This is a genomic window from Streptomyces macrosporus, assembly GCF_039533145.1.
Taxonomy (GTDB): Bacteria; Actinomycetota; Actinomycetes; order Streptomycetales; family Streptomycetaceae; genus Streptomyces; species Streptomyces macrosporus.
This window is the reverse complement of the sequence record NZ_BAAASZ010000015.1, coordinates 1-55624: the sequence shown is the minus strand read 5'-3', so window position 1 is coordinate 55624 and position 55624 is coordinate 1. Positions and strand designations below refer to the sequence as shown.

Annotated in this window: 49 protein-coding genes and 1 riboswitch; of the genes, 9 read left to right on the top strand and 40 right to left on the bottom strand. The window is 73.2% G+C overall.

Annotation, left to right across the window (positions count from 1 at the left end; genetic code table 11):
- Both ABD335_RS08400 and ABD335_RS08395 read right to left on the bottom strand, forming a co-directional pair.
- A partial coding sequence (locus tag ABD335_RS08400) for a plastocyanin/azurin family copper-binding protein (protein WP_344321487.1) occupies positions 1 to 597 on the bottom strand: 597 nt, incomplete at its 3' end.
- Positions 594 to 3125 (bottom strand): ThuA domain-containing protein, encoded by a 2532-nt coding sequence (locus ABD335_RS08395; protein WP_425583575.1) that lies wholly within the window; start codon positions 3123 to 3125, stop codon positions 594 to 596. The genes ABD335_RS08395 and ABD335_RS08400, both read right to left, overlap by 4 nt.
- Positions 3126 to 3353: 228 nt before the next feature.
- Here ABD335_RS08395 and ABD335_RS08390 point away from each other — a divergent pair, with 228 nt between their 5' ends.
- Positions 3354 to 4361 (top strand): multicopper oxidase domain-containing protein, encoded by a 1008-nt coding sequence (locus ABD335_RS08390; RefSeq protein ID WP_344321490.1) that lies wholly within the window; start codon positions 3354 to 3356, stop codon positions 4359 to 4361.
- A 26-nt stretch (positions 4362 to 4387) separates the two neighbouring features.
- Here the strand turns inward: ABD335_RS08390 and ABD335_RS08385 are convergent, their stop codons facing one another.
- The 3 genes from ABD335_RS08385 to ABD335_RS08375 form a co-directional block, all read right to left on the bottom strand.
- Complete coding sequence (locus ABD335_RS08385; RefSeq protein WP_344321486.1) at positions 4388 to 4645, bottom strand: DUF3072 domain-containing protein; 258 nt, start codon at positions 4643 to 4645, stop codon at positions 4388 to 4390.
- A 173-nt stretch (positions 4646 to 4818) separates the two neighbouring features.
- A complete protein-coding gene (locus tag ABD335_RS08380; RefSeq protein ID WP_344321485.1) occupies positions 4819 to 5769 on the bottom strand; it encodes an erythromycin esterase family protein in 951 nt (316 codons plus the stop codon).
- Positions 5770 to 6008: 239 nt separating this feature from the next.
- Entirely contained in the window at positions 6009 to 6914 is a 906-nt protein-coding gene (locus tag ABD335_RS08375; RefSeq protein ID WP_344321484.1) for a LysR family transcriptional regulator, read from the bottom strand.
- A 133-nt stretch (positions 6915 to 7047) separates the two neighbouring features.
- On the opposite strand from ABD335_RS08375, the gene ABD335_RS08370 reads away from it, so the two are divergent.
- Positions 7048 to 7761 (top strand): type 1 glutamine amidotransferase domain-containing protein, encoded by a 714-nt coding sequence (locus ABD335_RS08370; RefSeq protein ID WP_344321483.1) that lies wholly within the window; start codon positions 7048 to 7050, stop codon positions 7759 to 7761.
- 87 nt (positions 7762 to 7848) lie between these two features.
- On the opposite strand, the gene ABD335_RS08365 is transcribed toward ABD335_RS08370, so the two are convergent.
- The 16 genes from ABD335_RS08365 to ABD335_RS08290 all read right to left on the bottom strand — a co-directional run bounded on the left by ABD335_RS08365 (position 7849) and on the right by ABD335_RS08290 (position 27894).
- Positions 7849 to 8871, bottom strand: coding sequence for a sugar phosphate isomerase/epimerase family protein (locus ABD335_RS08365; protein ID WP_344321482.1), 1023 nt, complete (start codon positions 8869 to 8871; stop codon positions 7849 to 7851).
- A 52-nt stretch (positions 8872 to 8923) separates the two neighbouring features.
- Positions 8924 to 10318 carry an alkaline phosphatase family protein gene (locus ABD335_RS08360; protein WP_344321481.1) on the bottom strand — a complete coding sequence of 465 codons (1395 nt, stop codon included), beginning with the start codon at positions 10316 to 10318 and terminating at the stop codon, positions 8924 to 8926.
- Positions 10315 to 11499 carry a metabolite traffic protein EboE gene (eboE, locus tag ABD335_RS08355; RefSeq protein WP_344321480.1) on the bottom strand — a complete coding sequence of 395 codons (1185 nt, stop codon included), beginning with the start codon at positions 11497 to 11499 and terminating at the stop codon, positions 10315 to 10317. Before eboE ends, ABD335_RS08360 begins: the two co-directional genes overlap by 4 nt.
- A 3-nt stretch (positions 11500 to 11502) precedes the next feature.
- Positions 11503 to 12351: a TatD family hydrolase gene (locus tag ABD335_RS08350; RefSeq protein ID WP_344321479.1), complete on the bottom strand. Its 849-nt coding sequence runs from the start codon at positions 12349 to 12351 to the stop codon at positions 11503 to 11505.
- Positions 12351 to 13061 (bottom strand): EboA domain-containing protein, encoded by a 711-nt coding sequence (locus ABD335_RS08345; protein ID WP_344321478.1) that lies wholly within the window; start codon positions 13059 to 13061, stop codon positions 12351 to 12353. The genes ABD335_RS08350 and ABD335_RS08345 overlap by 1 nt, the downstream gene beginning before the upstream one ends.
- Positions 13055 to 13936 carry a sugar phosphate isomerase/epimerase family protein gene (locus ABD335_RS08340; protein WP_344321477.1) on the bottom strand — a complete coding sequence of 294 codons (882 nt, stop codon included), beginning with the start codon at positions 13934 to 13936 and terminating at the stop codon, positions 13055 to 13057. Before ABD335_RS08340 ends, ABD335_RS08345 begins: the two co-directional genes overlap by 7 nt.
- A complete protein-coding gene (locus ABD335_RS08335; protein WP_425583574.1) occupies positions 13933 to 14874 on the bottom strand; it encodes an SCO3242 family prenyltransferase in 942 nt (313 codons plus the stop codon). Before ABD335_RS08335 ends, ABD335_RS08340 begins: the two co-directional genes overlap by 4 nt.
- Entirely contained in the window at positions 14826 to 16046 is a 1221-nt protein-coding gene (locus tag ABD335_RS08330; RefSeq protein ID WP_344321475.1) for an inositol-3-phosphate synthase, read from the bottom strand. The genes ABD335_RS08335 and ABD335_RS08330 overlap by 49 nt, the downstream gene beginning before the upstream one ends.
- Positions 16047 to 16282: 236 nt before the next feature.
- Positions 16283 to 17626, bottom strand: coding sequence for a ThuA domain-containing protein (locus ABD335_RS08325; RefSeq protein ID WP_344321474.1), 1344 nt, complete (start codon positions 17624 to 17626; stop codon positions 16283 to 16285).
- Between the two features lie 132 nt (positions 17627 to 17758).
- Positions 17759 to 20212, bottom strand: a complete 2454-nt coding sequence (locus ABD335_RS08320) for a PQQ-dependent sugar dehydrogenase (RefSeq protein ID WP_344321472.1) — start codon at positions 20210 to 20212, stop codon at positions 17759 to 17761.
- Between the two features lie 240 nt (positions 20213 to 20452).
- Positions 20453 to 21460 carry a sugar phosphate isomerase/epimerase family protein gene (locus tag ABD335_RS08315; RefSeq protein ID WP_344321471.1) on the bottom strand — a complete coding sequence of 336 codons (1008 nt, stop codon included), beginning with the start codon at positions 21458 to 21460 and terminating at the stop codon, positions 20453 to 20455.
- A 21-nt stretch (positions 21461 to 21481) separates the two neighbouring features.
- Positions 21482 to 22705 (bottom strand): Gfo/Idh/MocA family protein, encoded by a 1224-nt coding sequence (locus ABD335_RS08310; protein ID WP_344321470.1) that lies wholly within the window; start codon positions 22703 to 22705, stop codon positions 21482 to 21484.
- Between the two features lie 73 nt (positions 22706 to 22778).
- A complete protein-coding gene (locus ABD335_RS08305; RefSeq protein WP_344321469.1) occupies positions 22779 to 23825 on the bottom strand; it encodes a substrate-binding domain-containing protein in 1047 nt (348 codons plus the stop codon).
- Positions 23826 to 23901: 76 nt separating this feature from the next.
- Positions 23902 to 24843, bottom strand: a complete 942-nt coding sequence (locus tag ABD335_RS08300) for an ABC transporter permease (protein WP_344321489.1) — start codon at positions 24841 to 24843, stop codon at positions 23902 to 23904.
- A gap of 77 nt (positions 24844 to 24920) precedes the next feature.
- Positions 24921 to 26453 (bottom strand): sugar ABC transporter ATP-binding protein, encoded by a 1533-nt coding sequence (locus ABD335_RS08295; RefSeq protein ID WP_344321468.1) that lies wholly within the window; start codon positions 26451 to 26453, stop codon positions 24921 to 24923.
- Between the two features lie 253 nt (positions 26454 to 26706).
- Positions 26707 to 27894: an ROK family transcriptional regulator gene (locus tag ABD335_RS08290; RefSeq protein ID WP_344321488.1), complete on the bottom strand. Its 1188-nt coding sequence runs from the start codon at positions 27892 to 27894 to the stop codon at positions 26707 to 26709.
- Between the two features lie 234 nt (positions 27895 to 28128).
- On the opposite strand from ABD335_RS08290, the gene ABD335_RS08285 reads away from it, so the two are divergent.
- Positions 28129 to 28500 carry an MmcQ/YjbR family DNA-binding protein gene (locus tag ABD335_RS08285; RefSeq protein ID WP_344321466.1) on the top strand — a complete coding sequence of 124 codons (372 nt, stop codon included), beginning with the start codon at positions 28129 to 28131 and terminating at the stop codon, positions 28498 to 28500.
- Between the two features lie 106 nt (positions 28501 to 28606).
- Here the strand turns inward: ABD335_RS08285 and ABD335_RS08280 are convergent, their stop codons facing one another.
- Both ABD335_RS08280 and ABD335_RS08275 read right to left on the bottom strand, forming a co-directional pair.
- The gene (locus ABD335_RS08280) at positions 28607 to 30211 is read right to left on the bottom strand and encodes a sodium:solute symporter family protein (protein WP_344321465.1); all 1605 of its coding nucleotides are present in this window, start codon (positions 30209 to 30211) and stop codon (positions 28607 to 28609) included.
- A gap of 287 nt (positions 30212 to 30498) precedes the next feature.
- Positions 30499 to 31461, bottom strand: coding sequence for a 5-dehydro-4-deoxyglucarate dehydratase (locus tag ABD335_RS08275; protein WP_344321464.1), 963 nt, complete (start codon positions 31459 to 31461; stop codon positions 30499 to 30501).
- A 294-nt stretch (positions 31462 to 31755) separates the two neighbouring features.
- Here ABD335_RS08275 and ABD335_RS08270 point away from each other — a divergent pair, with 294 nt between their 5' ends.
- Positions 31756 to 32592 (top strand): NAD-dependent epimerase/dehydratase family protein, encoded by an 837-nt coding sequence (locus ABD335_RS08270; protein ID WP_344321463.1) that lies wholly within the window; start codon positions 31756 to 31758, stop codon positions 32590 to 32592.
- 83 nt (positions 32593 to 32675) lie between these two features.
- Here ABD335_RS08270 and ABD335_RS08265 read toward each other — a convergent pair whose 3' ends face one another.
- The 3 genes from ABD335_RS08265 to ABD335_RS08255 form a co-directional block, all read right to left on the bottom strand.
- Positions 32676 to 33503, bottom strand: a complete 828-nt coding sequence (locus ABD335_RS08265; RefSeq protein ID WP_344321462.1) for an ABC transporter ATP-binding protein — start codon at positions 33501 to 33503, stop codon at positions 32676 to 32678.
- Positions 33500 to 34546 carry a FecCD family ABC transporter permease gene (locus ABD335_RS08260; RefSeq protein WP_344321461.1) on the bottom strand — a complete coding sequence of 349 codons (1047 nt, stop codon included), beginning with the start codon at positions 34544 to 34546 and terminating at the stop codon, positions 33500 to 33502. The genes ABD335_RS08265 and ABD335_RS08260 overlap by 4 nt, the downstream gene beginning before the upstream one ends.
- 86 nt (positions 34547 to 34632) lie before the next feature.
- Positions 34633 to 35631 (bottom strand): FecCD family ABC transporter permease, encoded by a 999-nt coding sequence (locus tag ABD335_RS08255; protein ID WP_344321460.1) that lies wholly within the window; start codon positions 35629 to 35631, stop codon positions 34633 to 34635.
- An 83-nt stretch (positions 35632 to 35714) separates the two neighbouring features.
- Here ABD335_RS08255 and ABD335_RS08250 point away from each other — a divergent pair, with 83 nt between their 5' ends.
- A complete protein-coding gene (locus ABD335_RS08250) occupies positions 35715 to 36665 on the top strand; it encodes an ABC transporter substrate-binding protein (RefSeq protein ID WP_344321459.1) in 951 nt (316 codons plus the stop codon).
- Positions 36666 to 36730: 65 nt separating this feature from the next.
- Here ABD335_RS08250 and ABD335_RS08245 read toward each other — a convergent pair whose 3' ends face one another.
- The 5 genes from ABD335_RS08245 to ABD335_RS08225 all read right to left on the bottom strand — a co-directional run bounded on the left by ABD335_RS08245 (position 36731) and on the right by ABD335_RS08225 (position 42016).
- Positions 36731 to 37360, bottom strand: a complete 630-nt coding sequence (locus tag ABD335_RS08245) for an MBL fold metallo-hydrolase (protein ID WP_344321458.1) — start codon at positions 37358 to 37360, stop codon at positions 36731 to 36733.
- Entirely contained in the window at positions 37360 to 38445 is a 1086-nt protein-coding gene (locus tag ABD335_RS08240) for an S-(hydroxymethyl)mycothiol dehydrogenase (protein ID WP_344321457.1), read from the bottom strand. Before ABD335_RS08240 ends, ABD335_RS08245 begins: the two co-directional genes overlap by 1 nt.
- A 187-nt stretch (positions 38446 to 38632) precedes the next feature.
- The gene (locus ABD335_RS08235; protein ID WP_344321456.1) at positions 38633 to 40093 is read right to left on the bottom strand and encodes a tetratricopeptide repeat protein; all 1461 of its coding nucleotides are present in this window, start codon (positions 40091 to 40093) and stop codon (positions 38633 to 38635) included.
- A 301-nt stretch (positions 40094 to 40394) separates the two neighbouring features.
- On the bottom strand, positions 40395 to 41225 hold the full coding sequence (locus ABD335_RS08230; RefSeq protein WP_344321455.1) for a sulfite exporter TauE/SafE family protein: 831 nt from the start codon (positions 41223 to 41225) through the stop codon (positions 40395 to 40397).
- Between the two features lie 89 nt (positions 41226 to 41314).
- Positions 41315 to 42016 (bottom strand): FadR/GntR family transcriptional regulator, encoded by a 702-nt coding sequence (locus tag ABD335_RS08225; protein WP_344321454.1) that lies wholly within the window; start codon positions 42014 to 42016, stop codon positions 41315 to 41317.
- A gap of 129 nt (positions 42017 to 42145) precedes the next feature.
- On the opposite strand from ABD335_RS08225, the gene ABD335_RS08220 reads away from it, so the two are divergent.
- From ABD335_RS08220 to ABD335_RS08210, 3 genes are all read left to right on the top strand, one after another.
- Positions 42146 to 42670 carry a gluconokinase gene (locus ABD335_RS08220; protein ID WP_344321453.1) on the top strand — a complete coding sequence of 175 codons (525 nt, stop codon included), beginning with the start codon at positions 42146 to 42148 and terminating at the stop codon, positions 42668 to 42670.
- A 94-nt stretch (positions 42671 to 42764) separates the two neighbouring features.
- The gene (locus ABD335_RS08215; protein WP_344321452.1) at positions 42765 to 44162 is read left to right on the top strand and encodes a GntT/GntP/DsdX family permease; all 1398 of its coding nucleotides are present in this window, start codon (positions 42765 to 42767) and stop codon (positions 44160 to 44162) included.
- A gap of 152 nt (positions 44163 to 44314) precedes the next feature.
- The gene (locus ABD335_RS08210; protein ID WP_344321451.1) at positions 44315 to 45064 is read left to right on the top strand and encodes an MBL fold metallo-hydrolase; all 750 of its coding nucleotides are present in this window, start codon (positions 44315 to 44317) and stop codon (positions 45062 to 45064) included.
- Between the two features lie 116 nt (positions 45065 to 45180).
- Here the strand turns inward: ABD335_RS08210 and ABD335_RS08205 are convergent, their stop codons facing one another.
- The 7 genes from ABD335_RS08205 to ABD335_RS08175 form a co-directional block, all read right to left on the bottom strand.
- Positions 45181 to 46440, bottom strand: a complete 1260-nt coding sequence (locus tag ABD335_RS08205) for a vanadium-dependent haloperoxidase (protein ID WP_344321450.1) — start codon at positions 46438 to 46440, stop codon at positions 45181 to 45183.
- 17 nt (positions 46441 to 46457) lie between these two features.
- Positions 46458 to 47786, bottom strand: coding sequence for an LLM class flavin-dependent oxidoreductase (locus tag ABD335_RS08200; protein ID WP_344321449.1), 1329 nt, complete (start codon positions 47784 to 47786; stop codon positions 46458 to 46460).
- Positions 47783 to 48610 carry an ABC transporter ATP-binding protein gene (locus ABD335_RS08195; protein ID WP_344321448.1) on the bottom strand — a complete coding sequence of 276 codons (828 nt, stop codon included), beginning with the start codon at positions 48608 to 48610 and terminating at the stop codon, positions 47783 to 47785. The genes ABD335_RS08200 and ABD335_RS08195 overlap by 4 nt, the downstream gene beginning before the upstream one ends.
- Positions 48586 to 49470 carry an ABC transporter permease gene (locus tag ABD335_RS08190; RefSeq protein WP_344321447.1) on the bottom strand — a complete coding sequence of 295 codons (885 nt, stop codon included), beginning with the start codon at positions 49468 to 49470 and terminating at the stop codon, positions 48586 to 48588. Before ABD335_RS08190 ends, ABD335_RS08195 begins: the two co-directional genes overlap by 25 nt.
- Positions 49467 to 50522 carry an ABC transporter substrate-binding protein gene (locus tag ABD335_RS08185; protein WP_344321446.1) on the bottom strand — a complete coding sequence of 352 codons (1056 nt, stop codon included), beginning with the start codon at positions 50520 to 50522 and terminating at the stop codon, positions 49467 to 49469. Before ABD335_RS08185 ends, ABD335_RS08190 begins: the two co-directional genes overlap by 4 nt.
- Before the next feature lie 374 nt (positions 50523 to 50896).
- Positions 50897 to 51802 carry a glutathione S-transferase C-terminal domain-containing protein gene (locus tag ABD335_RS08180; RefSeq protein ID WP_344321445.1) on the bottom strand — a complete coding sequence of 302 codons (906 nt, stop codon included), beginning with the start codon at positions 51800 to 51802 and terminating at the stop codon, positions 50897 to 50899.
- A gap of 111 nt (positions 51803 to 51913) precedes the next feature.
- On the bottom strand, positions 51914 to 52036 hold the full coding sequence (locus ABD335_RS08175; protein ID WP_344321444.1) for a putative leader peptide: 123 nt from the start codon (positions 52034 to 52036) through the stop codon (positions 51914 to 51916).
- Between the two features lie 201 nt (positions 52037 to 52237).
- A riboswitch (SAM riboswitch) is annotated at positions 52238 to 52357 on the top strand.
- A 263-nt stretch (positions 52358 to 52620) separates the two neighbouring features.
- On the opposite strand from ABD335_RS08175, the gene ABD335_RS08170 reads away from it, so the two are divergent.
- The gene (locus ABD335_RS08170) at positions 52621 to 53997 is read left to right on the top strand and encodes an aminotransferase class V-fold PLP-dependent enzyme (protein WP_344321443.1); all 1377 of its coding nucleotides are present in this window, start codon (positions 52621 to 52623) and stop codon (positions 53995 to 53997) included.
- Between the two features lie 36 nt (positions 53998 to 54033).
- Here ABD335_RS08170 and ABD335_RS08165 read toward each other — a convergent pair whose 3' ends face one another.
- Together ABD335_RS08165 and ABD335_RS08160 are read right to left on the bottom strand one after the other, a co-directional pair.
- Positions 54034 to 54633 carry a DUF2165 domain-containing protein gene (locus ABD335_RS08165; RefSeq protein ID WP_344321442.1) on the bottom strand — a complete coding sequence of 200 codons (600 nt, stop codon included), beginning with the start codon at positions 54631 to 54633 and terminating at the stop codon, positions 54034 to 54036.
- A gap of 166 nt (positions 54634 to 54799) precedes the next feature.
- Positions 54800 to 55492 carry a serine hydrolase domain-containing protein gene (locus ABD335_RS08160; RefSeq protein ID WP_344321441.1) on the bottom strand — a complete coding sequence of 231 codons (693 nt, stop codon included), beginning with the start codon at positions 55490 to 55492 and terminating at the stop codon, positions 54800 to 54802.
- Positions 55493 to 55624: the final 132 nt, after the last annotated feature.

The following is a 55624-nucleotide window of genomic DNA, read 5'->3' as shown; positions in this document are numbered from 1 at the left end:
CCGGAACTCCCCCTCCCCCACCGCGTACTCGACCCTGTCCACACCCGACCCGGCGTCGGTCGCCGTGACGGTGACGGTGGCGTGTCCGATGTACGCGCCGTCCGCGTTCTTCTCGCCCGTCACGGTGGCGGAGGTCTCCGGCGCGGTGGTGTCCTCGCCGGAGCCGCCGTCCGTGACGGTGAGGATGCCCTCCATCTCGCCGTGGCCGGGGATCGTGCAGTGGTAGCGGTACCGGCCGGGGGTGAGGGTGACCTCGGCGGTGTGCCTGCCGCCGTTGGCGTCCAGGGGGCTGGCCAGGATGTTCAGCGGGACGTCGTTGTTGTACTCCGGGTCGGAGACGTCGAAGGTCAGCGTGTGCGGCATGGCGGTGGTGTTGCCGGTGGCCTCGCTGTTCTCGAAGACGATCGTGGCCTTTCCGGCGACCGCTGTCGCGGGTGCCGAGGTGTACCTCGTGATGTCGTCGCCGGCGGTCCAGGTGAGCACCTGCTCCGCGGCGGCCCCGGGCTCCGGGGCCGGTCGCCCGTGGGCGACCGGGGAGGTCAGGCCCAGGACCGTCAACACCGCGGTCACCAGGGCCGTCCAGATTCTCCGGTTCACCGCTTCACCCCCTGCTCCGCGTTCTCGTCCGTGCCGATGAGGTCCTTCGGCAGCGGGGTCGCCTCGCCGCCGTGGTAGGTGACGCGCCACAGCGCCGAGGCGTCGTCGTAGTTGAAGAAGCCGCGCCCGTAGTCGAGGGCGTACAGCGCGCCGTCGGGCCCGAAGCGCCAGTCCATGAGGTTGCGGATGCCGCCCTGTCCCACGGGGACGATTCCGTCGAGGCTCTCGGCGTGCACGGGCAGGCCGCCCTTGCCGACCGTCCTGGGGTCGGTGAGGACCGCGTGCCGCGGCTGGTCGCCGTCGTAGAAGTCGCCGACGAACCACTTGCCGTCCCAGTACTCCGGCCACTTGTGCGTGCTGTCGCTTTCCGCGTCGTGGCGGTAGACGGGCCCGTTCATCGTGGCCTGGCCGCCGCCCTTGAGCCACGGGAGCAGCAGCTTCTGCTCCTCCAGCTTGTAGCTGGGGACGCCGTCGGCGTTCCGCGGGAAGTCGGGGGCGCCGCCCTGCGGGGAGTACCAGATGGTGTTGGAGGTGACCGGGGGGAGGTTCACCAGGCCGTCGTTGTGGGGGGACTCGTTCTTCGGGTGGTCGCAGTCGTACCAGCCGAGCGGTTTGCTCGGATCGGGCAGGTTGCGGTCCCGGTAGGGCTGCTTGTTGCCCATGCAGAACGGCCAGCCGTGGTTGCCCGCCTTGGTGATCGCCGCGAAGGTGTCGTACTTCGCGGGCCCCCACACGGGGCTGGGGGTGGAGGCGTCGGGGCCGACCCACCCGGCGTAGAGGATGTCGGTCTCCTGGTCGACGGCGATGCGGGCGGGGTTGCGGACGCCCATGACGTAGATCTCGCCGCGGGTCTTGCCGCCGCCCTCGTCCTGCTCCTTGCCCGTGAAGAGGTTGCCCTCGGGGATGGTGTACGTCCCGTCGTCCTCGGGGTGGATGCGCAGGATCTTCCCGTTGAGGTTGTTGGTGTTGCCGGAGGTGCGGCGGGCGTCGGCGAAGGCGCGGCCCTTGAAGACGGGCTCGGGGTTGTTGCCGGAGTAGCCGTCGCTGAAGCCGGAGGAGTTGTTGTCGCCGGTGGCGATGTAGAGGTTGCCCTTGGAGTCCCAGGCCATGCCGCCGCCCGCGTGGCAGCAACTGTGGATCTGCACGGGCCACTTGAGCAGGACCTTCTCCGAGGAGAGGTCGAGTCGGCCGGTCGCGGGGTCGAGGGTGAAGCGGGAGACCCGGCGCTCGGCCATGTGCGTGTCGCGGTCGATCTCCGAGTGCGGGGTCCAGTGGAGGTAGATCCAGCCGTTGTCGAGGAAGTCGGGGTCGAGTTCGATGCCGACCAGGCCCTCCTCGTTCTTGGTCAGCTCCCCGCCGCCGCCCTTGTTGCCGAAGACGTCCAGCGTGCCGACGAGGGTGGCCTTCTCCGTCCTGGGGTCCCAGACGTGGACGGTGCCCTTGCCCTTGCCGATCTCGGGGTCGTTCCAGTCGGTCTTCACCGGGGCTCCGGGGGCGCCGCCGCCGCGGCCGATGTAGAAGACCCGGCCGTCCTTGGCCGTGACGAGTCCGTGGGGCTCGCCGATCTGGTCCGTCAGGCCGGGTTGGTTGGGGCGGGTGAGCCGTTCGGCCTTGTAGTGGGCGTTGATGGTCGCCTTGCAGTCGGCGCGGGCCAGGCGCGTGGTCCACATCAGGGCGCCGCGCAGGTGCGCGCGGAAGTCCGTCTCCTGGAAGCTCGCCGCCGTGCCGCCCATGGCGGTGTAGAAGGACCGGCCGCCGTCGTAGTCCCGGCACCAGGAGACGGGGTGGTCCCAGCCGTCCGCGTCCGCCGTCGGCTTGTACGAGTTCTCGCGCACCCGCGCGACCGTGTGGACCTTGCCCGAGGGGTTGGTCTCCCAGTCGATCCACCGGTCGGAGCGCTTCCACTCCAGTGGCAGGCCCTTGGTCGCCGGGTGCACGCGGTCGCCGACCTCGACGACGGCGCGCCGTGCCGCTTCGGCTTCGCCGGTGGCCGGCCGTGCTCCCACCAGGCCGGTGAACCACGACGAGTACGGTTCGGCGCGGGCCGCGCCGTGGATGCCGAGGAATCCGCCCCCGGCCTCCATGTAGCTCTCCAGCCCGGCTTCCTGTTCGGGGTCCAGCACGTCGCCGCCGCCGGTGAGGAAGACGACCGCGTTGTACTTTCCGAGCTTCTTCGAGGTGAACACCGAGGCGTCGTCGGTGGCGTCGACCTTGAAGCGCAGGGCGCTCGGGCCGGTCCCGCCGATCCGTTCGATGGCCTCGATCCCCGCGTCGACCGTCGGCGGTTCCTCGCCGGCGGAGGCGTGGAAGACCAGGACCCGTACGTTCTGTCCGCCCGGCGGGGACTTCAGTTGGAGCTTCGGCGCCGAGGGGTCCTGGTCGAGTCGGGCGGCGGCCGGTGTGCCGCTCAGCAGGGTCGCGGTGACGGCGCCGGCCACCACGGCGGCGAACAGGCCGCGTCGTCTTCCGGGGTGCAGTGTGCTGGGCCCTCGTCTCGCCGAGGGAAGTCGATGCGGTGTGTGCCGCATGGTCCACCCACCTTCTCCGGTCGTCTCCGGTCGGAGCAACGGCCGTTGAAGCTAGACCTCTTTTCGCGATCCGCCAATAGCTATGACCGACACCGAACAAACTTTGTCTCGAATGTGGACGAACGAAGATCACCGGTCTACCGTGACGCTGTCCCGCCCTCCACGCACCCGTCAGCCCCCTTCACCCGAACGCGAGTTGGGAGAGCCATGACCGAGGCAGCCGGCAACATCCCCCGACGCACCTTCAGTCGACGGTTCCTCGCGGGCGGCGCGGTCGCCGCGGCCGTGGGCTCGACGACCGCGGGCTCCGCGGTTCCGGCCGCCGGGGCTCCCGCCGCGGCGGAGGCGACGGCGCCGGCCGCGAAGGAGACCGTCCGCCGGGCGCGGGCCGGCGGCGAGGTCCGCCACCTGAAGATGTACGCGGAGCGACTGCCCGACGGACAGATGGGCTACGGGCTCGAAAAGGGCAAGGCCACGATCCCGGGCCCGATGATCGAGCTGGTCGAGGGCGACACCCTGCACATCGAGTTCGAGAACACCATGGACGTGGAGGTCAGCCTCCACGTCCACGGCGTGGACTACGACATCGACAACGACGGCACCCGGATGAACCGCAGCACCGTGCCGCCGGGCGGGAAGCGCACCTACACCTGGCGCACCCACGAACCCGGAAAGCGCAAGGACGGCACCTGGCGCCCGGGCAGCGCGGGGTACTGGCACTACCACGACCACGTCGTCGGCACCGAGCACGGCACCGGGGGCATCCGCAGGGGCCTGTACGGGCCGGTGGTGGTCCGCCGGAAGGGCGACGTCCTGCCGGACAAGCAGTTCACCATCGTCTTCAACGACATGACGATCAACAACAAGGGGGCCGGCGAGACCCCGAACTTCGAGGCGACCGTGGGCGACCGGGTCGAGATCGTCATGATCACGCACGGCGAGTACTACCACACGTTCCACATGCACGGTCACCGCTGGGCGGACAACCGCACGGGCCTGCTGGAGGGCCCGGACGACCCCAGCCGCGTGATCGACAACAAGATCACCGGCCCGGCCGACTCGTTCGGGTTCCAGGTGGTGGCCGGGGAGAACGTGGGCGCCGGGGCGTGGATGTACCACTGCCACGTCCAGAGCCACTCCGACATGGGCATGGCCGGGCTGTTCCTCGTCGCCAAGCCCGACGGCACCGTCCCCGGCCACGAGCCGCACCACCCGCCGGGGCACGAGCACCCCTGACCGCCCGCTCGGGAGGCGGACCGCGCTCAGGGAGCGCCACCCCCGTCCGCCCCTCCGCCGCCCTCCGTCCCCCGGGCGCCTCCGTCCTCCGGCCCGGACGTCCTGGGCGACCGCTTCCGCAGCCGGTCGATCATCCGCGACGCCTGGGCCTTCGTGAGGTTCTCGGGGATCTCCTCACCCGCCTCCCGGGCAAGGGTCTGCAGGTAGCTCAGTTGCGGACCGGTCGCCGGTTCCTCTCCCGTGACCCAGTCCTCGACGTCCTTGTCCGGATTCTGTTCCGTCATGCCGCGCCGGGTACCCGCCGTGGCCGCCGGCGTGCCCGCACGGCACACGTTCGCCGCACCCGGGCCGGAAGGAACCACCCGCCCGGCCCCGTGCGCGCGGACCGGTCGTCCGCGGACGGCGGCGAGGGATCACCGCGCTCCTGGCGACCCCGCCGCCCGCGGCGACCGGAGGCTCACCCGTCCTCGTCCCGGAGCGGACGGACCGGGGTGACCTCCCGGACGTGGACGACGGCGTCGAACCAGTCCGCGAGCGATCCGCCGGACATGTGGTAGGCGGCATCGTCACGGGGGTCGTAGTCGGGGCCGATCAGCCGCGTCCTGGTCGGTGTGCCGAGCCAGGCCCCCACCCGGTCCGGGACGTCGGCGCGCAGGTCCAGAAGGTAGGCCTCCGGGCCCGCGCTTCCCAGCAGCGCGTCGGCGAACTCCGGCGGCGGGGCGGGAACGGGGTACGGAGCCGTGCCGTGGTGGAACGTCAGGCCGATGGACACGTAGCCGGACCCGAAGCGCTCGCGCAGCCGGCTGCCCGCGTTCCGGTGCGTCAGCGGGGGCGACGAGGGGGAGACGGTCCGCGCGGCGCCGTTGGCGGTGTGCGCCAGGCCGCCCCAGTAGACGATCCTGTCCCCGGTGTGCTCGTACCACCGGAGCGTCTCCTCGGCCAGGCCCCGCTCGATGCCGGCCAGGCCGTCGTGCCCGGAGGTGAACCGCCGAGAGGGGGCGACCCCGACGAAGCGAACCGGGTCGTCGGGATGACGGCGGTTGTAGGAGCGCATCCACCGGAGGACGTCGAGGATCTCCTCGGTTCGCCAGAACGACCGGGCCTCCGCCAGCAGTGCCCGCGGATCACCCGTTCCGGTCCTGACGTACTCGTCGAGCCCGACCCTCGACGCGTCGTCCCCCTCCAGCGCGAGGGTGCGGAATCCCAGCTCCTCGACCAGCAGCCGAACGATCCGGTGCGAGACGACGGACAGCTCGTGGGTCTGGCGGCAGGCGTCCCCCATCGCCACGACCCGGGCGTCGCGCGCCATGTCGGCCAGCGGCCGGAGGTCGGCCGGCGGGGCCTGGGGGTCGAGCGAGGCGAGGCGATGGGCGTGATTCCTGATCCACTGGGTCACCTCGTCGGTCATGGCGGTCCTCTCCCGTCCTTCTCCCTTTTCACCCTTTTCCTGCGCGTATTCCCTTTCCCCGCGTGTTCGGTTCCGGAATGCGGCCCGGTCGCGGTCGGTACCGCACCGGCAGCCTCGGACATGAAGCAAGGTCGAGGTCAAGCCGCCCCGGCGGTCCCCGTGGGGCCGCCGGGGCGGCCTCGGCGCGGCGTCGGCGTCCGTCCCGTCGGCCGAGGGCGGCGGAGGACGGCGGAGGACGGCTACAGGACGTCCCACTCGCGCGCCCGCGCGAGCAGGTGCCGGTGGACCAGGGCCACGGAGGGGTCGGCGAGGCCGCCGGTGCGGACCGCCAGGTACAGGGTGTTCAGCGGACGCACGCCCGCCGTGTGGAGCACCTCCACCGAGCCCGCCGCGATCGCCGGTTCCGCCAGGTAGCGCGGGAGGACCGACACCCCGACGCCCGCCACCACCGCGGCCAGTACGGCCCGCAGGTCGGGGACGGTGACCGCGACCGTGTTGGGCGGCCGGCGGCCGAACTCGCTGCGCCAGTAGCGGCGGACGATGGGCAGCTCCTCGGCGTACGCGACCAGCGGCAGGTGCGCCAGCGCCCGCACCGGGTCCCGGTCCAGCCGGTCGGGGTCGATCGTGCGGGCGTGGCCGGGCGAGCCCACCAGCACGAACTCCTCGTCGGCGAGCGGGGTCGCCGTGACGTTCCGCAGCCTCGGACGCACGGCCGAGACCACCAGGTCCACCCGCGCGTCCACCAGCTCCGAGAGGAGGTCCTCCGCGAGGCCCAGGGTGATCCTCAGTCGCAGTCCGCGGTCCGTCAGCGGGGCGAGCGCGGGCAGTACCCGGGCGGCCATCAGGTCCGCGGCCCCGGCCAGACGCACCGTGCCCCGGTAGGCCGCCCGGTCGTCGTCGGCCGCGAGGGCCTGGCGGAGCGCGTCGATGTGCGGTCCGATGCGCCGGGCGAGGGCGTCGGCCCGCTCGGTGGGGACGACACCGCGGCGCGAGCGCGTGAACAGCGCCTCGCCGAGCTGCTCCTCCAGCCGCGCGAGCCGGCCGCTGACCGCGGGCTGGGAGAGCCCGCGACGCGCCGCCGCGGCGCTGATCGATCCCTCCCGGTGGACCTCCAGAAAGGTCCAGAGCAGATCGAGGTCCCGCACGCAACCCTCCAGCCGCGACCAGCCATAAGAAAACTGATGACAGAGCCGAGAGTAGCGAAAGAATCGTGATTACCGTCGGGGTTGGACAGGGCGATGGGCCCACGAGGGCACGGAAACAGGAGAAGGAAGTCCCATGGCAAGGATCTTGATGGTCGTCACCGGCGCCGACGGTCTCACGCTGGCCGACGGCACCGTCCACCCGACCGGCTACTGGGCCGAGGAGGTCGCCGCGTCGCACCAGGTGTTCCGCGACGCGGGCGTCGAGGTGGACATCGCCACCCCGGGCGGGGTGAGGCCCACCGTCGACCCGATCAGTCTGGACGAGCGCGGTGGCGTCGAGGCGGCCGACGCCGAGAGGTTCCGGGCGTACCTGGACTCCCTCGCCGACCGGCTGGCGGAGCCCCTGGCCCTCGCCGGGCTGTCGGCCGCCGACTACGACGCGGTGTACGTCCCCGGCGGCCACGGCCCCATGGAGGATCTGGCGCACGACGCGGACCTCGGCCGGCTGCTCGCCGACGCCGACCGGCGGGGGAAGGTGGTCGCGGCGCTGTGCCACGGCCCGGCGGCGCTGCTGAGCGCCCGCGGCGAGGACGGCGGTTTCCTCTTCGCCGGACGGTCGATGACCGCGTTCACGGACGCGGAGGAGCGGCAGGGCGGCCTCGGCGACGCGGCCCCGTACCTCCTGGAGAGCAGGCTCCGCGAGCGCGGCGCGGTGATCGAGGCGGGTCCGGCCTGGACGAGCCGGGTGGTCGTGGACGGCAACCTGGTCACCGGGCAGAACCCGCAGTCCACCGTCGACACCGCCAAGCGGGTGCTCGCCGCGCTGGAGACGGCCGGCGCCGCGTGACGGCGGGCGACGGCGGATGACCGGTCGGGGGTGCCCGCCACCGGTGTGCGGTGGCGGGCACCCCCTTCTCGTCGGTCCCGCCGTCGGTCAGCAGCCGTCCTCGCGCAGCGAGCGCAGGTGGGCGGCGGAGCGGCGGGCGAAGCGGAACGAGTCGCCGGGGTTGTCGTGCTCGGCGATCCAGTGGTGGTCGCGGCGGCGCGAGAGCCGCTCGACGCCGCCGATGAACCGCTCGTAGTCGATGTCGCCGTCGCCGACGTCCGTCATGCGGTAGCCGTCACGGGTCGACGGGTCCTTGTCGCCGTCCTTCACGTGGAACAGCGGGTAGCGGTGCGGTGCCCTCAGGACGTAGTCGATCGGGTCGAAGGGCGCGGGAACGCCGTCGGGGCGGACGCCGAAGCGGAACTGCCCGCAGTACGCCCAGTAGATGTCCATCTCCAGGTGGACCAGGTCGGGGTCGGTCTCCTCCAGCAGCACGTCGTAGAGGCGCACGTCGGGGCGGTCGGTGGCGAAGGAGAACTCCTCGGCGTGGTTGTGCTGGTAGAACTTCATGCCGCGGGCGCGGGCGGCGGCGCCGTAGGTGTTGAAGTCCTCGGCGGCCCGCTTCCAGGCGTCGACCGTGGAGCCGTAGCGGAACGGCCCGCTGGCCGTGCCGATGTGCTTCAGGCCCAGCTCCTGGGCGTCGTCGAGGACCTTCTCCAGGTTGGTGGCGAAGGTGTAGGCGTTCGGGTCGGAGGAGTAATAGCCGACGTGGCTGCCCACGGCCCGCAGGCCGTTGTCGCGGACCAGGCGGCGCAGTTGCCGGAGGGTGATGGGACCGGCCGAGCCCTGGGTGTAGCCGGCGAACTCGATCTCGGAGTAGCCGTGGCGCCGCAGTTCCTCGAAGACGCGGGCGAAGCCGATGGTGGAGACCTGGTCGCGGAGGCTGTAGAGCTGGATGCCGAGTCTGTCCTTGGGGACGAGCGGGCCGCCGGGGCGGCGGGACGCGGCGGGGGCGGCCGCCGCGGTGCCCCCGCCGACCGTGCCGAGGAGGGCGGCCGCGGCCGTTCCGGCGGCGACGCCGAGGAATCCGCGGCGGCGGAGGATGTGGGCGAGTTCGTCGTGCGAGGTCACGTCACGGCTCCTTGGAGTGGGTCGGATGACGGGTGCGGTCGGGGGGCGGCGGTCAGGAGAGCCCGGCGAGGCCGAGCAGGAGGCCCTTCACCTCGGTCGCGGCGACGGGGCCGTCGACGGCGCCGGGCCGGGAGCAGAGCAGCACCGGCCCGTCGTCCTCGTCGGCGGGCAGGCGGCCGTGGCTGCCGCGCACGGGTGACGGGTCGAGGGGGACGACGGCCATGCGGTAGCGCATGCCGAGCTTCTTGCGGGCCAGGGCCGTGGCGGCGCGGACCTTCACGTACGGGTCGAGGGGGTCCATGAACAGCTCGGCCGGGTCGTAGCCGGGCTTGCGGTGGATCTCGACCGTCCGGGCGAAGTCGGGGGCGCGGTCGTCGTCGAGCCAGTAGTAGTAGGTGAACCAGGCGTCGGGCTCGGCCACCGCCACCAGGTCGCCCGCGCGGGGGTGGTCCAGGCCGTGGGCCTTCTTGCCCTCGTCGTCGAGGAGTTCGTCGACGCCGGGCAGGTCGGCGAGGGCGGCGCGCGCCGCGTCGAGGTCCTCGGGGCGCCGTACGTAGACGTGGGCGATCTGGTGGTCGGCGACGGCGAAGGCGCGGGAGGCCGTCGGGTCCAGGTACTCCATGCCGTCCTGGGTGTGGACCTCCAGGAGCCCGGCCCGGCGCAGCGCCCGGTTGACGTCCACCGGCCGGTCGACGGAGGTGATGCCGTACTCGGAGAGGACGACGACGGTGCGGCCCTCGGCGCGGGCGTCGTCCAGCAGCGGGGTCAGGGCCCGGTCGAGGTCGGCCGCGGCGGCGAGGGAGCGCGGGTCGTCGGGGCCGTGGCGCTGGAAGTCGTAGTCCAGGTGGGGGAGGTAGGCCAGGACGAGGTCGGGGGCGCGGGTGTGGAGGATGTGACGGGTGGCGTCGATGATCCACTGCGAGGAGACGAGGTCGGCGCCGGGTCCCCAGTAGTGGAAGAGGGGGAAGGTGCCGAGGGAGTCGGTGAGTTCGTCGTGCAGTTCCGGGGGCCGGGTGTAGCAGTCGGGCTCCTTGCGGCCGTCGGCGCGGTAGACCGGGCGCGGGGTGACGGTGTAGTCGGTGTCGGCGCCCATCGCGTACCACCAGCAGACGTTGGCGACCGTGTAGCCGGGGTGGGCGCGGCGGGCGGCGTCCCACAGCTTGTCGCCGCCGACGAGGCCGTTGTGCTGCCGCCACAGGAAGACCTCGCCGAGGTCGCGGAAGTACCAGCCGTTGCCGACGATGCCGTGCCCGGCGGGGGTGGTGCCGGTGAGGAAGGTGGCCTGGGCGGAGCAGGTGACGGCGGGCAGGACGGTGCCCAGGGGCGCGTGCGATCCGGCGTCCGCCAGGGCGCGGAGGCCGGGCATGTGCTCCAGCAGCCGGGGGGTGAGGCCGACGACGTCGAGGACGAGGAGCGGGGTGGGGCGGCGGGACGCGGCGGCGGTCACGGCAGCTCCTTCAGGCCGAGTTCGGTCAGCAGGTCGCGGGCGAGGGCGAGTTCGGCGGCGATGCCGTCGGCGAGCTGTGCCCGGGTGCGGGGCCGCAGGGCGGGCGGGAGGGTCTGCCAGGTGTAGGTCTCGACCTCCAGGTGGCGGGTGAGCGGCTCGGGTCCGCCGACGAGGCGGACGAGGGTGTCGCGCAGGACCGGCAGGGTGGAGGCGAGCGGGGGCTCGGGCGTGGCGTGCAGGGGGACGTGGAAGTGGGAGCGCCAGGGGCCGGTGGTGGGCAGGGGGCCGTCGTCGGCGAGCGCCCGGTCGAGGTCGTCGGTGCCCACCACGGTGCCGTCGGGGGTGCGGGCGCGGGTCTGGTGGAGGAAGCGGGGTTCGGCGAAGGCGGCGAGCGCCTTCCGCACGGCCGGTTCGTGGGGATCGTCGGCGTGGAGGGCGGCCGAGAGCTGGGCCTTGACGACGGACACGCCCGCGGAGGCCAGTCCGTCCAGGGCCTCGTCGGGGTCCTCGAACTGGGTGGCGAGGTGGCAGGTGTCGAGGCAGACGCCGATCCGCTCGCGCGGCGGGGCGCTCGGGGAGGTGAGGGCGCGGACGGCGTCGGCGGTGGTCTCGACGGTGCAGCCGGGTTCGGGTTCGAGCCCGATGCGGATGGAGCGGCCGGTGAGGTCCCGCAGGGCGTCGAGCCTCCCGGCGAGGGTGGTGAGCGCGCCGTGGGCGGCGTCCGCGCGCCGGGCGTCGAAGCCGCTGCGCCAGGCCAGCGGGAGGGTGGAGATCGTGCCCTCGGTCGCGTCGTCGGGCAGCAGCGCGGCGAGGAGACGGGCGAGGTCGGTGGTGTGTTCCAGCCGCTCGGGCTCCGTCCAGTCGGGCCGGTAGACGCGGTGTTTGACGACCTGGTCGCCGAAGCCCCGGTAGGGGAAGCCGTTGAGGGTGACGACCTCCAGGCCGCGGTCGTCGAGTTCGGCCCGGAGCGCGCGTACGGCGGCCGGGTCGGCGGTGAGGGCGCGGGCGGCGTCGCGGGCCAGCCAGAGTCCGATGCCCAGGCGGTCGCGGCCGAGGCGGCGGCGGACGGGTTCGGCGTGCTCGCGGAGTTGGCGGCGCACTCCGTCGAGGTCCTCGGCGGGGTGGACGTTGGTGCAGTAGGCGAGGTGGACGGTGGAGCCGTCGGGGTGGCGGAAGCGCATCGCTCAGCTCCCCCCGCGCAGGATGGAGTTGCCCTCGTGGGTGGCCCCGGGCTTCTCCACGTCGAGGTCGAGTCGGCCGCCGATGCCGTAGAAGGCGACCGGGTTGCGCCACAGCACCCGGTCGACGTCGTCCTCGTCGAAGCCGGCGGCGAGCATGGCGTCGCCGACCCTCCGGGTCTTCAGCGGGTCGCTCCTGCCCCAGTCGGCGGCCGAGTTGACCAGTACCTTCTCCGGTCCGTACTCCTTGAGGATCGCGACCATGCGGTCCTCGTCCATCTTGGTGTCGGGGTAGACGGAGAAGCCCAGCCAGCAGCCCGCGTCCTTGGCCGCCCGCACCGTCGTCTCGTTGAGGTGGTCGAGCAGGACGCGCTCCACGGGCAGCGCGGACTCCCGGACGACGTCGAGGGTGCGGAGCAGTCCGGCGAGCTTGTCGCGGTGGGGGGTGTGGACGAGCGCGGGCAGGTCGTGGTCGGCGGCGAGCTGGAGCTGGGCGGCCAGGGCGGTGTCCTCGGCCGGCGTCATCGAGTCGTAGCCGATCTCGCCGACGGCGACGACCCCGTCCTTGACGAGGTAGCGGGGCAGGGCGTCCAGGACGGGGACGCAGCGCGGGTCGTTGGCCTCCTTGGGGTTCAGGGCGATGGTGCAGTGGTGGGCGATGCCGTACTGGGCGGCGCGGAAGGGCTCCCAGCCCAGGAGGGAGTCGAAGTAGTCGAAGAAGCTCTCGGGCGAGGTGCGGGGTTGGCCGAGCCAGAAGGACGGTTCGACGACGGCCCGGACCCCGGCGGCGTACATGGCCTCGTAGTCGTCGGTGGTGCGGGAGGTCATGTGGATGTGCGGGTCGAAGATGCGCATCAGCCCTCCTCGGGGTGGGGGGTGGAGGCGGCCAGGTCCAGCACGCGGTGGAGGTCGTCGGGGACGGGGCGGCCGGCGGCCGTGCGCTCGGCCGCGTGGTCGCGGAGCATCCGCGCCAGTTCGGCGTCGCCGCGGGCGCGCTCGGCCAGCCCGGCGACGGCGGACACCGGTACGCCGGTGAACAGGCACTTCAGGACGGCGTGCCGCCAGGCGTGGGCGTCGAGGCGGGCGGCGGCGTACGGGCCGACGGCCGCGGCCACCAGCCGGGTGTCGTTGGTGCGCAGGGCGTCCTCGACGAGCGGCACCCCGGCGTCGCCGATGTCGAGGTACGGCAGGGCGAGCAGGACGGCGCGCCGCTCGGCGGCGGTTCCGTGCGCGTACAACCGTGCCGCGCCGGCGGCGTCCGTCCGTGCCGCGTGGAGCAGCAGTACGCGCGCGGCGTCGGCGGTGGCCTGGGCGTCGCCGGTCGACGGGGCCGGACGGGCGGGGCGGCAGTGGCGGCCGGCGGACGCGAAGCGCAGCTCCCAGGGGGCGAGGCGCGTGCCCGGGGCCTGCCCCGGTTCCTGATCCGGAGCCTGCTCCGGAGTGGTCTCCGCCGCTCGTGCCGCCTCCTCCAGCGCTCGGTCCAGCCATTCCCTGCCGGCCCGGTCGAGCCGTGCGACGAGGTCCTTCCGGAGGGCCGCGAGGGCGGCGTCGGCGTCGGTCAGCACGGTGCGCCTCCGGCGGTTCGGTCCGCCTCGCGGAGGAAGGCGAGGGACGCGGCGGCCAGGTCGGGGCCGGCGTGGGAGTCACGGGGCAGTTCGACGCCGACCAGGCCGTCGTAGCCCACCTCGTGGAGCGCGGCCAGCACCGGAGGGAAGTCGATCTCGCCCTCCCCGAAGGGCAGGTGTTCGTGGACCCCGCGGCGCATGTCCTCGATCTGGACGTGGCGCAGCCAGGGCGCGGCGGCGCGGACGCAGTCGGCGGGCGGGTCCGGCTCCAGGCACTGGCAGTGGCCGATGTCCAGCGTCAGGCCGAGCCCGTCGGGGTCGCCGAGGTCCGTGCGCAGGCGGTGGAAGCCGGCCAGGTCCGCGAGGAGGTGGCCCGGTTCGGGTTCGATCGCCAGCGGCACGCCCGCGGAGTCGGCGGCCTCCAGGACGGGGGCGATGGCGTCCGCCAGCCGTTTCCAGGCCGTCTCCGGGTCGGTGTCGGGCGGGGTGCGGCCGCTGAAGCAGTGCACGGCCGTCGCGCCGAGGTCGGCGGCGATCCGTACGGCGGTCAGCAGCAGTCCGACGCGGGCGCCGCGGGCGTCGGGGTCCGGGTCGAGGAGGGTGGGGTGGTGTTTGCGGCGGGGGTCGAGGACGTAGCGCGCCCCCGTCTCGACGGCGACGGCCAGCCCCAGGCGCTCCAGGCGGCGGGCGACGTGCCGGGTCCGGGCGGCCAGTTCGGGGGCGGGGGCGAGCGGGTCGAGGTGCATGTGGTCGAGGGTCAGGCCGACGCCGGCGTAGCCGAGGTCGGCGAGCAGGTCGAGGGCGTCGTCGAGGCGCAGGTCGGCGAGTCCGTTGGTGCCGTAGGCCCATCGCGGGGGCGTGTGCGCAGGGGTCATGTGGGGCTGACCTTTCGGGACAGGCGGCGGGCGATCGGCAGCAGCGCGACCAGCGGCAGCGCGGTCGCCGGCGCGCCGGCGCGGGCGGCGAGCGCCGCCTGGAGCGGGATCAGGGCGCGGATGCCGCCGCCGACGGCCCGCTGGGTGAGCTGCGGCGACGGGTTGAGGGCGGCGTGGGCGTACGGCCGGGCGGCGGTCGCGCCGTACGCGGCGCAGAGCCCGGCGGTCGCGGAGGCGCCGACCCCCTGGGGACGGGCGGGCCGGCCCGCCACGGCGCGGGAGATCGCGGCCGTGGCGGCCAGCGCGGCCAGGGGAGGCAGGGCGGAGCCGCCCTGCGCCTCCCGCCGGGAGACGGCGGTGACGGCCAGGGTGTGCGCGCCCAGCAGCGCGGCCGACGGCAGCGCCCTCCGTGCGGCGCCGCGCGCGTCCGCCGGGGCCGTGGCCGTCGCGCCCAGGACGAGGTCCAGGGCGCGGGCGGCGGCCATGGCGACGGGTCCGGCGGGGGTGTTCTTCAGCGCGAGGTCGTAGGCCCAGACCGTGCCGGCGAGGGCGCCGGCCGTGACGAGGGCGGGACGTCCGGCCGCGGCGGCGAGCGCCAGCCCGGCGGCGGTGAGCCCGCCCGCCGCCGCCAGGGCCGCGCCGGGGGCGACGCGGCCCGACGGCAGCGGGCGGTGCGGCCGTTCGACGGCGTCGGTGTCGCGGTCGGCCCAGTCGTTGAGCGCCATGCCGGCCTCGTAGAGGCAGAGGGAGGCGCCGACGGCGAGCGCGGTGCCGCGGCCGGGTGCGCGCCCGGCGGTCGCGGCGCCGGCGAGCGCGTCGCCGGGCACGGTGAACAGCGCCGAGACCCGCAGCAGTTCGGCCCAGGCCCGCAGGCGGCCGGGGCGGGGGCTCACGCGCCCGCCCGGAGACGGTCGGCGAAGGCCGACAGCGCCCGCCACTGGTCCTCCAGGGAGGAGGCGGCGCCCGGGTCGGGGTCCTTGAAGAAGAAGCCGAGCTCGGGGAGGGGGCCGGAGAGTCCGGCGGCGTGGGCGGCCGAGGTCAGGCGGGCGAGGTCGAGGACGAGCGGGGCCGCGAGGGCGGAGTCGCAGCCCTGCCAGATGGTCTGGAGGACCATCCGCGCGCCGAGGAAGCCCTCGAAGGCGACGTGGTCCCAGGCGGTCTTCCAGTCGCCGAGGGCCGGCACGTTGTCGATGTGCAGGTCGCCGTCCGGGAGTTCGCCGAGGGTGTCGGCGAGGACCCGGGCCTTGCCCGCGTTCTTGGCCGCCGCGGCGGCCGGGTCGGCGAGGGCGGCGCCGTCCCCGCCGCCCAGGAGGTTGGTGCCGGACCAGGCCCGTACCTCCAGGGCGCGCCGGCGGAACATCGGCGCGAGCACCGACCGCAGCAGCGTCTGCCCGGTCTTGCCGTCGCGTCCGGCGTACGGGAGTCCGGAGCGGGCGGCGGCGTCCGCCAGGGCCGGGTGGTGCAGCCCGGTGGAGGGGGTGAAGTTGACGTACGGGCAGCCGGCGCGGAGGGCCGCCGCCGCGTAGAGGGAGCTCGGCGGCAGCCGGTCGCCGCCGTCGGGGGCGGGTTCGGTGGAGGCGACGTTGACGACGACGGCGCGCGCGAGCCCGTGGTCGGCGACGAAGGCGGTGAGGTCGGCGGCGAAGGCGTCGATCAGCTCCTCGTCGGTGCGGCGGTCGCCGGGCTGCGGTCCGCCGGGGCGGATCGCGGCGTCGGCGGCGGCCAGGTCCGCGTGCACGGCGGCCGGCAGTCCGTGCGGCAGGACCCCGCCCGCCGCCAGGGTCTCCGCCCGCTTGGGCAGGGGGCAGTCGGCGGTGTCGTGTCCGCCGAAGACCAGGGTCGTCAGGGGCGGGAGGCCGCTCCCCTCGAAGGGGGCGGTCTCGGTGACCATGCCGGTGGGCGGGTGCAGCCCGGCGGTGATCGCCGCCCATCCGGCCACCACGGTGGTCGCGACGGACCCCCGTGCCCCGATCAGCCAGATCCCGGTGCGGGGTGGCCGTGCGGCGGGCCCGTGGGCGGGGTCGGGGGCCGGGGAGGCGGGGCGCGGCGGGTCGGTGGGGTGTCCGGTCGTGCTGCCGGAGGAGGGCCGGTCGTGGCGGTCGGTGGTCATGGCTGCCTCCCGAGGGGTGAGTGGCGCGGCGTTGCTCGGCATGGGGGACGGCGTGGTGCGCGGTGGTGTGTGCCGTGACGGTGTGTGCCGTGGCACACGGGCGGGCCGTGGTGCGGGAGTGGCGTGGCGGTGGTGGGGTCGGCGGCGGGCGGGGAGTCGGCGGTCTCCCCGTCCGCCGCCGGGCCGCCGCCGGTCCCCCTCGGGCCGCCGACGGCCGGACCTGGACGGGACGGTCGTCAGCCCCCGGCGGGCAGTTCCTTCACGCGGATGTTGCGGAAGGACACCTCGTCGCCGTCCCCGTGGTTCTGGATGCCGATGTGTCCCCGGGTCAGGCTCCGTGCCGGGTCGGTGTTGGTGAAGTCGTTGATCTTCACGCCGTTGAGCCAGATCCTCAGCCGCTCGCCCTCGACGCGGATCTCGTAGGTGTTCCACTCCCCCGGCGGGTTGAGCGCCCTGTCGCGGGCGGCGATGTCGGCGGACCGGAAGCCGTACACCGATCCCGTGGTCCTCTCCGGCACGTCGGTGGCGTCGATCTGGATCTCGTAGCCGTTGTTCACCGCCGACCAGGGGTCGTCGGAGGCCGGGAAGCCCACGAAGACCCCGGAGTTGTCGTCTCCGGCCATCCTCCAGTCGAGCTTCAGCGAGTAGGACCGGAACTCCTTCGCCGCGTACCAGAGCATTCCCATGCCCCCGGTGGAGGTCAGCGTTCCGTCCTGGAGCGTGAAGGAGCCCGGCCCGGCCTGCCGCCAGCCCTGCGTGCCCGTGCCGTCGAAGAGCGGGGTGTAGCCCTTCTCGGGGCGGCAGTCGGCCTGGGCGGCGCCGATGGCGTAGCGGATGCCGCCCAGCAGGTGGGCGCGGAAGGCCGGTTCCGCGTAGGACTCCCGGGTGTGTCCGCCGCCGGTGTAGAAGGCGCGGCCGCCGCGGTAGGTCTGGCACCAGGAGATGGGGTGGTCCTCCCCCATCGTCCCGCCGGTGTAGGAGGACTCGTCGAGGGTGGCGAGCACGTGGGCCTGCTCCCGCGGGTTGGTGCGGTAGTCGTACCACTCGTCGGTGCGCTCCCAGACGGCGCCCAGGTGGGCGGTCGCGGCGTGCGCCCGGTCCTCGACCTCGATCGTCGCCTGCTGGATGTGCGGGTGGGAGCGGAAGTAGGCGCCCGCCAGTCCGCCGTAGAAGGGCCAGTCGTACTCGGTGTCGGCGGCGGCGTGGACGCCCACGTACCCGCCGCCGTTCTCGATGTAGCGTTCGAAGGCCCTCTGCTGCGTGGTGTTCAGGACGTCGCCGGTGGTGGAGAGGAAGACGACGGCGGCGTAGCGGTCGAGGTTCTTCCGGGTGAAGGCGCCGGCGTCCTCGGTGGCGTCGACGGCGAAGCCGCCCTGCGCGCCGAGTTCCTCGACGGCGGCGATGCCGTCGGGGATGGAGTCGTGGCGGAAGCCGGCGGTCTTGGAGAAGACCAGGACGCGGCTCTCCTCGGCGCGGGGGTCTCGCGGGTCCGGCTGGGCGGCGCTGCCCGGCAGTGCCGTGGCGGCCAGCACCAGCGCCGCGGCGCCCGCGGCCGTGGCGAGGCGTGCGGATGCGTGCATGCGGATGTCCTTCCTCGGGCGGGGCGGTCCGTCGGGCCCGCCCCGGCGCGCGGGAATCGGTCCGGGTGCTGCTCGGTTCGGTTCCGGGCCGTGTCCCGGGCTCCCGGCCCGGGACACGGCCACGGGGTCGGGTCAGCCGGTGGTGAAGGTGAAGTCGTCGACGTCGTAGAGCGCTCCGCCGCCGCTGCCCTTGAAGACCAGGTAGAGCGTGGTCGTCCCGGACGGCGGCCGCTTGATGGGCGTGGTGACGTCGGTGTAGGTCTCCCAGCCGCCCGTCGGCTTCACCTCGACGGAGCCGATCAGCCTGCCGGTGGGGGATCCGGTGCGGACCTCCAGGGTGCCGCCGGAGCCGGCGGACGCCACCCGCGCGGTGAGGGACGTGGCGTTGCCGACGCGGTAGGGCTCGAAGGCGATCCAGTCGCCGTCGTGGACGTTCCCCACCACCCGGCCGCCGTGCGCCGGGGCGTGTTCCACGACGCTCACGCCGTGGGAGTCGCCGTAGTGCTCGGCCTGCCGGTGCCTGGGCTGGAGGACGTTCTGGTCGTGGGTGGTCAGCGCCGGCTGGCCGCCCGCCCCCAGGTCGGTGTACTCGGCGTCGAAGACCCCGAAGATGTTGGCGTTCGGGTCGTGCTCGCCGTCGGCGGTGGTCTTGATGGTGCCGGAGCAGCCGGTCGCGGAGGTGACGGGGTGTCCGTGGCTGTCGTGGCCGAGGATGTGGGTGACCTTGACCCGGGAGCAGTCGATCCTCTTGTCCTCGGGGTCGCTCACCCTGACCTTGAAGGGCACCTCGTCGCCGAAGGTGAACAGCTGTCCGTCACCGGGGAGTTCGAGGGTCACCTTGGGCGCCGTGTTGCCGACGGTGAGGTGGACGGAGGCCGAGCCGGTGCGGCCGGAGGGGTCCTTCACGGTCACGGTGGCGGTGTAGGTGCCGTTCTCCCGGTAGGTGTGGGTGGGGTTGGCCTGGGTGGAGGTTCCGCCGTCGCCGAAGTCCCAGGAGTAGGTGAGCGCGTCGCCGTCGGCGTCGGAGCTGCCGGCCGAGGAGAAGGAGACCTTCAGCGGCGCCCGGCCGGAGGTGCGGTCGGCCGTCGCCTGGGCGACGGGCGAGCGCCCGTCGGTGGCGTTCTCGATCCGGTAGAGGGCGGAGTTCTCGTCGCCGCCGAACCAGGCGGTGCCGTAGTCGAGGACGTACAGCGCGCCGTCCGGCCCGAAGGCCATGTCCATGATCTGCGTGCCGGACCAGGGGAAGGGGTTGATGGAGCGGACGGTGCCGTCCGCGTCGTGCTCGATGCGCTTGATCCAGCGCCGGCCGAACTCGCCCGCGAAGAAGTCGCCGTCGTAGGCCTCGGGGAACTTCACCGGGGAGTCGAGTTCGGGGTCGTGGCGGTAGACCGGTCCGGCCATCGGGGATTCGGAGCCGCTGCCGAACTCGGGGAGCGAGCCGCCGTCGTAGGGGATCCAGGCGGGCTGCGCCGGGGGGAGCTCGGTGAGGCCGGTGTTGTTCGGCGAGGTGTTCCTCGGCGCGGAGCAGTCGAACGACTCCCCGGAGGCGCCGGTGGCGAAGTCGTAGTCGACGTACGGGTCGTTGTCGCCGGTGCAGTAGGGCCAGCCGAAGTTGCCCGGTTCGGTGACCCGGGCGAACTCGACCTGTCCGGCGGGGCCGCGCTCGGGGTCGGCGGCGCCCGCGTCGGGTCCGTAGTCGCCGACGTAGACGGTGCCGGTCGGCTTGTCGACGCTCATCCGGAAGGGGTTGCGGAAGCCCATGGCGTAGATCTCGGGGCGGGTCTTCTCGGTGCCGGGCGGGAAGAGGTTGCCCTCGGGGATCGTGTACGAGCCGTCGTCCGCGACCTTGATGCGCAGGATCTTGCCGCGCAGGTCGTTGGTGTTGCCGGAGGTCCGCTGGGCGTCGTAGGCGGGATTGCGGTTCGCCCGCTCGTCGATGGGGGTGAAGCCGTCGGAGGCGAACGGGTTGGAGTCGTCGCCGGTGGACAGGTACAGGTTGCCCTCGGCGTCGAAGTCGATGTCGCCGCCGACGTGGCAGCAGATGCCGCGGGTGGCGGGCACGTCGAGGACCTTCTTCTCGCTGGCCGTGTCGAGGGTGCCGTCCTCCCTCAGCACGAAGCGGGAGAGGCGGTTGACGCCGTCGAAGGGGGCGAAGTCCTCGGCCGTTCCCTCGTTGGGGGCGTCGCCGGGCGGGGTGTCGAGCGGGGGCGCGTAGTAGAGGTAGATCGCCCGGTTCTCGGCGAAGTTCGGGTCGACGCCGACGCCTTGGAGTCCTTCCTCGTCGTGGGTGTAGACGGGAATCCTCCCGGAGATCCGGGTCTCGCCGGCGGCGTCGGTGATCCGGAGCGTGCCGTCGCGCGAGGTGTGGAGCACGGACCGGTCGGGGAGGACGGCCAGCGACATGGGCTCGCCGGTCTCGGCGGCCCCCTGGGCGAGGGTGACCTGCTGGAATTCCTCGGCCGCGGCGTCGCTCCGGTCGGGTTGGGCGCCGGCGTGCGGGGCGGTGAGCGCGAGGGTCGCTCCGACGAGGAGTGCGCTGGTGAAGCCGGCGAGGGCTGTGCGGAGTCTGGGCCGTTTCCTGTGCACGGATGTCCTCCGGGGGATGACGGTGTGTGACAGGCGCGCGCCGTCGCGCCGGGGCCGGTCGGCGAGGGGGATGCCGGTGACCGGTACATATCAAAGGACCGTAACGGCCTTTGTCCGATCCGGAAACCCCTTTGACATCTAACAGGTCAGCTTTTTCCTTCGCATGGACAAAGCGGCGGAGGGCAGGGGGGAACCGCCCGGCGGCACGGCACGCCGCCGGGCTGGTCACCGGGCCCGCCCTCAGTCCTCGCCGCCTCCGAAGGCGGCGTCGAACGCGGCCGAGGGAGGCTCGAAGTCGTACGCCCTCAGCCGGGTCAGTGCCTCGGGCGCCCCCTGGATGCGGTCCATCCCCGCGTCCTCCCACTCCACCGAGACGGGCCCGTCGTAGCCGATCGAGCGCAGCATCCGGAAGACGTCCTCCCAGGCCACGTCGCCGTGCCCGGCCGAGACGAAGTCCCAGCCGCGCCGCGGGTCGCCCCAGGGCAGGTGGGAGCCGAGGCGGCCGTTGCGACCGTCCAGCCGGCGCCGGGCCTCCTTGCAGTCCACGTGGTAGATCCGGTCGCGGAAGTCGTACAGGAAGCCCACCGGGTCCAGGTCCTGCCACACGAAGTGGCTGGGGTCGAAGTTCAGTCCGAAGGCGGGGCGCCGGCCGACGGCCTCCAGCGCCCGGTGGGTGGTCCAGTAGTCGTAGGCGATCTCGCCCGGGTGGACCTCGTGGGCGAAGCGGACGCCCTCGGCGTCGAAGACGTCCAGGATCGGGTTCCAGCGCTCGGCGAAGTCGGTGTAGCCGCGCTCGATCATGGCCTCCGGCACGGGCGGGAACATCGCGACCAGGTGCCAGATGGCCGAGCCGGTGAAGCCGACGACGGTGCGCACCCCGAAGGCGGCGGCGGCGCGGGCGGTGTCGGCCATCTCGGCGGCGGCCCGCCGGCGCACCCCCTCGGGTTCGCCGTCGCCCCAGATCCGGGCGGGCAGGATGGCCCGGTGCCGTTCGTCGATGATCGCGTCGCACACGGCCTGGCCGACGAGGTGGTTGGAGATCGTCCAGCACTTCAGGCCGTACTTCTCCAGCAGCGCGTGGCGCCCGTCGAGGTAGCCGGGCTCGTGCAGGGCCCGGTCCACCTCGAAGTGGTCGCCCCAGCAGGCGAGTTCGAGCCCGTCGTAGCCGAAGTCGCGGGCCAGGCGGCAGACCTCCTCCAGCGGCAGGTCCGCCCACTGTCCGGTGAACAGGGTGAAGGGTCGGGGCACGGTGCCTCCTCGAAGGGCGCGTCAGGCGGGGACGGGGGGCACCGGCGACGCCGGCGGCACCCGGGTGTAGGCGGAGTTGTTCGCGGCGCTCTCCTCGACCGCGGCCAGCACCCGCTGCACCTGGAGTCCGTCGTCGAAGGAGGGTTCGGGCCCCTCCCCGGCGGCGACGGCGAGCAGCAGGTCCCGCGCCTGGTGGACGAAGGTGTGCTCGTAGCCGAGGCCGTGGCCGGGCGGCCACCAGCCCTCCAGGTAGGGGTGGTCGGGCTCGGTGACCAGGATGCGGCGGAACCCGGCGGTGGACGGCGGCTCGGTGCCGTCGTAGAGGTGCAGCTCGTTGAGGCGTTCGAGGTCGAAGACGAGCGAGCCGCGTTCCCCGTTGAGTTCGATGTGCAGCGCGTTCTTGCGGCCCGTCGCGAAGCGGGTGGCCTCGAAGGAGGCGAGCGCCCCGGAGGCGAGCCGTCCGGTGACCAGCGCGGCGTCGTCCACGGTGACCTCGCCCCGCTCGGCGCCTCCGGTGCCCGACAGGCCCGCGACGGCCCCCTCGGGCAGTGGCCGCTCCCGTACGAAGGTCTCGGTCATCGCGGAGACCCCGGCCAGCGGCTCGCCCGCCAGGTACTGGGCGATGTCGATGGCGTGGGAGCCGATGTCGCCCAGCGCGCCGGAGCCGGCCTGTTCCCGGCGCAGCCGCCAGGTCAGCGGGAAGCCGGGGTCGGTGAGCCAGTCCTGCAGGTAGGTGACCCGTACGTGCCGCAGGCCCCCGATCCGGCCGGCCGCCACCATGCGGCGGGCCAGCGCCAGGGCCGGCAGGCGCCGGTAGTTGAAGCCGACCATGGCCACCTGTCCGCGCGTCCGGGCGGCCCGCGCGGCCTCGGCCATGGCCTCGGCCTCCTCCACCGTGTTGGCCAGCGGCTTCTCGCACAGGACGTGCTTGCCCGCCTCCAGGGCCGCGACGGCGATCTCGGCGTGGCTGCTGCCGGGGGTGCAGATGTCGACGAGCTGGACGTCGTCGCGGGCGACCAGCGCGCGCCAGTCGGTCTCGGCGGCGGCCCAGCCGTGCCTGTCCGCCGCGGCGCGCACCGCGTCCGGGTCCCGGCCGCAGACGGCGGACATCACCGGCGTCAGCGGCAGGTCGAAGACGTGGGCGACGGTGCGCCAGGCCTGGGAGTGGGCGGCGCCCATGAAGGCGTAGCCCACCATGCCCACCCCGAGGGTGGGTCGCTTGCTCTCGTTGTCGGAAGCGTCCATGGGGTCTCCAAATCGTCTCCGCGCCGTCGGGTCCGCGCCGGGAGGGCCCCGGCCGCGGGGATCGCGGTGCGGGTCACCGGAAGCCGGTCGGCAGGTACTGGTCGACGTTGTCCTTGGTGACGACGGCGGAGTAGAGGGTGAGTGAGGCCGGGATCTCGAACTCGGCCAGTCCGCTGATCCCCTTTCCCTGGCCGAGGGCGCGGGCGAGGTCGATGGCGGAGGCGGCCATGGTGGGCGGGTAGAGCACGGTGGCCTTCAGCACGGTGTCGTCCGCCTTGATGGCGTCCATGGCGTGCCGGGAGCCCGCGCCGCCGACCATGAAGAACTCGTCGCGCCCGGCCTGTTCGATGGCGCGCTCGGCGCCCACGCCCTGGTCGTCGTCGTGGTTCCACAGCGCGTCGAACTCGGGTACGGCGCGCAGCAGTTGGGCCATCTTGGCCTGGCCGGACTCGACGGTGAAATCGGCGGCCTGGCGGGCGACCTTCTCGATGTTGGGGTAGTTCTTCAGCGCGTCGTCGAAGCCCTGGGTCCGCTGCCGGGTCAGCTCCAGGTTGTCCATGCCGGCCAGTTCGACGACCTTGGCGTTCTTCTTGTCCTTCAGCCGTTCGCCGATGTAGCGCCCGGCGTTGAGGCCCATGCCGTAGTTGTCGCCGCCGACCCAGCAGCGGTACGCCTGCGGGGAGGCGAAGATCCGGTCGAGGTTGACCACGGGGATGCCCGCGCGCATGGCCTTGAGCCCGACCTGGGTGAGGGCCTTGCCGTCGGCGGGGAGGACGACCAGGACGTCGACCTTCTTGTTGATGAGGGTCTCGATCTGGCCGATCTGCTGGGCGGTGTCGTTGGAGCCCTCGGTGGTCTCCAGGGTGACGTCGGAGTACTTCTCCGCGCGGCTGGTGGCCATCTCGTTGATGGCGTTGAGCCAGCCGTGGTCGGCCTGCGGCCCGGCGAAGCCGATGGTGACCGGCTTGCCCGGCTTGTCCTCGGCGACGTCGGCCTGACGGGCGTCGGTGTCCTTGTCGTTGTTCTCGTTGCTGGTGCAGCCGGTGAGGAGGGCGCCGGCCGAGACCGCGGCGGTGCCGAAGAGCAGTCCTCTGCGGCTGGGGAGGGAGGGTGTGGGCATGACGGGACCCTTCGTTCGACGTGCGGGGTGCGGGGTGGTGTCCGACGGGGTCGCGGAGGGCGCGGGCCGGGCCCGGCTACGCGGTCCCGGAGCGCGCGGTGCGGTGCTGGACCAGAACGGCGGCGACGATGATCGCGCCCTTGGCGATCTGCTGGACGTCGCTCTGGAGGTTGTTGAGCGCGAACAGGTTGGTGATGGTGGTGAAGACCAGGACGCCCAGGACGGAGCCGGTGATGGTGCCCCGGCCGCCGCTGAGGAGGGTGCCGCCGATGATCGCGGCGGCGATGGCGTCGAGTTCGTAGAGGTTGCCGTTGGTGTTCTGGCCGGAGCCGGTGAGGACGATCAGCATGAAGGCGGCGATGCCGCAGCACAGCCCGGACAGCAGGTACAGCAGCAGCCGCTGCCGCTTGACGTCGATGCCGGCCAGCCGGGCGGCCTCGGCGTTCCCGCCGACGGCCACGGTGCGGCGGCCGAAGGTGGTGCGGCCCAGCAGCAGCCAGCCGGCCAGGGTGACGGCCGCGAAGACCAGCACCAGCGGGGGCACGCCCAGCACGTAGGCGTCGCGCATGCCCAGTTCCAGCACGGCGTCGACCTCGATGACCTGGGTCTTGCCGTCGCTGATCTGCAGGGCCAGGCCGCGGGCGGAGGCGAGCATGGCCAGGGTGGCGATGAAGGGGACCATCGGCCCGTAGGCGATGAGCAGGCCGTTGACCAGCCCGCAGCCGAGCCCCACCAGCAGCGCGCACAGCAGCATCCCGCCCAGTCCGAACTCCTGGGTGGCGACCGTGGTGGCCCACACCGAGGCCAGCGCGACGATCGCGCCGACGGACAGGTCGATGCCGCCCCCGATGATCACGAAGGTGACGCCGACGGTGACGACGCCGATGACGGACGCCTGGGTGAGGATGAGCTGGAGGTTGCCCGCGCTCAGGAACTGCTCGGGCGCGGTGACGGCCCCGACGGCCACCAGCACGGCCAGGACGCCGAGCAGGGACAGGTGGTGCAGGTCCACGGGCACGGCCCGGCTCCCCCTCCCGCGGGGCGGGGACGCGGGGGCGTTCTTCTCCTCGGTGGGCTTCCCGGTGGGCGCGGCGCTCAGCACGGCGTGCTCCCTTCCATGACGAGGTCGAGGACCCGGTGCTCGTCGAGCTCCCGGGCGGGGGCGGTGTGGACGACGCGGCCCTCGCGCAGCACCAGCACCCGGTCCGCCAGGCCGAGGACCTCGGGCACCTCGCTGGAGACCAGCAGGACGGCCCGGCCCGCGTCGGCCAGCCGGCGGATCAGCGCGTACAGCTCCGCGCGGGCGCCGACGTCGACGCCGCGGGTGGGTTCGTCCAGCAGCAGGACCCGGCAGTCGCGCAGCAGCCAGCGCGCCAGGACGGCCTTCTGCTGGTTGCCGCCGGAGAGGGTGCGCACCGGGCGGTCGGGGTCGTCGGGGCGCATCGACAGCTCGCGGACGGCCGCGTGGGCGGTGGCGCGCTCGCGCGAGCGGTCCAGCCAGCCGCCGCGGGAGAAGCGGGGCAGCGTGGACAGCGTCACGTTGCGGGTGATGGATTCGAGCATCAGCAGGGCCTGGGCCTTGCGTTCCTCGGGGGCGAGCCCGAGTCCGGCGCGCACCGCGGCGGTGACGCTGCCGGGGCGCAGGGGTCGGCCGTCGACCAGGACCCGGCCCGCGCTGGGGCGGCGGGCGCCGTAGATCGTCTCCAGGATCTCCGAGCGGCCGGAGCCGACCAGTCCGGCCAGTCCCACGATCTCGCCGGGGCGCACCTGGAGGTCCAGCGGCGCGAACTCCCCCTGGCGGGCGAGCCCCTCGACCCGCAGCACGGGCTCGGCGTCCGGCGGGCGGACCGGGCGGTCGGGGAAGGCGTACTCCACGTCGCGGCCGGTCATCAGGGCGACGACGTCGCGTGTGGGGGTGGTGCGGGCGGGCAGTCCGCGGGCGGCGGTGCGGCCGTCCTTCAGCACGGTGACGCGGTCGCCGATGCGGCGGATCTCCTCCAGCCGGTGGGAGATGTAGAGGACGGCCACGCCCTCGGCGGTGAGGGAGGCGACGATCCGGAAGAGGTTGTCGACCTCGTCGGGGCCGAGCGCGGCGGACGGCTCGTCCATGACGATCAGGCGTGCCCGGTGGGACAGGGCGCGGGCCATGGAGACGACCTGCTGCCCGGCCGCCGGCAGGGAGCCGACGGGGGTGTTCGGGTCGATCTCGGCGTGGCCGAGCCGGGCCAGGAGGGCGGCGGTGCGGGCGCGGGCCTCGCGGGCCCGCACGAAGCCGCCGGTGGCGACCTCGTGTCCGAGGAAGACGTTCTCGGCCACCGACAGGTGTTCCACCAGGTCCAGTTCCTGGTAGATGGTGGCGATGCCCAGGCGCATGGCGGCGGTGGGCGACTTCGGTCGGACCGTCTCCCCCAGCCAGGTGATCTCTCCTTCGTCGGGTTGGTGGGCCCCGGCGATCACCTTGATCAGGGTGGACTTCCCGGCGCCGTTCTGGCCCAGCAGGCAGTGCACCTCTCCGGGCGCGATGTCGAGGTCGACGCCGTCGAGGGCGCGGACGCCGGGGAAGGACTTGGTGATGCCGGACAGGACGAGGAGGGGGGCGGGGGCCGGCTGGTCGTGCTCTGGTGCCATGGCGGACTCCTGGAGGCACCCCATGCCGTTCGGGCCATGGGGAGGGTGCGGCCGGTGGGCAGGGCGAAGCAGGGCGGGTCGGGGCAGGTCGGGACTCGGTGCGGGTCGCGGAGGTGGTGCGGCTCGTACTGCGCGTGGTGCGGGGCGCGGACGTGCGTCCGGTGGTGCGGCACGGGGACGCCGCCGTGGTGGTGCGGCTCGATGCGGTTGTGGTGCGGTCGTGGCGCGGTGCGGATGGTGCCGTGCCCGGCCGTCAGGCCGGGGAGAACAGGTGGTCGCTGATGAGCCGGGCCGCGCCGATGACTCCGGCGACGGGTCCCAGCTCGCCGAGCACGATGGGGAGGTTTCCGGTGGCCAGGGGCAGGGACTGGCGGTAGACCTGGGTGCGGATGCTGGCGAGCAGGGTGTGGCCGAGGCCGGTGACACCGCCGCCGATCACCACCAGGCCGGGGTTGAAGAAGCTGACCAGGCCGGCGATGACCTGGCCTATGCGGTTGCCGCCGACGCGGATGAGGTCGAGGGACGCGGTGTCCCCCGCCGACGCGGCGGCCGCCACGTCGGCGGCCGTCAGCCGTCCGGCGGCCTCCAGCCGGGAGGCGAGTTCGGGCGATCGGCCGTCCCGGGCGGCCTCCTCGGCGTCACGGGCGAGCGCCGCGCCGCCGAAGTACGCCTCCAGGCAGCCGCGGTTGCCGCAGGCGCACTGGCGGCCCTGCGAACCGTGTTCCACCTGGATGTGTCCGATGTCGCCGGCGCTGCCCGTCGCGCCGCGGTAGACCTCGCCTCCCGCGACGATGCCGCAGCCGACGCCGGTGCCGATCTTGACGCAGAGGAAGTCCTGCACGGACCGGGCCACGCCCGCGTGCTGCTCCCCCAGCGCCATGAGGTTCACGTCGTTGTCGACCATGACCGGGCAGCCCAGTTCCTGACTGAGCGCCTCGCGGACGGGGAAGCCGTCCCAGCCGGGCATGATCGGCGGTGCCACGGGGACGCCCTCGGGGAAGCGGACCGGTCCCGGTACGCCGATGCCGGCGCCGTCGAAGCCCTCGGCCACTCCCGTGGCGCGGAGCTTGGCCGCCATGGAGAGGACCTGTTCGAAGACGGCGACCGGCCCTTCCCGCACGTCCATGGGCTGGTTGAGGTGGCCGAGGACCTCCAACTCGGCGTTGGTGACGGCCACGTCGACCGAGGTGGCGCCGATGTCGATGCCGAGGAAGCGCAGCCCCGGCGCGAGCCGGATGTTGTGGGACCGGCGTCCGCCGCGCGAGGCGGCGAGTCCGTCGGCCACCACGAGTCCGGTCTCCAGCAGGCGGTCTATCTCCACCGCCAGCTTGGAGCGGGAGAGGTCGACCAGGTCGCCCAGTTGGGCGCGGGAGTTGGGGCCTCCGTCGCGCAGCAGGCGGAGGAGTCGGGCCTGGTGCGCGTTCGCGGGTCGAGCCGTCATCCGTCTCACGCCGCCCTCCCTCCCCGTCCTCACGCGTGGGAATGCCAGTCGGTTCGGCCCCGGCGAACTCCTGTGGTCTCGCCGGGCTTTCACGGGGGAACATAGCAGCGGCTGTCGGGGCTGGGAAGAAGTTGCGCAGGGAATGGCGCACACTTTTTCCGGACTCAGGACAAAGATGGGTTCCACGGCCTCCGGGACCGGCGCGTCCCGCTCCGGGGCGGCTACCGTAGGGCCGTGATCGATGCCGACGACGTCCGCCGTATCGCGCTCTCCCTCCCCGAGACCGTCGAGAAGGAGGCGTGGAGCATGCCCACCTTCCGTGTGGCGGGGAGGATGTACCTCACCGTTCCCGACGACGAGACCTCCATCGCGGTGCGCTGCCCCCGGCACGAGCGGGAGGAGCTGATCGCGGCCGAGCCGGAGAAGTTCTGGGTGCCCCGCCACGAGGCGAGTTCCGCCTGGGTGCGGGTGCGGCTGGCCGCCCTGGAGGACTTGGCGGAGCTGCGCGACATCGTCGTCGACTCCTGGCGGCAGGCCGCGCCCGAGCGTCTCACCGAGGCGTTCCCCGAGCTGGTGCCGGGAGCGGGGGCCGCCGGCCCCCGGTGAGCCCTCCCGGCCGGCCGGACGAGCGCACGGTGGTGCCCGGACGCNNNNCGGCGTCCGGGCACCACCGTGCGCTCGCGCCGCGCGCGGGCGTCCCGCGCGCGGCGCCTCAGGAGCGCGAGGTGGTCCGCGGGGACCGGGACTCGGGCCCGGCGGGCGCGGGGATCGTGCCCGCCACGGCGGCGCTGTCGGAGGCGGGCGGGTCTTCGAGCAACCTCTTCTCCAGCGCGGCCCGTTCGGCGTCCGAGGGGTCGCTGCCGAGGGAGTCGATCAGGGCGTCGCGTGCCGCGCCGCCCTCGGGCCGCACCAGTCCGACGAGGACGTACAGCGCCAGCGAGGTGAGCACCGGCAGGCCGACGTTCGCGGTCTGGGAGGCGTCCTCCACACCCCAGTAGAGGTACGCCCACACCGCGAGCCCGCCGGCCCAGGAGGTGAGCGCCGCGAGCGGTCCGTGGCGCCGGAACCAGGGCAGCAGGCCGAGCATCAGCGGGATGGAGATCGGGCCCATGGTGGCGGCGACGACGCTCACCACGACCGTCATGATGAAGCCGTCCGGGTCGGCGAAGAGCGCGAAGGCCATGCTGACCGCGACGAAGGCGACCGTGGTGATCCGCGCGAACATCAGCTGGCCCGCCTGTGTCAGACGCCGTACGCGCGGGACGAGCACCGGGGCGAGGTCGCGGGTGATGACGGCGGTGATGACGTTGGAGTCGGAGGCGACCATGGCCATGGTGTGCGAGAAGAACCCGGCCAGGAGCAGTCCGATGACGCCCGCGGGCAGGAGTTCCTGCGCGAGCCTGATGTAGGACTCCTCGCCGTTCTCGATGCCGGGGACGACGAGCGGGGCGGCGATCATCGGCACGAAGAGGATGAACGGCCACACGATCCACAGGAAGCTGGAGAGCAGCGCGGACTTCTTCGCCCGGGAGCCGGACGGCGCGGCCATGTACCGCTGGGCCAGGTTCCACATGCCGCCGTTGTACTCGAAGGTCTTCACCAGCAGGAACGCCATGATCAGTCCGCTGGTGACGGGACCGGCGACCGGGTCGCCGTGGCCGTCCGGCAGATCGCCCCACATCGTCCAGAGCGTGGCCACGCCGTCCAGGTGCGCGAAGAGCGCGAAGAGCATCGCGAAGCCGGCGACGCCCTGGATGACGAACTGTCCGAAGTCGGTGAGAACGTCGGCCCACAGGCCGCCGAAGGCCATGTAGAACATGGTGCAGATGCCGGTCAGGGTGATGCCCCACACCAGCGGGATGTCGGCGAAGCCCTGGAGCAGCAGGGCGATGGCGACCCACTTGGCGGCGATGTCGACGACCTTCAGGATCGCTCCGCTGTAGGCGAGGACCTGCTGGGTGGGCAGGTTGTAGCGGATGGCGAGGTAGGCGAGCGGCGAGTTGACGCCGTGTCTGGCGCGCAGTCGGTTCCAGCGGGCGGCGAAGAGGAAGGCGCCGATCCCGATGCCCAGTCCGATGGTGAGCGGCCACCAGAAGTAGACGGTGACGCCGTGGTCGTACGCGACCGCCGCGAAGGTCACGAACATGATCGCGCTGTAGCCGGACATGTGGTGCGAGATCCCGGAGAGCCACCACGGTATGCGGCCACGGGCCGTGAAGAAGTCGGCGACGGTGTGGATGCGTTTCCTCGACCAGAGGCCGATGCCCACCATCACGAAGAAGTAGGCACCCAGCACGATCCAGTCCAGCGTGGCCATAACAGCTCCCTGGTTTCACGTATGTGAACTACTGCCAGGTTCATGAACGAGTGCCGTCACAGTAGAAGCGCTCCCAGGGGGCGTCAATACGCATGAAAGGGCAATCTCGTGAAGGGAGTAGACGGCATGTCCGGGCAGCGCGTTCATCTCCGTGAACCGGAGGTGCCTGGAGGACGGTAGGAGCCGGCGGGCGGGGCGTCAACGGGGACGACGGCGGGACGCCCCCGGCGGGCCGGGGACGTCCCGTGCTCACGGACGGCGGAGGGCCGGCAGCCCTCACAGGGCCCTCACGGGGCGCTTCCGGCCTCCTCCGCCTCGACGCCCTCCGCCAGCAGGGCGTGCCCCCGCTCGACGAGGGCCGCCAGTTCCTCGACGTGCTCGGCGGCCGGCTCGCTCAGCGGGGGCCGCACGCCGCCCACGTCCAGACCGCGCAGCCGCACCCCGGCCTTGACGAGCGAGACCGCGTACCCGCGCCCCTTGTTCCGCAACTCCACCAGGGGGCGGTAGAACCCGTCGAGGAGGCGGTGCACCGTCGCGTCGTCGCCCTCGACGAGGGCCCGGCGGAAGGCGACGGCGATCTCCGGGGCGAAGCAGAAGACGGCGGAGGAGTAGAGCGTGACCCCGATGCCCCGGTAGGCCAGGCCGGTGAGTTCGGCGGTCGGCAGCCCGTTGAAGTACAGGAAGTCCCCGTCGGGTTCCGCGGTGCGCACGGCGCTGACGATCCGCTGCATCAGGTCGAGGTCGCCCAGGCCGTCCTTCAGACCGACGATCCTGGGGTGGCGGGCGAGTTCGACCACGGTCTCGGGGGCGAAGACGGCGTTGTCCCGCTGGTAGACGACGATGTCCAGCTCGGCCGCGTCGGCGAGGGCGGTGTAGTGGTCCCGCAGCCCCGCCTGGTCGGGCACGACCAGATAGGGGGGCATGGCGAGCAGTCCGTCGGCGCCCTCCTCCCGGGCGGCGCGGGCGTACTGGACGGCGAGGGCGGTGCCGTAGCCCGCGCCCGCGATCACCGGCACCCGTCCCGCGGCCTCCGCCACCGCGGCGGAGACGCACGCGCGGAACTCGTCGAGCGTCAGGGCGTGGAACTCGCCGGTGCCGCAGCACGCGAAGACGGCGGCGGCACCGGCGTCGATGCCCCGTCGCACGTGCGCGCGGAACACGTCGGTGGCGAGAGCACCGTCCGGCCCGTACGCGGTGACGGGGAAGAAGAGCAGGCCATCGAGGCGGCTGGCGAGGGGGGCTGGGGACACGGCACTCCCTGGGCGTGTGGCACGGCAGATGACGTGCATATTGATGACCATTGTTTATATTTATGAACAGCGCCACGGTAGGCCGGCGATCCGGGGCGGTCAAGGAGAGCGTCTGCGAAATCCCCTCCAACAGCCATGAAAGGACGACGACAGGTCATCGCGCCCGACACTTGACGGTAGGCCGAGGACTCCTTAGCGTGCTCACGAATGTGAATGCTGTCCACGCTTGCGGAGCGACATGAGGATGTGTCGCACCGCGCGCGTCGCCCTCTTCCCGTACCGAGGAGAACGCCCATGCCCTCCCCCCGCACCGTCCTGCTCACCGGCGCCGCGGGCGGCCTCGGCACCCTGATGCGGGGGCTGTTGCCCTCCTACGGTTACACCCTCAGGCTCCTCGACGTCGCCCCCGTCGAACCGCTGCCCGACGCGGACGGCCGGGAGCACGCCGAGGAGACGATCACCGCCGACCTCGCGGACCGCGCCGCGCTGCGCGAGGCCGTGCGGGGCGTGGACGCCGTCGTCCACCTGGCCGGGATCTCGCTCGAAGCGCCCTTCGAGAAGATCCTGCGGGCCAACATCGAGGGCACGTACAACCTCTACGAGGCGGTCCGCGAGGAGGGCGTCCGGCGCGTCGTCTTCGCCTCCAGCAACCACGCCATCGGCTACACCCCGCGCCCCCGCGAGGGGGACCCGCTGATCCCCGTCGACACCCCGCGCCGTCCCGACACCTTCTACGGCCTGTCCAAGTCGTTCGGCGAGGACCTGGCCCAGCTCTACTGGGACCGGCACGGCATCGAGACCGTCTCCGTCCGCATCGGCTCCTGCTTCCCCGAGCCCACGACGGTGCGGATGCTCTCGGTCTGGATGAGCCCGGCCGACGGCGCCCGTCTCTTCCACGCCGCCCTGACCGCCGAGGGGGTCGGCCACACCGTCGTCTACGGCTCCTCCGCCAACACCCGGCTGTGGTGGGACCTCTCCTCGGCGCGGGCCCTGGGGTACGAGCCCCAGGACGACTCCGAGCCGTACGCCGAGAAGCTCGTCGCCGAACAGGGCGACCTCGACCCGGACAACCCCGATCACGCCTGCGTGGGAGGGCATTTCACCACCAACCCGCCGATCTGGCCGCACTGAGCGGCACGGGGTCGGCGGGGCCGACCGGTCCGTCGGGGCCGTGGACGCGCGACGGCGGGCGGGTGACCGCCGCCGCGCGCGGGTCAGGAGGCCGTCACGGGGGTCGCCGCCAGGGCCGTGGGGCAGACCACGGGGGTGCCGTGGACGGGGTCGGTGAGGATGGTGCTCTCCACCCCGTACAGGGTGCGCACCAGATCGGGGGTCATGACGTCCGCGGGGGCGCCCTGCGCGACGATCCGACCGTCCAGCAGCGCCAGCATGTGGTCGGCGTAGCGGCAGGCCGTGGTCAGGTCGTGGAGGACGAGCACGACCGTGCGCCCCTTGGCGGCCAGCCCGCGGATCATCTCCAGGACCTCCAACTGGTGGCCGATGTCGAGGGCGGAGGTGGGCTCGTCCAGCATCAGGATCTCGGTGTCCTGCGCCACCGCCATCGCGATCCAGGCGCGCTGCCGCTGGCCGCCGGAGAGCGTCTCCAACCGCCGGTCCGCCAACTCCCTCAGGTCCGCGGCGTCCAGGGCCGCCTCCACCGCCTCGGCGTCGGCCCTCGACCACTGGCGCAGCAGTCCCTGGTGCGGTTGGCGGCCGTAGCGCACCAGGTCGCGCACCGTCAGGCCGTCCGGTGCCGTGGCCGACTGCGGCAGCAGGCCGATCGTGCGGGCCACCTCCCGCGTGGAGATCGAGGCGAGCTCCCGGCCGTCCAGCAGCACCGCTCCCTCGCGCGGCGCGAGGAGCCGGGCGAGCCCGCTGAGCAGCGTCGACTTGCCGCAACCGTTGGGGCCGACGATCGCGGTGACCCGGTGCGGCGGCAGCTCGACGTCCAACTCCCGCACGATCGGGGTGCGTCCGTGGGCGAGCGTGAGGGACGTGGTCTCCAGCCGGCGGGCCTCGGTCGCGGGGTTCACGGGGTTCACGGCGTTCTCCTCGTGCGGGTGGTGAGCAGCAGCCACAGCAGGTACGGGCCGCCGACGACGGCGGTGACCAGACCCACGGGAATCTCCAGCGGAGCCATCACGGTCCTGCCGATCAGGTCGGCCGGCAGGGTGAAGACGGCTCCGGCGAGCGCCGAGGTCACCACGGGGACGGGTCCGGGCCCGGTCAGGCGCCGGGCGGCCTCGGGCGCGGCCAGGGCGATCATGCCGAGCGGGCCGGCGACGGCCACGGCCAGTCCGGCGCAGACGACGGAGGTGAGCAGCACCGCCACGCGCAGGGGCCGCACCCGCACCCCCAGTCCGGTGGCGACGGAGTCGGAGAAGCGCAGCACGTTCAGCCGGCGCCCCAGGACCACCGCGAGCGGCAGGCAGACCAGCAGCCCCGCCTCCAGCACCGTGACCGCCGTCTGGGAGCGGCTGTTGAGGGTGCCGACGGTCCAGGCGAACGCGGCGTTCGCCGCGTCGACCTCCGCCCGGGACAGGATCAGGTTCGTCACCGCCCCGAAGACCGCGCCGACCCCCAGCCCCACGACGAGGAACCGGTAGCCGCGCTGCCCGGCTCCCCCGCTGAGGGCGAGGGTGAGCACGGCGGCCGTGGCGGCGCCGGTCAGGGCCGTCGCCGACGGCAGCAGGCTCGTGGCGGAGGAGACGATGCCGGCGACGGCGAACGCGGTCGCGCCGTTGTTCAACCCCACGGTGTCCGGGGTGGCCAGCCGGTTCCCCGAGAGCGTCTGCATCAGGCAGCCGGCCGCCCCCAGGGCCGCGCCGACCGCGATCCCGGCCTCGACCCGGGGCATGCGCAGCTCCTCCACGACCAGCAGGTCGCGCGGACTGCCGCTGCCCGACAGCGCCGCGCGCAGGGCGTCGAGCGGGGCCACGGCGATGTCGCCGACGGACAGGCACACCGCGGCCACCGCGACCAGGAGCAGCACGAGCGAGACGCCGGCGAGCAGCGGTCTGAGGGGCACGAGGACGGAGAGGCCGCCCGCGGCCAGCCGGAACGTGCCCGGCGGTGCGGCGGGCACGGACGGCGCGACCGTGTCCCGCGGCGGGCGCGGGCGCGGGACGGACGCCCCGACGGGCGTCGCTGCGGGGGTCTTCGACGGCGTCTTCACAGCGCGGGCAACCTCGACGAGCGGACGACGGCGACCAGGACCGGTGCGCCGAACAGCGCGGTCATCACGCCCAACGGCATCTCGTACGGGCGGACGACCAGCCGCGAGACGACATCGGCGAGCAGGACCACGGCCGGACCCAGCAGCACCGACACGGCCAGCAGCCGCCTCAGGTCCGGACCGACCAGCGCCCGGGCCACGAAGGGCACCACCAGACCGACGAAGGCGACGGGGCCCGCGACGGCGGTGGCTCCGCCGACCAGCAGGGCGACGGAGGTGACGGCCGCCGCGCGCACCCGGCGCGGGCGGTGGCCGAGCCCGGTGGCCACGTCGTCCCCGAGGGTGAGCGCGGACAGGGCGGGGCTCACGGCGACGGCCACGGCCAGGCCGAGCAGCAGGACGGGGAGCACGGCGAGGAGGTCGCCGGTGTCGCGTCCGGCGACCGAGCCCACGGTCCAGAACCGTATGTCGTCCGCGGCCCGTTGGTTGACCAGGAGGAGCACGGAGGAGGCCGCGCCCATCAGTCCGCTGAACGCCGCGCCGGCCAGGACCAGTCGGACCGGATCGTCGCCCGCTCCGCGCAACCGGGCGGCGCCCAGGGCGAGCAGGCAGCCGACCGCGGCGCCGAGCACGGCGACGTACGGGCCCACGGTCGCGGCGCTCGCGCCGAGCACGATCGCGAGGACGACGGCGAAGGACGCTCCGGCGCTCACTCCGAGCAGCCCGGGCTCGGCCAGCGGGTTGCGGGAGGTGGCCTGGAGGACGGCTCCGGCGGCCCCGAGGGCGACCCCGACCGCGATGGCCACGGCGGTGCGCGGCAGCCGCAACTCCAGCACGGTGAAGCGGGCGTCCGCGTCACCACCGCCGAGGAGCACGGCGGCGGCCCGGCCGGGCCCGACGTCACCGGCCCCGACGAGCAGTCCGGCCACCGCGACGACCAGCAGCACGCCGGCCGACGGCAGCAGGCCGCGCAGCAGAATCTTACGGAGCGTCACACCACACCTTCTTGATGGCCGATACAAAGGTTAGGTTAGCCTACGCTCATCAAACGGCATCATCCCCGTACAGGAGGCGCACCATGCCCCGCTCCCCCCTGCCCAGAATCAGCCGGATCCTCCCGGCCGTCACGGCTTCCGCGCTGGTCATGGGCCTGAGCGCATGCGGAGGCTCCGACTCCGCCAATGCCGACGAGAGCGAGGCGCAGCAGTCCACCCGCTCGGTGGAGACCGCCTACGGCACGGTGAAGGTCCCGTCCGACCCGAAGCGCGTCATCACTCTCGGTGACACCTCTCTGGACACCGCCCTGTACCTCGGCGTCGAACCGGTCGGCACGAGCAGCGCCCGCGGCGCGGAGACCGCCCCCGGCTACCTGGGCGAGAAGGCGGAGTCGATCCCGCTGGTCGCCACGGTGCAGGAGCCCAACATCGAGGCGATCCTCAAGGCCGAGCCCGACCTGATCCTCGCCTCGCCGAGGATGGAGAAGTCCCAGTACGAGGCCCTCAAGGCCGTGGCTCCCACCGTCGTCCCGAAGAACGAGAGCTGGAGCCGGCCGGCGGAGACCTACGCCGAGGCCCTGGGCGAGAAGGAGACGTTCGACAAGAAGTTCGACGCCCTGCTGGAGCGCGCGGCCGACGCCGCCGGCGGGAACGACCCGGGCACGGCCGTGGTGGTCCGCTGGATGCCCGCCGGTCCCATGGTGATGAACGCCGGCAACATGCCCAGCAGCCTGCTGAAGGAGGCGGGGGCCACGCTCATGCCGATAGCCGAGGAGCTGAAGGCGCCTCACTCCGACGCGCTCTCCCTGGAGAACCTCGACAAGATCGACGCCGACCACGTCTTCGTCGCCACCCTCAACGCCGAGGGCGAGAAGGCCCTGGAGTCGGCGGAGAAGCAGGAGTCGTTCACCCGGCTGAAGGCCGTGAGGAACGACGAGGTCAGCGGCGTCGACGGCCAGGTGTGGAGCAGCAGCGCGGGCCTGTACGCGATGGAGAAGGTCGTCGAGGACATCGAGGCCGCGTACGCCGAGTGAGCCCGGTGGTCGTGCCCGGCACCCGGGGCGCCGGGCACGACCGGACCGGACGGCCGTCGTCGGTCTCAGTGGCCGCGGTCGATCCACTCCTGCAGATGCGGGGCCTCGGCGCCGATGGTGGTGGACTCCCCGTGTCCGGTGCGCACCACCGTCTCCGGCGGCAGGGTCAACAGCCTGTCCCGGATGGAGTCGATGATGGTCGGGAAGTCGGAGAACGACCGCCCGGTCGCGCCGGGGCCGCCGGCGAAGAGGGTGTCGCCGGTGAACACCGTGCCCAGCGCCGGGGCGTGCAGGCACACCGCGCCGGGGGCGTGACCGGGGGTGTGCACCACGGTCAGCTCGGTGCCGGCCACGGTGATCGTCTGCCCGTCGGACAGTTCCCCGTCCGGCGCCCGGTCGGGGTGGGTCAGCTCCCACAGCGGCCGGTCGTCCGGGTGGAGCAGGATCGGCGCGCCGGTGGCGTCGGCCAGGGCGGGGGCGGCGTCGATGTGGTCGTTGTGGGCGTGGGTGCACACGATCGCGACCACCCGCCGTCCGGCGAGGGCCCGTTCGATGGCGGCGGCGTCGTGGGCGGCGTCGACGACGATCGCCTCGGTGTCGTCGCCGACGATCCAGACGTTGTTGTCCACCTCCCAGGTGCCGCCGTCCAGGGTGAAGGTGCCCGAGGTGGTCAGGTGGTCGATCCGGGCGGCCATCAGAACGTCACCACCGAGCGCAGCACGTCGCCGGCGTTCATCCGCGCGAACGCCTCCTCCACGCCGTCCAGGGCGATGGTCTCGGTGACGAAGGCCTCCAGGTCCAGCCGGCCCTGCAGATACAGGTCGACGAGCATCGGGAAGTCGCGGGACGGCAGGCAGTCGCCGTACCAGCTCGACTTCAGGGCGCCGCCGCGGCCGAAGACGTCCAGCAGCGGCAGCTCCAGCTTCATCTCCGGGGTGGGCACCCCCACCAGGACCACGGTGCCGGCCAGGTCGCGGGCGTAGAACGCCTGCCGGTAGGTCTCCGGCACCCCCACCGCGTCGACGACCACGTCCGCGCCGTGTCCGCCGGTCAGCTCCCGCACCGCCTCCACCGGGTCGTTCTCGCGGGAGTTGACGGTGTGGGTGGCGCCCAGCCTCCGGGCGATCTCCAGCTTGCGGTCGTCGATGTCGACGGCGATGATCCGCGCGGCGCCGGCCAGGCGCGCGCCCATCACCGCCGCCCCGCCCACGCCGCCGCAGCCGATCACCGCCACGCTGTCGCCGCGCTGCACGTTCCCGGTGTTCAGCGCGGCGCCGAGGCCGGCCATCACCCCGCAGCCCAGCAGCCCGGCCACCGCCGCCGACGCGGACGGGTCGACCCTGGTGCACTGCCCGGCCGCCACCAGGGTCTTGTCCGCGAACGCGCCGATGCCCAGGGCGGCGGTCAGCTCGGTGCCGTCCTCCAGCGTCATCTTCCGGCGGGCGTTGTGGGTGTTGAAGCAGTACCACGGCCGGCCGCGCCGGCAGGCGCGGCACTGGCCGCACACCGCGCGCCAGTTGAGGATCACGAAGTCGCCGGGCGCCACCTCGTCCACGCCCTCGCCGACCGCCTCCACCACGCCCGCGGCCTCGTGGCCGAGCAGGAACGGGAAGTCGTCGGAGATGCCGCCCTGCCGGTAGTGGTAGTCGGTGTGGCACACCCCGCAGGCCTGGATCTTCACCACCGCCTCTCCCGGCCCGGGATCCGGCACCACGATCGTCTCCACGGTGACCGGTTGGTTCTTGCCCCGGGCGACGACCGCCCGCACCTTCTGCGACATTCCTGTGCGCCCTCTCTCGTTCACTCGCTCGATCGGCCGGTCACCGGACCGCCGCCTCCCGGCGGTCCGACCGTTCCGTCCCACCAAGACCTACCGGTGACCCGGGGAACATCCAAGCACGCGTGGTGTCGTCGGACGGTTCTCGCTCCCGGGCGGGTCCGTCGGCCGGCGGTCGCGCACGGAAGCGTCAGAGTCCGAAGTCGAAGCCCTCCGTGATGTAGGCGCACTCCGTGTAGAGGTAGCCGTGGTCGAGCTCGACCGTGTCGGTGGCGGGGGACGCGCCGGAGCCGCCCATGGGCTTGTGGAGGAAGTACGTGGTACCGGCGGGCAGGTGGAGGGTCCGCTGCGGGTAGCTCTTGCCGCTGTCCTTGCACGCCCGGGAACTCGCCGACAGGGCGTCGGAGTACCGTGAGCAGTCGCCGCACGCCTTGAGCGTGAAGCTGCCGGTGACGGGGCCCGTGTAGAGGATCCTGACCTCCTCGGGGCTGTCGTTCATGACCGTGACGGGAATGCTCCCGCCGGAGGCCGTCGTCGGCAGCCGCTTGCCCGCCTCGGGGATCTCCTGGGCGATCTCCGCCGCTATGACGATCTTCTGGGCGCGTGCCCGGTTCCCGTCCTTCTTCTCCGTGTCGAGGAAGTCGTTCAGCGTCTCGATCGCCTCGCCGAAGCGGCCGTCCTCGTACCGGTCCACGCCGCAGGGGTAGACGCCCGACCGCGCCCTCTTCTCGGCCCGGTCCGCGCTCTTGTCCAGGGCGTCGGCCAGTCCCGCCTTCTCCCCCGGCAGGCCCGCGATGTCGGTGCCCAGGGCGCGCAGCCGCTCGACGGCCGAGCAGGGGTCGTCGCCCTTCAGCCCCTCGGCGGCCTCGTCGATCGCGGCGTCGACGGTCGGTTCGACCTTCCGGGCCTGCGGGGAGTCGGGGAAGGTGGTCAGGAGTTCGCCGAACCTCTCCCAGGCGCCGTCGTTCCCGCCGTCGAGTTCCTCCGCGCCGCACTCGTAGAGCGAGGTGGCGAGCCGGTCGTCGGGCCAGTCGGCCGGCACGCCGAGGTTCTTCCCGCCCATGGTGCGGGGGACCGTGCGCAGGTGCTCCAGCGGAGCGATCGCGGCGCAGTACTCCTTCCGCTCGTACGGAGCGCCGACCGTCTCGTAGTAGACGCCCAGCCGGTCGGGGACGCGTTCGGCCGCCCTGGAGTCCGGGTGGTCGGCGCGGAGGTCGCGGTAGACGGCCAGCGCCTCGCGGTAGTCGGGCTCGGCCGTGGCGAACGGCTCGTTCCCGGCGGTCCGGACGAGGCGGTCGGCCCGGTCGAGGCGGTCCAGGAGCATCCGTTCCACGGCCTCGTCCTGCGCCCCCGCGTACACGACGACGCCTCCGGCCGGTACGGCGAGGAGCACCAGGCCGAGCAGGACGGCGACGGGCGAGCGCGGCGGCCAGGACAGCGGCGTGCGCAGACCGCGGACCGCGCCGTGGACGGCCGCCACCCCCAGGACGACGAGGTGGGCGACGAGGAGGCCGCCGGGGACGCCGTCCGGGTCGGCGGGCAGGGCGACCAGCAGCAGGACGCCGGTCACGGTCCAGCACCCGGCCATCGCGGCCCAGCGGCGTATCAGCGCGTAACCGAGCCCGAGACCACCGAGGTTGAGCAGCGCCACCGCGACGGCCCGCAGCGGATCCGCCGGTGCGGGAGGCGGGGAAGGCGGTGGCGGCGGCTGCGAGGGTGGCGGTGGCACCACGAATCCGGTGTTTCCGCCCTGCTGTCCCCAGGACATCGCGACTCCCCCCGTCGTCGGAGCGTGTGACCACGCAGTACCGGAGTGTAACGGCGGGTGCCCGTGGACCGACAGCCGCACGGGACGATCCGGGGACTTCTCGGGCGCTCCGCACCCTCCGCCGCGCACGGCCACCGCGGGCCCGGACCCCGTGGACGCGGGCCGCGGTTCGCCCGAGGCCGCCTCAGCGCAGCAGCAGTTGCAGCCCGCCGAGGGTCGTCGCCGCGATCACCAGGCGGTCGAAGAGCCGCTGGTCGATCCGGGCGACGACCGCCCGGCCGACGAACGCCCCGGCCACCACCAGGGCGGCCAGCATCGCGTCCAGCCGCAGCGATTCGGCGTTGATCAGGTCGAGGCCGACCATGAACGGCACCTTGAAGGCGTTGACGACCAGGAAGAACCAGGCGGAGGTGCCGAGGAAACCCAGCTTCCGGAAACCGGCGGAGAGCAGGTAGAGCGACATGACCGGTCCGCCCGCGTTGGCGACCATGGTCGTGAAGCCGCCCAGCACCCCGTAGGAGCGCACCGCGTGCCGTCCGATCCGCCTCCCCGGTCCCGAGGTCCGGGAGGACGACCGGTCCCGCTCGTCCCGCCGCCCTTCGCCATCGGCGGCATCGGTGTCGTCGGTGTCGTCGGTGGCATCGGCGGCGTCGGCGGCGCGGCGCCGCCACAGGGTCACGGCGACCATGAGGAGCAGGATCGCTCCGATCGACCGTCGGATCAGCGCGTCGTCGGCCCACGCCACGAACACGGTGCCGGCGAGGACCCCGACGGCCACCGCGGGGAACATCCGCAGCAGCGTCGGCCAGTGCGCGTGCCGCCGGTAGGCGATCACGGCGATCACGTCCCCCACCAGCAGCAGGGGCAGCAGGACGCCGGTGGACTCCCGTGCCGGAAGCACCGCCGCGAAGACCGCGAGGCTGACCGTGTTGGCCCCGTTGACCGCCGTCTTGGAGAAGCCGACGAGCGCCGCGGCGGCCGCCAGCGCCATGAAGCCCTGGATGTCGATGTCCATGTCGGGGGTCGATGCTATGCCCGGGGCGGCGGTCGGCACGTCGGGGCCCGCACGGCACGGCGCACGTCGGGGCCCGCTCCTCCGCCGCGTCAGGGCGCCAGGATGTCCAACTCCCGGAGGGCGCCCACCGTGATCTCGCGGGTCAGTTCCTCGGCCCGGGCGGCGTCGCCCTCCCGTACCGCTTCCGCGACCTGCACGTGGAGGGTGACGGCCGCCGGGTCGGGGTCCTCGAACATGATCCGGTGGTGGGTGCGACCGGCCAGCACCTCGGCGACGAGGTCGCCCAGGTGCGCGAACATCTCGTTCCCCGAGGCGTTCAGGACGACCCGGTGGAAGGCGATGTCGTGCACCAGGTATCCCTCCAACTGCCCGCCGCGCGAGGTGGCGACCATGCCGAGGGCGCACTCGGTGAGTTCCGCGCACTGTGCGGGAGTGGCGTTGCGCGCGGCCAGTCCCGCGGCGACGGGCTCGACCGCCGAGCGCAGCACGGTCAGGGAGCGCAGTTGGCGGGGACGGTCGGCGCCGGCCAGACGCCACCGGATGACCTGCGGGTCGTAGACGTTCCACTCCGTGGTGGGACGTACGGTCACGCCCACCCGGCGGCGGGACTCCACCAGGCACATGGATTCCAGGACGCGGACCGCCTCGCGCATCACCGAGCGCGACACCCCGAGGCTCTCGGCCAGCTCGTCGGTGCGCAGCACGCTGCCCGGCGGATGCTCACCGGCCGTGATGGCGAGCCCGAGGACGTCCAGTACGCGCGCGTGTTGCCCTCGGGACTCTGTGCTCATGGGCATCAGCCTACGCAGGGACCCCTCGAACAAAAAGTCAGACTACTTCCTCACAGAGTCTTGATTTCATCTGACCTTTGGGTTTCAGTGACGTGGCATCCAGATGTCGACGAAGACAGCGAGGCACCGATGAGCACCCCCTGTGTCGTCGTCGTCATGGGCGTGGCGGGTACCGGCAAGACCACGATCGGCCCCCTGCTCGCGGCCCGGCTCGGTGTTCCGTACGCCGAGGGCGACGACTTCCACCCCGCGGCCAACATCGCGAAGATGACGGCCGGGGTGCCCCTGACCGACGAGGACCGCATGCCCTGGCTGGACGACATCGGTGCCTGGGCACACGGCCGGGAGGGGCTCGGCGGGGTCGTCAGCTGCTCGGCCCTGAAGCGGATCTACCGCGACCGGCTGCGGGCCGCCGCCCCGGGCGTGGTGTTCGTCCACCTCGCCGGCGACCGACGGCTCGTCGAGGAGCGCATGTCGCGCCGTGAGGGCCACTTCATGCCCACGGCCCTGCTGGACTCGCAGTTCGCCACGCTCCAGCCGCTGGAGCCGGACGAGCCCGGGGTCACCGTCGATGTCTCCGGCAGCCCGGAGGAGATCACCGAACGGGCCGCCGGCGCCCTGCGCGCCTACGAGCGGCGGCGGCCGGTCCCGTAGCGGCGCCCCTCTTCCCGGGCAGGCGCCCGTCCGCTCCCCCGGCGTCCGCGCCCGCCCGTCTCCCTCACTCCCCATCCATCACAAGGAACAGACCGTGACCAGACTCAGCGTCGAGATGCTGGCAGCGGACGCCGTCGAGCCGATCACCTCAGCGGGCCACACCCAGCTCGGGATCGCCGTCCTCGCGGGCATCGCCGTCATCGTCCTGCTCATCACCAAGTTCAAGCTCCACGCGTTTCTGGCGCTGACCATCGGCTCCCTGGCGCTCGGCGCCCTCGCCGGCGCCCCGCTGGACAAGGCGATCGCCGGCTTCAGCAGCGGCCTCGGCTCCACGGTGGCCGGTGTGGGCGTGCTGATCGCCCTCGGCGCGATCCTCGGCAAGCTGCTGGCCGACTCCGGCGGCGCGGACCAGATCGTCGACACGATCCTCGCCAAGGCGGGCGGACGGGCCATGCCGTGGGCGATGGTGCTCATCGCCTCGGTGATCGGACTGCCGCTCTTCTTCGAGGTCGGCATCGTCCTGCTGATCCCGGTCGTGCTCATGGTGGCCAAGCGGGGCAACTACTCGCTGATGCGCATCGGCATCCCGGCCCTCGCGGGCCTGTCCGTGATGCACGGTCTCATCCCCCCGCACCCCGGTCCCCTGGTGGCGATCGACGCGCTCAAGGCCGATCTCGGTGTGACGCTGGCCCTCGGCATCCTCGTCGCCATCCCGACCGTGATCATCGCGGGTCCGATCTTCTCCCGGTACGCGGCCCGGTGGGTGGACGTGGCCGTCCCCGAGCGGATGATCCCCGAGCGTCCCTCCGAGGAGCTGGAGAGGCGTCCCGGCTTCGGCGTCACGGTCGCCACGGTGCTCCTGCCCGTCGTGCTGATGCTCGCCAAGGCCCTGGTGGACATCGTCGTGGACGACCCCGAGAACGCCGTGCAGCGGACCTTCGACGTCATCGGCTCGCCCATGGTCGCGCTGCTCGCCGCGGTGATCGTCGGGTTCTTCACCCTCGGCCGCGCCGCCGGGTTCGGCAGGGAGCGGCTCGCCTCGACCGTCGAGAAGTCCCTCGGGCCCATCGCCGGCGTGCTGCTCATCGTCGGCGCGGGCGGCGGGTTCAAGCAGACCCTCATCGACATCGGTGTGGGCCAGATGATCCTGGACTTCTCCGAGAACTGGGCGATCCCGGCGCTGCTGCTGGCCTGGCTGATCGCGGTGGCCATCCGCCTCGCCACCGGCTCGGCGACCGTCGCGACCATCTCCGCGGCCGGTCTGGTGGCGCCCCTGGCGGCCGACATGTCGACCACGCACGCGGCCCTGCTGGTCCTCGCGATCGGCGCCGGTTCGCTCTTCTTCAGCCATGTCAACGACGCCGGTTTCTGGCTCGTCAAGGAGTACTTCGGGCTGAACATCGGCCAGACCGTCAAGACCTGGTCGATCATGGAGACCGTCATCTCGGTGGTGGCCGGCGCCCTGGTCCTGCTGTTGTCCCTGGTGATCTAGCGTTCGGAACCTCCGTGCCACGGTGGCGGGAGTCCCTTCGGGGACTCCCGCCACCGCCGTTCGCGGGCCGTTAGCCTTGCCCCCACGTACGCGGTGGCGGGCTCCGGGGTCGGCGGTCGCCGGGCCCGGTGACGAGGGGACGAGGGGGAGCGATGCGAGCACCCGAGGTGGTCCGGGTCGGGGCAGGCATCCACATGGTGACGGGCAGCAACACCAACTGGGTGATCGTCAAGGAGGGGGACGCGGTGACCCTGGTGGACACCGGCTACCCCGAGGACCGGGAGTCGCTGCTCGCCTCGCTGGCCGCGGTCGGGGCCGATCCCGGCGCCGTGGCGGCCGTGCTGATCACCCACGCCCACAGCGACCACATCGGCTCGGCCGAGTTCCTGCGCGCGGAGTACGGGACGCCGGTGCTGGCGCACCGGGAGGAAGTCCCCCACGTCCGCCGGGACGTCCTCCAGCAGGTCTCCGTCGGGCGGATCCTGGCCAACGGGTGGCGTCCCGGCGTCCTGCCCTGGGCCGTGCACGCGCTGCGCTCCGGCGGGAAGAGGGAGACGCCGGTCGCCGAACCCCGCGAGTTCCCGTCCGCGGGCCCGCTCGACCTCCCCGGACGTCCGGTGCCGGTCCACACCCCCGGCCACACCGACGGGCACAGCGCCTACCACCTGCCCGACGCCGGAATCCTGATCACCGGGGACGCCCTCGTCAGCGGACACCCCACTTCCCCCCTCCGGGGGCCCCACCTGCTGCCCCGCATGTTCCACCACGACCGCGCCCGCGCGCTGGCGTCCCTCGCCGCCCTGGAGGAACTCGACGCCGACGTCCTGCTCCCCGGCCACGGACCGGTGCACCGCGGGTCGCCCCGTGCCGCGGTGCGGCACGCGCGCGAACTGGCCGGCTGATCCGTCTCCCCCCTCCGCCTTCACCTCCGCCGCGGACGGCCCGGCGGAGGCTCGGCGAACGGCGGACCTGCGGCCCCCGCCACGGAGCGGAGCGGCGGGTCGGGCCGTCCGGACGATCAAAGGGGACGGAACAGCTTCCCGGCGGTGCGGAGCGTGTGGTCGGCGACACGCTTGCCGAGCGTGATCCCGGCCTCGTCGGCGTACCTGGTGTGGATGCCCGAGTGGACGCGCGCGTCGACGTTCTCGTCCGACAACTGCCGCCAGGCGGTGTAGGTCCTGGTCACTCCGGGAGCGGTCGGGCTGGTCAACTCGAACGGGGCGGTCGTCGGACCGGTGAGCGCGGTCAGCACGCCCTCGGCGGCGCCCGCGTAGGTGGCGTGCCCGCTCGGGTAGTCCGGGTGCGCCGGGGTGTTGTGCAGCGGTGTCCACTCCGGGTCGGGGTCGATGTCGCCGGTGCGGATCGCGGTGACCGGCCGCCACCGCAGGTGCGCGTACTTGCTGTCGGAGGTGGCGATCTGGGTGTCCACCAGCGCGACGTGGAACAGGGCCACCAGTTCGGCCTGCTCCGCCACCGAGCCCTTCGACCGGGTCAGGGCGACCCTCAGCGGTTCGGTGTAGAGGGTGAGGGAGGACCCGAACCAGAAGTTCGCCGTCTCCGTCTGCCGCTCGGTGCGCCGCTCGCTGTCGACGGCGCCGTACTCGCGCACCTCCGCCAGGTCCTTCCGGTAGCGCTCGGAGTCCAGGGCGGGCGGGGCGGGGAGGCGGTACTGGTCCGCGCCGTCCAGCAGGAACGGCCGCGCGAGACGGTTGCCGTACTGGGTGGCGGGCGCGTACGCGGGCGGGGTCGGCTGCCAGACGCCGGGGGCGGGCGCCGGCACGGTGAAGGGGGCGTTGACCGACGCCGGGTCCAGCCCGTCGCCCTCCCGGGACCGGAGCACCAGGCGGGCCTGGTGCTCGCCGGCGGCCACGCCCCGGTCCTCGGCCGGGCCGTCGGGGATGCGGTCGAGGGTCTGGCGGAGCGCGGCGTCCAACTGCTCGGCGCGGGCGGGTGTCAGGGTGGTCAGGGAGTGGTGCACCGCGGAGGCGAGGGCGGCCTCCTGGTACTCCCGGCGGTCGCTCCGGTCGTAGTGGGCGGGGACGGTGCGGGTGGCGCGCGCCGCCGCGAGCCACCCGATCGCCCAGGTGCGGCTGTTGGTGACCTGGGTCGGCGCCCCGGCGGCGGCGATGGTCTCGGCCGTGGTGCCGTACCAGTCGACGGCCACGGAGGGGCGGTCTCGGGGTTCGGTCGCCGTGGCGGTCGGGACGGCGGCGGTCAGAGCCAGTACGGCCGCGGAGGCGAGGGCGGTCAGGGCGGTACGGCGTCTGGACATGTCCATGGATATTCCTTCTGTCCTCAGTCGCGGTGAGCGTACTGGCTGTCGGGGCGGGGCAGGCCGTAGTGGTCGCGCAGTGTCGTGCCGGTGTACTCGGTGCGGAACAGGCCGCGGTCGCGCAGGATCGGCACCACGTGGTCGGCGAAGAGGTCGAAGCCCCCGGTCAGCCAGGGCGGCATGACGTTGAAGCCGTCGGCCGCGCCGCTGACGAACCACTCCTGGAGCTGGTCGGCGATCTGTTCCGGGGTGCCCACGACGACACGGTGGCCGCGGGCGCCGGCGAGGCGGTGGAGCAGTTGCCGCACGGTCGGCCGCTCGCGGTCGATGATGTCCAGGACCACCTGGAACCGGCTGCCGTTCCCGCGCTCGCCCCCGGTGTCGACGAGTTCGCGCGGCACCGGTCCGTCGAGCGCCTCCTCGTCCAGTTCGAGGCCGAGGACGCGGTGGAGCTGCTGGAGCGAGTACGCGGGCTGGATCAGCTCGTTGAACTCCTCGTGGAGGGCCCGCGCCTCGGCCTCCGTCGACCCGATGAAGGGGCTGATCCCCGGCAGGATCAGCACCTGCCCGGGGTCCCGGCCGGCGGCCGCCACCCGCGCCTTGAGGTCCGCGTAGAACGCCTGGCCGCTCGCCAGGGTCTGGTGCGCGGTGAAGACGGCCTCGGCGTACCGGGCGGCGAACGCCCGTCCGTCCTCCGAGGAGCCGGCCTGGACGTAGACGGGCCGGCCCTGGGGGGTGCGGGGGGTGTTGAGCGGTCCGCGCACCTTCAGGCGCGGCCCCTCGTGGTCGATGGTGTGGATGCGGTCGGTGTCGGCGAACACGCCCGTCTTCTGGTCGGCGACGAGCGCCTCGTCCTCCCAGCTGTCCCACAGCCTGGTCACGACGTCCAGGAACTCCCCGGCGCGTTCGTAGCGTTCGGCGTGTGCGGGGTGGGCGTCGAGGCCGAAGTTCGCCGCGGCCTGCGGCGCGCCGGTGGTCACGATGTTCCAGCCGGCGCGGCCCCGACTCAGGTGGTCGAGCGAGGCGAACAGCCGGGCCAGGTTGTAGGGCTCGAAGTAGGTGGTGGAGGCGGTGGCGATCAGGCCGATCCGCTCCGTGGCGGCGGCGATCGCGGAGAGCCAGGTGAACGGTTCGAGGCGGAACCTGCCGGCGTAGCGGACGTTGTCGGGGAGCGCCGGCCCGTCGGCGAAGAAGACGCCGTCGAAGGCCGCCGCCTCGGCCCGGCGGGCCAGGTCCTGGTAGTAGCCGATGTCCAGGATCCGTTCGACGTCCGAGCCGTGGTAGCGCCAGGCGGCCTCGTGGTGCCCGCCGGGATAGACGAACAGGTTCAGGTGCAGCTGTCGGCCGGTCATGCTCTCGTCTCCTCCGCTTCCGCCCGCTCCCGGCGAGCCGGCGCCTCCACTCCCAGGTGTCCGAGCAGACGGTCGCGCAGGGCCGCGTACTCGGGGCTGCCGGGCGTGCGGGGCCCGGCGAGGTCGACGGTGATGTCCGCCGCGATGCGTCCCTGGTCCAGCACCACCACCCGGTCGGCGAGCACGATCGCCTCGTCCACGTCGTGCGTCACCAGCAGCACCGCGGGCCGGTGCCGTTCGCACAGCCGCCGCAGCAGTCCGTGCATCCGGAGCCGGGTCAGCGCGTCGAGCGCGCCGAACGGCTCGTCGGCCAGCAGCAGTTCGGGATCGCGGACGAGCGAGCGGGCCAGCGAGACCCGCTGCTGCTCGCCGCCGGACAACTCGATCGGCCAGGCGCGTTCGCGGCCCTCCAGGCCGACCTCGCGCAGCGCCGCCCGGCCGCGTTCCTCGGCCTCCGCTCCCGCGAGGCCCAGGACCACGTTGTCCAGGACCCGCTTCCACGGCAGCAGCCTCGCGTCCTGGAACACCACCGAGACGTGGTCGGGCGCGCTGAGTCCGCCCGTGCCCTCCACCTCGTGGTCGAGGCCGGCCAACGCCCGCAGCAGGGTGCTCTTGCCCGAGCCGCTGCGGCCGATCAGGGCGACGAACTCGTCCGCGTGGATGCTCAGGTCGAGGCCGTCGAGCACCCGCCGCCCCTCGAAGGAGCGGACCAGGCCGGTGATCCGGACGGTCTCGCGCCTCTCCCCGGGACGTCCGTCCGCGTTTCCCGTCGTGTTCCCCGTCGTGTTTTCCGTCGCGATCAGTCCGCGAGCGTGCGTCGCCATGTCAGCGTCCTCCTCTGCACCCACCGCACCAGTCCGTCGGAGAGGAGCCCGAGGAGGCCGTACACGACCAGGCCGACGATGATGACGTCGGTCTGTCCGTAGGTCCGGGCGAGCTCCATCATGTAGCCGATGCCGCTCGTGGCGTTCACCTGTTCGACGACGACCAGGGACAGCCAGGCCGAGGTCACCGCGAAGCGCATGCCGAGCAGGAACCCGGGCAGGGCTCCCGGCAGGACCACGTCCCGCAGGAACCGCGGCCGGCCGAGCCGCACCGTCTCCGCCAGTTCGACGTACCGGCTGTCGATGCCGCGCAGCCCGTTGTGGGTGTGCACGTAGACCGGGACGAAGACGCCGAGGGCGATCGTGGTGATCTTCATGGACTCGTCGATGCCGAGCCAGAGGACCAGCAGCGGGAGCAGCGCGAGGGAGGGAATGGCCCGCTTGATCTGCACGGGACCGTCGATCACCCCTTCCCCGAGCCGGCTGAGTCCGGAGACGAGGGCCAGGGCGAGACCGGCCACCGTGCCGAAGAGGAGTCCGAGGAGGGCCCGTTCGGTGGAGGCCCACAGGTGGGACTGCAGCCTGCCGTCGGCGACGAGGTCGCTGGCGGTGGTCACCACCGTCCAGGGCTCGGACAGGTTGCGCGGGTCGACGAGCCCGGTGGCCGAGCCGATCGACCAGATCGCGAGCAGCAGCCCGGGGCCGAGGGCCCAGCCGTACCGCAGGGGACGGCCCGGGCCCAGTCTCCGCCGGGTTCGGCGCCGGTCCGCCGGGGCGGTGTCCGCCGGTTCGACGGCTTCCCGCTCGGCCGCCGTCGCCACGTCCGGCACGAGGGTCTTCTCCGTGACGTCGGTGGTCATGAGTCCTTCCTCCCGTCCGCCACGGCGTCCGCCGCGACCGTCTCGTACCGGCGGTCGTAGAGGCTCTCCGCGTCGAACGGCTCGTTGCCGGTCTTCTCCGCCAGCAGGTCGATGGTTTCCTGGTGGCGCTCGATGGCCGGCCCCCAGTCCGCCGGGATGTCGGGGCTGCCGCTCGCCTTCACCAGGTACTCGCCGTCCTCGCGGGACAGGCCCTGGTCCTTGACGTAGTAGCCCTCGATCCACTCCTTCGGGTGCTCGTCGACCCAGATCTGCGCGCGCGCCCAGAACTCGACGAACTCCCTGATGGCGGCGGCCTTCTCCGGGTCCTTCACGGATTCGGTCGGCACCCACAGGTGGCTGGGGTCGTCGCGCAGTCCGTGTGCGATCGTCTTCGCCCCGTCCTTGCCGTACTTCGTGACGTAGCGCTTGATGTTGACGCCGCCCAGGGGCGCGGCGTCCACCTGCCGGCTGCCGAGCGCCGTCGGGTACACGTCCCCGGTGCTGGGCAGTTCGACGAGTTCGACGTCCTGCTCCGTCAGCCCGGCCTTGGCCAGGATCCGCTGCACGAGGGCGCCCTGCGCCTGGCCCGGGCTGTAGGCGATCTTCTTGCCGCGCAGGTCCTCCAGCGTGTCGACGTCCGCGCCGGGCGCGATTCCGAGTTCGTAGATGGGATGGCGCCGGGGGTCCTTTCGGAATTCCGCGGCCACCAATTTGGTGTCGAGCCCCGTCCAGCGTGCGTGGATGGACGGGATCTCCGCTGCCGAGCAGACGTCGAGTTCACCGGCCCGGAACGCCTCGGAGCACTGCGGTCCGCCGCTCATCCGGACCCACTTGACCTTGAAGGGAAGTTTGTCGATCTGCCCCGACAACCGCAGTGCCACTTCGGTTTCGGGGGAGCCGACGGCGATGGTGGTGTCGGCGGACGCTTTCTCCGGAATCCTGCTGTCGGACAGGTCGGTGTCGGTGCCGGCGGATCGGGCGGTCTCCGTGCAACCGGTCAGGAGGTGAACCGCCAGGACCGTCACGAGGGCAGCGGGTATTGCTTTGCGCATGGGCGTTCCCGGAAATCGTCAAAGCTCGGTGACAAGCTCTGTGAAGGGTGCGGTGAAAGGCTCTGTGAGAAGAAGCCGGATCGTCGGGACGCACGGCGTCCACCGACGGCGGGAAAAGCGGACTCGCTCGGGGAGGAAAACGCGGTGGAGATCAGCGACACATCGCGGCGTCAACGCGCTTGAGATCGACAGCGCGGCGCCGCGTGAATCGGAAGGAGAACCGCAGGGGAGTCTGCATGGGAAGGGAAGTTATCCGCGGCTCGATCGGGCGGTCAAGCGGTGCACCGCCCGATCGAGGACATCGCAATGGCGTTTTCGTGTGCGCGCCACACTCGCGTTACAAACGCCGTGGGCGCGCTCCACGGGCGGGTCCGTCAGGCTCCGCTCGCCGGGATCACCGCGTCGCGGCGCACCCGGTCCGGCCGGGCCGCGGCCCGGTCCGGTACGTGGGCCGTCCAGTCCACGATCCGCACCGCCGCGCCGGCCGCCTCCAGTCCCCGGCAGTGCGCGTGGTGCCTGCGGGCGATGCCGTCCAGGTCGAGGTGGGGGCCGAAGGCGGGGTGGGCCGCCAACCGCCGTGCGTAGGCCCACAGACGCGGGTGACCGGCGACGCGGTGCACCGCGGACGCGTCCAGGTGCCAGCGGTGCACGGTGTCGAGTTGCACCAGCGTCACCCACAACCGCACGTCGGCGGCGGTGGGTTCGTCTCCCAGGACGTAGGCGTGACGGGTGATCCGCCGCTCCAGCGTGCCCAGGGCGCGGAGCAGGACGTCGAGGGCGGCGGCGCGTGCCGTGTCGTCGGTGTCGGGTTGCCCGGCCCGCTGCGCGGCCTCGTCGATGCCCTGTTCACAGAGGCGTTCGACGTCCTCGATCTCCGCCTCGGCGTCCCGGGGGTACGGTCCGGGGCCGTCGCCCCCGAACCACCGCGCCAGGTCTCGCAGGATGTCGGGGGTGTGCGTGCTGACGATCCGTCCCGTCCAGTCGTCGCCGAGGACCGGCGCCAGGGTCGGCCCGGAGTACCGGTGGGCGCTGGCCTCGTACAGCGGGCGCAGCCGGGAGTGTCCGCCGCCGGGTCCGTCGGGCACGGCGGGCAGAAGCGTCACCGGGACGGTGTCGCCGAGGGCGAGCAGGCTGTGGGTGATGGCGATCCGCAGACAGTGCGGGCAGGACGGCGAGAGGTGGAGGCGGTAGCGGTGCGGCACGGCGTAGTGGCCGCTGCGGGCGTCACGGCCGATCCTGCCCCGGAAGGGCGGCACGGCTGTCGGGCGTGTGGCGGGCATGTGTCTCCCTGGGTCCGGGGTCCGGTGCGCGGACGTGGCGGAGGTCGTCGTCGGAGGCGGGCGCGCGGCGGTGCCGGCACGTGTCCGGTGTGCGGACGGAGGGCCGTCGCCTCAGTGGAGAGGTCTCGCCGCGCCGGCGACGCGCAGCAGATCGATGTGGCGGCGCGAGGTCAGAAGAGGCGACGGCCGATCCGCGCGGGCCACGCGGTCGATGCCCGGTTTCGAACGCCCCATTGATTTCCTACCCGTTCACTAGGATTCCCGCTTCGGAGTGTCGAGTGGCTCCCGTCCCCCGTCAAGGGCGCCTTCACGGATTCCGTCCGCCGTCTCACATGGCGGACGGACCTCTCTCGCCGTCTCCGTCCGGCGCTCGGTGCGCCGGTAGCCCGGAACGCGGTTGGGCGCTCGGCCGGCCGTGTGCCATACTCCCTGCCAGGTCACGAGTGACAGCCCTTCAAGCCCCGGCTGGCTGTCCGGCAACCCTCCGTCCGTGGCGGGGTGCCCCGGGTGAAGACCGGGCCGTACGGCACGAACGCCGTGTGGCAAGCGCGGACCCCTCGCGGCAGTCCAGGGGTCCTGGTACCGAGGGGACACACCATGACGAAGCGAATGCGCTAGAGGCCCGGAGCCTCCTCTCCCAGCACCCGCCGGACCGGTCCGTGTCCGGCGTCCACGGGTACGAACCGCACTCCCGACCTGCGCGCGGGCCGCCGCCGCCCGCAGCCGCCGTGGAGGTGCGACACCCGTCCTCGCCCACGTCCCCGTCCGTGCGCGCCCGTCTCGCGCCGCGCACGCCCACACGACTCGGGAGCACCGCCATGACCAGGACCGCTCTTGCCGTCCGCACCTCCGCCACCGCCGCCTCCCCGAACGCCCCGGTCCCGAACGCCCCCGCCGCCGTCCGTCCCCCGCTGCCGGTGCTGGGCCTGGACGTGGAAGTACCGCTGGCGACGGGCGGGACGGTGCCCTACGCCGCCCTGGACTACGCCGCCAGCGCCCCGGCACTGCGGCGGGTGTGGGACGACGTCGCCGCCTACCTCCCCTCCTACGCGAGCGTGCACCGCGGCGCCGGTCACCTCTCGCGGCTCTCCACCGACCTGTACGAGGAGAGCCGGCGGACCGTCGCCGATTTCCTCGACCTGCCCGAGGACCGCCAGGTGGTGTTCACGCGGGGCACCACCGACTCCCTGAACCTGCTGGCCGCCGCGCTCCCCGCGGGCACCCGGGTGTTCTCCTTCGTCACCGAGCACCACGCCTCGCTGCTGCCCTGGCGCCGCGACGGGCTGCGCCCGGTGTACCTGCCCGCTCCCCGTTCGCCGCGCCAGGCGGTGGCCGCGCTTCGGGAGGCGCTGGCGAGCGCGCCGTCCGGCCCCGGCCTGCTGTGCGTCACGGGCGCCTCCAACGTCACCGGAGAGATCTGGCCGGTCGCCGAACTGACCGAGGTGGCCCACCGGCACGGCGTCCGCGTGGTGCTGGACGCCGCCCAACTCGCGCCGCACCGCCGGGTGTCGGTGCGGGAGCTGGGCGTGGACTGGGTGGCCCTCTCCGGGCACAAGCTCTACGCCCCGTTCGGCGCCGGGGTGTTGGCGGGACGCACCGACTGGCTGGACGCCGCCGAGCCGTACCTGGCGGGCGGAGGCGCGAGCCGTGCGGTGGAGTGCCGGGGCGACGGCACGGTGGCGGTGGAGTGGCACCACGGTCCGGCCCGGCACGAGGCGGGCTCGCCCAACGTCGTCGGCGTCCACGCGCTGGCCTCCGCCTGCCGGGCCCTGACCGACGCGGGCCCGGACGCGCTGGCCGCACGCGAGGAGGTGCTGCTCGACCGGCTGCGGGCCGGTCTCGCGGAGGTGCCCGGGGTGCGGGTGCTCGGCCTGTTCGGCGAGGACCACCCCCGGGTCGGCGTGCTCTCCTTCACCGTCGAGGGCCGGCGGAGTTCCGACTTCTCCGCCGCGCTCTCCGCCGAGTACGGCATCGGCGTCCGCGACGGCCTGTTCTGCGCCCACCCGCTGGTGCGGGCCCTGCTGGGCGGCGCCGGGGAGGCGTCGGCGCGGTGCGGCGCGTCCGGTCTCTCCCCGATCGACGGGCGGAGCCTGGACGCGGTGCGGGTCAGCTTCGGCGCGGGCACGCCCGAGGAGCACATCGAGCGCTTCCTGACCGCCGTGCGGGACCTGACCGGCACCGGCGTCCACCGCTGACGGCACCGCGCCCGGCCCGGCGCGGCGTCCCGGTCCTCAGGCGGCCCGCTCCTCGTCCACCGCCTTCACGGCCGGCGTCCCGTCGGTCCGACGGTCGTCCCCGCGCCGGGCCGGGAGGTTGACCACCACGAGCGCGAAGGCCGCGAGCATCACGTTCCGCGCCGCCGCGTCCAGGCCGTTCCAGTCGGAGGACTGCCACATGGCGAACCACTCCCCACCGATGGCGAAGAAGCCCAGCCCGAACAGCAGCAGGACCATCACCAGGCCGAGGGTGGCGGCCCGGCGGGCCCGACCGTGATCGCCGCCGCGCAGGCCCGCCGCCCAGAGCCAGGTCGCGGCGAGGAGGACGAGGGCGGTGAGGGTCTCCCAGACGATGATGGCGACGTAGGCGGCGTCCTGGAGGGCGGTCGACTCGATCGCCCGCCACATCAGGTCCGGGTCCCGGAAGGTGGTGTCCATCGCCAGGACGTGCCGGACGAACTGCCGGTTGGTGTCGAAGTCCGTGATGTTGCCGAAGGCCACCAGGGCCATGTAGACCGCGACGATCCCCGTCAGCACGGCCGCCGCGACGGGCGGTGTGCCCAGCGAGAGCGGCCCGCCCGTCCGGGCTCTCGCGCGTTCTCCCCCGTCTGCCATGTGTCCTCCCCCGATCGGGTCCTCGGTCGTCGTCCCCAATCCTGGCAGGACCGCCGGGCGGCGCGCTCGGGTTTTGCCCCGGCCGAGCGCGCCGCCCGGGATGTTCGGACGCGGGGGTGGTGGACCGGGCGCCGACGCGCGTCTCCCACGGGACCGCCGGTCGTCGTCACCGGGCTTCGGCGTCGCGCGCGTCGCACAAGGCGTGGTCGATCAGGTCGGCGGGGCGGCTGTGCAGGGAGACGGTGACGGCGGCCCGCCCGTCCGGGGTCACGGCGGGTTGCACGATGCAGCCGAATCCGCTGCCGCCGTGCTCCCAGTACCCGCCGCCGCGGGAGAGCGGCGTCCAGTAGAGGCCGAGCCCGCCGCGCCTGCCGGGCGGACTGCCGGGTTCCCGGGGGATCTCGATCGTCCGCTGCGTCTCGGCGAGTTGGGCGGGGGCCGGCAACTCCCCTCGTACCAGGGCCGTGAAGAACCGGTTGACGTCCGCCGTGGTGCTGATCATCGACCCGTCGGCGTCCCTGTCGAAGGGGAGGTAGGCGACCGTGGTGTCGACCATCGGCCCGCCCGGTTCGAACTGCTGGTGATTGCGGGCGTGGGGGCGCGGCAGGAACGGCCGGTCGCCGGGTGCGAGGGTGCGGGCGAGCCGCAGCGGGCGCAGGATCCTGGCCCGGACCTCCTCCGCCCAGGAGCGGCCCGTCATCGACCTGATCACCATGCCCGCGAGGACGTAGTCGGTATTGGAGTACTGCCAACGGGCGCCGGGCTCGAAGGAGGGCGGGTGATCCGGTGTCCTGTGGTCGGCATGGACCGACCGTGGGGAGGCGCCGTCCCGGGTGCCGTCCGGCCGACCGGACGGCACCCGGTCGGGTCCTCCCCACCGTCCCGCTCCGGGCAGCCGGCCCCGGGGGTGGCGGCTGCCCGGTCACCGGTGTGAGAGGGGGGTCAGGCGGTGGCGAGGCCGGCCTTGAGGGCGGCGGCGATCCGCACCACC

Bases quoted from the DNA above. Each gene is read 5' to 3' on its own strand.
- ABD335_RS08350 (WP_344321479.1), bottom strand. From the start codon at position 12,351: ATGCGCATCTTCGACCCGCACATCCACATGACCTCCCGCACCACCGAC.
- ABD335_RS08210 (WP_344321451.1), top strand. From the start codon at position 44,315: ATGCGAGCACCCGAGGTGGTCCGGGTCGGGGCAGGCATCCACATGGTG.
- ABD335_RS08395 (WP_425583575.1), bottom strand. From the start codon at position 3,125: ATGCGGCACACACCGCATCGACTTCCCTCGGCGAGACGAGGGCCCAGC.
- ABD335_RS08195 (WP_344321448.1), bottom strand. From the start codon at position 48,610: ATGGCGACGCACGCTCGCGGACTGATCGCGACGGAAAACACGACGGGG.
- ABD335_RS08165 (WP_344321442.1), bottom strand. From the start codon at position 54,633: ATGGCAGACGGGGGAGAACGCGCGAGAGCCCGGACGGGCGGGCCGCTC.
- ABD335_RS08220 (WP_344321453.1), top strand. From the start codon at position 42,146: ATGAGCACCCCCTGTGTCGTCGTCGTCATGGGCGTGGCGGGTACCGGC.
- ABD335_RS08290 (WP_344321488.1), bottom strand. From the start codon at position 27,894: ATGACGGCTCGACCCGCGAACGCGCACCAGGCCCGACTCCTCCGCCTG.
- ABD335_RS08205 (WP_344321450.1), bottom strand. From the start codon at position 46,440: ATGGACATGTCCAGACGCCGTACCGCCCTGACCGCCCTCGCCTCCGCG.
- ABD335_RS08380 (WP_344321485.1), bottom strand. From the start codon at position 5,769: ATGACCGACGAGGTGACCCAGTGGATCAGGAATCACGCCCATCGCCTC.
- ABD335_RS08225 (WP_344321454.1), bottom strand. From the start codon at position 42,016: ATGAGCACAGAGTCCCGAGGGCAACACGCGCGCGTACTGGACGTCCTC.
- ABD335_RS08180 (WP_344321445.1), bottom strand. From the start codon at position 51,802: ATGCCCGCCACACGCCCGACAGCCGTGCCGCCCTTCCGGGGCAGGATC.
- ABD335_RS08370 (WP_344321483.1), top strand. From the start codon at position 7,048: ATGGCAAGGATCTTGATGGTCGTCACCGGCGCCGACGGTCTCACGCTG.
- ABD335_RS08245 (WP_344321458.1), bottom strand. From the start codon at position 37,360: ATGGCCGCCCGGATCGACCACCTGACCACCTCGGGCACCTTCACCCTG.
- ABD335_RS08185 (WP_344321446.1), bottom strand. From the start codon at position 50,522: ATGCGCAAAGCAATACCCGCTGCCCTCGTGACGGTCCTGGCGGTTCAC.
- ABD335_RS08270 (WP_344321463.1), top strand. From the start codon at position 31,756: ATGCCCTCCCCCCGCACCGTCCTGCTCACCGGCGCCGCGGGCGGCCTC.
- ABD335_RS08175 (WP_344321444.1), bottom strand. From the start codon at position 52,036: ATGGGGCGTTCGAAACCGGGCATCGACCGCGTGGCCCGCGCGGATCGG.
- ABD335_RS08200 (WP_344321449.1), bottom strand. From the start codon at position 47,786: ATGACCGGCCGACAGCTGCACCTGAACCTGTTCGTCTATCCCGGCGGG.
- ABD335_RS08250 (WP_344321459.1), top strand. From the start codon at position 35,715: ATGCCCCGCTCCCCCCTGCCCAGAATCAGCCGGATCCTCCCGGCCGTC.
- ABD335_RS08305 (WP_344321469.1), bottom strand. From the start codon at position 23,825: ATGCCCACACCCTCCCTCCCCAGCCGCAGAGGACTGCTCTTCGGCACC.
- ABD335_RS08170 (WP_344321443.1), top strand. From the start codon at position 52,621: ATGACCAGGACCGCTCTTGCCGTCCGCACCTCCGCCACCGCCGCCTCC.
- ABD335_RS08385 (WP_344321486.1), bottom strand. From the start codon at position 4,645: ATGACGGAACAGAATCCGGACAAGGACGTCGAGGACTGGGTCACGGGA.
- ABD335_RS08240 (WP_344321457.1), bottom strand. From the start codon at position 38,445: ATGTCGCAGAAGGTGCGGGCGGTCGTCGCCCGGGGCAAGAACCAACCG.
- eboE (WP_344321480.1), bottom strand. From the start codon at position 11,499: ATGCGCTTCCGCCACCCCGACGGCTCCACCGTCCACCTCGCCTACTGC.
- ABD335_RS08295 (WP_344321468.1), bottom strand. From the start codon at position 26,453: ATGGCACCAGAGCACGACCAGCCGGCCCCCGCCCCCCTCCTCGTCCTG.
- ABD335_RS08280 (WP_344321465.1), bottom strand. From the start codon at position 30,211: ATGGCCACGCTGGACTGGATCGTGCTGGGTGCCTACTTCTTCGTGATG.
- ABD335_RS08230 (WP_344321455.1), bottom strand. From the start codon at position 41,225: ATGGACATCGACATCCAGGGCTTCATGGCGCTGGCGGCCGCCGCGGCG.
- ABD335_RS08190 (WP_344321447.1), bottom strand. From the start codon at position 49,470: ATGACCACCGACGTCACGGAGAAGACCCTCGTGCCGGACGTGGCGACG.
- ABD335_RS08310 (WP_344321470.1), bottom strand. From the start codon at position 22,705: ATGGACGCTTCCGACAACGAGAGCAAGCGACCCACCCTCGGGGTGGGC.
- ABD335_RS08330 (WP_344321475.1), bottom strand. From the start codon at position 16,046: ATGACCACCGACCGCCACGACCGGCCCTCCTCCGGCAGCACGACCGGA.
- ABD335_RS08325 (WP_344321474.1), bottom strand. From the start codon at position 17,626: ATGCACGCATCCGCACGCCTCGCCACGGCCGCGGGCGCCGCGGCGCTG.
- ABD335_RS08340 (WP_344321477.1), bottom strand. From the start codon at position 13,936: ATGACCCCTGCGCACACGCCCCCGCGATGGGCCTACGGCACCAACGGA.